The sequence below is a fragment of the Streptomyces sp. NPDC090442 genome (assembly GCF_044769405.1).
Classification (GTDB): Bacteria; Actinomycetota; Actinomycetes; order Streptomycetales; family Streptomycetaceae; genus Streptomyces.
Genome location: NZ_JBIVXW010000080.1, coordinates 1 through 43,913 on the forward strand (window position 1 = coordinate 1; position 43,913 = coordinate 43,913).

Annotated in this window: 31 protein-coding genes and 1 tRNA gene; 14 read left to right on the forward strand and 18 right to left on the reverse strand. The window is 73.2% G+C overall.

The window, feature by feature from the left end; all coding sequences use genetic code 11:
* Positions 1-264: 264 nt before the first annotated feature.
* Complete coding sequence (locus tag ACIQU6_RS37125) at positions 265-1,395, reverse strand: hypothetical protein (protein WP_403486144.1); 1,131 nt, start codon at positions 1,393-1,395, stop codon at positions 265-267.
* A 122-nt stretch (positions 1,396-1,517) separates the two neighbouring features.
* Between ACIQU6_RS37125 and ACIQU6_RS37130 the strand changes: the two genes are divergently transcribed.
* Both ACIQU6_RS37130 and ACIQU6_RS37135 read left to right on the forward strand, forming a co-directional pair.
* Positions 1,518-2,564, forward strand: coding sequence for a hypothetical protein (locus ACIQU6_RS37130; protein WP_403486145.1), 1,047 nt, complete (start codon positions 1,518-1,520; stop codon positions 2,562-2,564).
* 737 nt (positions 2,565-3,301) lie between these two features.
* Complete coding sequence (locus ACIQU6_RS37135) at positions 3,302-3,739, forward strand: hypothetical protein (RefSeq protein ID WP_403486146.1); 438 nt, start codon at positions 3,302-3,304, stop codon at positions 3,737-3,739.
* Between the two features lie 1,344 nt (positions 3,740-5,083).
* On the opposite strand, the gene ACIQU6_RS37140 is transcribed toward ACIQU6_RS37135, so the two are convergent.
* Positions 5,084-5,159 (reverse strand) — tRNA-Arg (locus tag ACIQU6_RS37140).
* Between the two features lie 309 nt (positions 5,160-5,468).
* On the opposite strand from ACIQU6_RS37140, the gene ACIQU6_RS37145 reads away from it, so the two are divergent.
* The 7 genes from ACIQU6_RS37145 to ACIQU6_RS37175 all read left to right on the forward strand — a co-directional run bounded on the left by ACIQU6_RS37145 (position 5,469) and on the right by ACIQU6_RS37175 (position 15,114).
* The gene (locus tag ACIQU6_RS37145; RefSeq protein WP_403486147.1) at positions 5,469-7,232 is read left to right on the forward strand and encodes a dynamin family protein; all 1,764 of its coding nucleotides are present in this window, start codon (positions 5,469-5,471) and stop codon (positions 7,230-7,232) included.
* A 32-nt stretch (positions 7,233-7,264) separates the two neighbouring features.
* Positions 7,265-9,370 carry a GTPase gene (locus ACIQU6_RS37150; RefSeq protein ID WP_403486148.1) on the forward strand — a complete coding sequence of 702 codons (2,106 nt, stop codon included), beginning with the start codon at positions 7,265-7,267 and terminating at the stop codon, positions 9,368-9,370.
* 366 nt (positions 9,371-9,736) lie between these two features.
* The gene (locus ACIQU6_RS37155; protein ID WP_403486149.1) at positions 9,737-10,279 is read left to right on the forward strand and encodes a single-stranded DNA-binding protein; all 543 of its coding nucleotides are present in this window, start codon (positions 9,737-9,739) and stop codon (positions 10,277-10,279) included.
* 241 nt (positions 10,280-10,520) lie between these two features.
* Entirely contained in the window at positions 10,521-11,906 is a 1,386-nt protein-coding gene (locus tag ACIQU6_RS37160) for an LAETG motif-containing sortase-dependent surface protein (RefSeq protein WP_403486169.1), read from the forward strand.
* A 312-nt stretch (positions 11,907-12,218) separates the two neighbouring features.
* Positions 12,219-13,883 carry an energy-dependent translational throttle protein EttA gene (ettA, locus tag ACIQU6_RS37165; RefSeq protein ID WP_403486150.1) on the forward strand — a complete coding sequence of 555 codons (1,665 nt, stop codon included), beginning with the start codon at positions 12,219-12,221 and terminating at the stop codon, positions 13,881-13,883.
* A gap of 5 nt (positions 13,884-13,888) precedes the next feature.
* Entirely contained in the window at positions 13,889-14,323 is a 435-nt protein-coding gene (locus ACIQU6_RS37170) for an acyl-CoA thioesterase (protein WP_403486151.1), read from the forward strand.
* The gene (locus ACIQU6_RS37175) at positions 14,320-15,114 is read left to right on the forward strand and encodes a hypothetical protein (protein WP_403486152.1); all 795 of its coding nucleotides are present in this window, start codon (positions 14,320-14,322) and stop codon (positions 15,112-15,114) included. Before ACIQU6_RS37170 ends, ACIQU6_RS37175 begins: the two co-directional genes overlap by 4 nt.
* 443 nt (positions 15,115-15,557) lie before the next feature.
* Here the strand turns inward: ACIQU6_RS37175 and ACIQU6_RS37180 are convergent, their stop codons facing one another.
* From ACIQU6_RS37180 to ACIQU6_RS37215, 8 genes are all read right to left on the reverse strand, one after another.
* Positions 15,558-15,962, reverse strand: a complete 405-nt coding sequence (locus ACIQU6_RS37180) for a globin (protein WP_376563086.1) — start codon at positions 15,960-15,962, stop codon at positions 15,558-15,560.
* Positions 15,963-16,085: 123 nt separating this feature from the next.
* Entirely contained in the window at positions 16,086-17,708 is a 1,623-nt protein-coding gene (locus tag ACIQU6_RS37185) for an FHA domain-containing protein (protein WP_403486153.1), read from the reverse strand.
* 43 nt (positions 17,709-17,751) lie between these two features.
* Positions 17,752-18,603: a hypothetical protein gene (locus ACIQU6_RS37190; protein ID WP_403486154.1), complete on the reverse strand. Its 852-nt coding sequence runs from the start codon at positions 18,601-18,603 to the stop codon at positions 17,752-17,754.
* A gap of 119 nt (positions 18,604-18,722) precedes the next feature.
* Positions 18,723-20,150: a protein phosphatase 2C domain-containing protein gene (locus tag ACIQU6_RS37195; protein ID WP_403486155.1), complete on the reverse strand. Its 1,428-nt coding sequence runs from the start codon at positions 20,148-20,150 to the stop codon at positions 18,723-18,725.
* Between the two features lies 1 nt (position 20,151).
* Entirely contained in the window at positions 20,152-22,800 is a 2,649-nt protein-coding gene (locus ACIQU6_RS37200; RefSeq protein ID WP_403486156.1) for a tetratricopeptide repeat protein, read from the reverse strand.
* The gene (locus ACIQU6_RS37205) at positions 22,797-24,098 is read right to left on the reverse strand and encodes a hypothetical protein (RefSeq protein ID WP_403486157.1); all 1,302 of its coding nucleotides are present in this window, start codon (positions 24,096-24,098) and stop codon (positions 22,797-22,799) included. The genes ACIQU6_RS37200 and ACIQU6_RS37205 overlap by 4 nt, the downstream gene beginning before the upstream one ends.
* Positions 24,099-24,248: 150 nt before the next feature.
* Positions 24,249-25,256: a glutamate ABC transporter substrate-binding protein gene (locus tag ACIQU6_RS37210; RefSeq protein WP_403486170.1), complete on the reverse strand. Its 1,008-nt coding sequence runs from the start codon at positions 25,254-25,256 to the stop codon at positions 24,249-24,251.
* Between the two features lie 14 nt (positions 25,257-25,270).
* Entirely contained in the window at positions 25,271-26,707 is a 1,437-nt protein-coding gene (locus tag ACIQU6_RS37215) for a hypothetical protein (RefSeq protein WP_403486158.1), read from the reverse strand.
* Positions 26,708-27,021: 314 nt separating this feature from the next.
* Here ACIQU6_RS37215 and ACIQU6_RS37220 point away from each other — a divergent pair, with 314 nt between their 5' ends.
* Both ACIQU6_RS37220 and ACIQU6_RS37225 read left to right on the forward strand, forming a co-directional pair.
* Positions 27,022-27,714 carry a FadR/GntR family transcriptional regulator gene (locus ACIQU6_RS37220; RefSeq protein WP_403486159.1) on the forward strand — a complete coding sequence of 231 codons (693 nt, stop codon included), beginning with the start codon at positions 27,022-27,024 and terminating at the stop codon, positions 27,712-27,714.
* A 169-nt stretch (positions 27,715-27,883) separates the two neighbouring features.
* Positions 27,884-28,189, forward strand: coding sequence for a hypothetical protein (locus ACIQU6_RS37225; RefSeq protein ID WP_403486160.1), 306 nt, complete (start codon positions 27,884-27,886; stop codon positions 28,187-28,189).
* Positions 28,190-28,406: 217 nt separating this feature from the next.
* On the opposite strand, the gene ACIQU6_RS37230 is transcribed toward ACIQU6_RS37225, so the two are convergent.
* The 7 genes from ACIQU6_RS37230 to ACIQU6_RS37260 form a co-directional block, all read right to left on the reverse strand.
* Positions 28,407-29,399 (reverse strand): N-acetylglucosamine kinase, encoded by a 993-nt coding sequence (locus ACIQU6_RS37230; protein WP_403486161.1) that lies wholly within the window; start codon positions 29,397-29,399, stop codon positions 28,407-28,409.
* The gene (locus ACIQU6_RS37235) at positions 29,390-30,808 is read right to left on the reverse strand and encodes a 6-phospho-beta-glucosidase (RefSeq protein WP_403486162.1); all 1,419 of its coding nucleotides are present in this window, start codon (positions 30,806-30,808) and stop codon (positions 29,390-29,392) included. Before ACIQU6_RS37235 ends, ACIQU6_RS37230 begins: the two co-directional genes overlap by 10 nt.
* Before the next feature lie 7 nt (positions 30,809-30,815).
* On the reverse strand, positions 30,816-31,724 hold the full coding sequence (locus ACIQU6_RS37240; protein ID WP_403486163.1) for a carbohydrate ABC transporter permease: 909 nt from the start codon (positions 31,722-31,724) through the stop codon (positions 30,816-30,818).
* A gap of 27 nt (positions 31,725-31,751) precedes the next feature.
* Complete coding sequence (locus tag ACIQU6_RS37245; protein ID WP_403486164.1) at positions 31,752-32,708, reverse strand: carbohydrate ABC transporter permease; 957 nt, start codon at positions 32,706-32,708, stop codon at positions 31,752-31,754.
* 11 nt (positions 32,709-32,719) lie between these two features.
* Positions 32,720-34,105 carry an extracellular solute-binding protein gene (locus ACIQU6_RS37250; protein ID WP_403486165.1) on the reverse strand — a complete coding sequence of 462 codons (1,386 nt, stop codon included), beginning with the start codon at positions 34,103-34,105 and terminating at the stop codon, positions 32,720-32,722.
* A gap of 67 nt (positions 34,106-34,172) precedes the next feature.
* Positions 34,173-35,309, reverse strand: a complete 1,137-nt coding sequence (locus ACIQU6_RS37255; RefSeq protein WP_403486166.1) for an ROK family transcriptional regulator — start codon at positions 35,307-35,309, stop codon at positions 34,173-34,175.
* A gap of 427 nt (positions 35,310-35,736) precedes the next feature.
* Positions 35,737-36,801 carry a mechanosensitive ion channel family protein gene (locus ACIQU6_RS37260; protein ID WP_403486171.1) on the reverse strand — a complete coding sequence of 355 codons (1,065 nt, stop codon included), beginning with the start codon at positions 36,799-36,801 and terminating at the stop codon, positions 35,737-35,739.
* A 307-nt stretch (positions 36,802-37,108) separates the two neighbouring features.
* On the opposite strand from ACIQU6_RS37260, the gene ACIQU6_RS37265 reads away from it, so the two are divergent.
* Positions 37,109-37,645: an HNH endonuclease gene (locus ACIQU6_RS37265; protein ID WP_274915681.1), complete on the forward strand. Its 537-nt coding sequence runs from the start codon at positions 37,109-37,111 to the stop codon at positions 37,643-37,645.
* An 85-nt stretch (positions 37,646-37,730) separates the two neighbouring features.
* Here ACIQU6_RS37265 and ACIQU6_RS37270 read toward each other — a convergent pair whose 3' ends face one another.
* Positions 37,731-40,688 carry a beta-N-acetylglucosaminidase domain-containing protein gene (locus ACIQU6_RS37270; RefSeq protein WP_403486172.1) on the reverse strand — a complete coding sequence of 986 codons (2,958 nt, stop codon included), beginning with the start codon at positions 40,686-40,688 and terminating at the stop codon, positions 37,731-37,733.
* A 545-nt stretch (positions 40,689-41,233) separates the two neighbouring features.
* Here ACIQU6_RS37270 and ACIQU6_RS37275 point away from each other — a divergent pair.
* Positions 41,234-41,533: a hypothetical protein gene (locus ACIQU6_RS37275; protein ID WP_403486167.1), complete on the forward strand. Its 300-nt coding sequence runs from the start codon at positions 41,234-41,236 to the stop codon at positions 41,531-41,533.
* Positions 41,534-41,539: 6 nt separating this feature from the next.
* Positions 41,540-43,675 (forward strand): 4-alpha-glucanotransferase, encoded by a 2,136-nt coding sequence (gene malQ / locus ACIQU6_RS37280; protein ID WP_403486168.1) that lies wholly within the window; start codon positions 41,540-41,542, stop codon positions 43,673-43,675.
* The last annotated feature ends 238 nt before the right edge of the window (positions 43,676-43,913 follow it).

The following is a 43,913-nucleotide window of genomic DNA, read 5'->3' on the forward strand; positions in this document are numbered from 1 at the left end:
GCTAAGCCTTTCAGCGCCGATGGTACTGCAGGGGGGACCCTGTGGGAGAGTAGGACGCCGCCGAACTCCTTTTATGGCTCCGGTTCTTGAACCTTATGGTTCAGGAACCGGAGCCTTTTTGCGTTGTCGTGGTAGTGGGGGCTTCTTGCCCGCGTCGGCTGCCCGCGCCGGTTCTACGAGTTCACCCGCGGCGGGCGTTTGGAAGAGGCTGGTGGCTATGGGCACGGTGTGGCTCTGAGCTGCAGCGATCAGGGGTGAGGCGGGCTAACGGAGACCGCGGTGGTCGAGGCGGTGGATGAGGCCGGGGCGGCGTTGATGGTTTTCGCGGAGGTGGGATAGCCGTCGTCGGAAATCTGTGTCTCGGCCGGTGTGTGCGTAGGCGTCGCGCAGCTCCGCGAGGAGGTCGGTGGCCTGGTCGTAGGCACTGGTCTTCTTGGTGGCGATATGTGCTTCGATCTGCTGCCAGGCGGATCCGGCCTCGCTCGCGAGGGCGGTCAGATGTCGGTCGCGGGCTTTGGCCCGTTCGCGTTCGATGTGCTGTTGGTGCTCTGTGCGTAGGGTGCGGGCTGCGTCCAGGAGTTGGGCGGCGGAGCGGTATCCGGGGGTGGCGGCGAGGGCGATGGTGCCGCGCAGACGGTGCAGCAAGTCAGTGTGCAGCCGGGGTTCCGGGCCGAGGGCGAGCCGGAGCAGCAGCGCGTCCTTTTCCTTCTGTGGCATCGCGGCGATGAGCGGGGCGAGTTCCTTCTTCGTAGGCTTGGCCGGTTTCTTGGGTATGGTGGAACTGGCCTGGGCGGCGGCTTCCAGGAGGTCGTTGTCCACGCGCAGGAAGTCGGCGAGCGCCCGTTGTGGAGCGGTCAGTTCGCCGAGCCCGGCCGGGACGGACGGTTCGGACCGGGTTTGGTGTTTCTCTTCGTCATCGTCCTCAAGTTCCCGGGCGGAGAGTGCGGACAGCCACGCGAGGTAGAGGGGGCGCAGGTCGCCCGCGGCGAGTTCGTCACGTACGCCGATGAGGGAGGCCAGTGAGTCGTCAGCGCCCTCGATCCAGTCACCGTCTTCGTCCTCGCTGGTGAGGTCGAGGAGGAGGTGAGTGCGGGTGGTCCAGGCGTCGACGTGGAAGTCCAGGCAGTAGGGCCGCACCGTGGGCAGGTTCAGGGTTTGCCGGGGAAGGCGGAGCGTCAGCCGGTGGGTACCCCAGTTGGTGACGTACAGGTGGGCGTCGAAGTAGCGCTCGACCAGGCGGCGCGGATCGCCTCTGAAATCACCCCAGTTGTAGGTGTTGGTGAAGCTGGTGGCGGTGATCCGGGCCCGGGTGGAGAGGGACCGCGGCTGCTCCTGTTCCGCATGGCTGAGCTGCCGGTCGAGGGCTTGAAACTCGTAATACTGGTACTCGCTCACAGGGCGGACCTTGTCGCCGCCGCGGGCGGGCGTGGACGTTGAGCGACCGCGGAGGCGGCCGGGTGCCGGACGCAAACACCGTAGGGTGAGTCGAGGCGAGCGGTTCCGGGGAGGAGCGGGCTGTGGCGGGCGTCTGGACCGAGCGGACGACGGAGCACGGGGCAACGGCGGAACTGCCGGCGGTGCTACAGCTGGTGGCCGCGGGCAGGCTGCGGTGCAGCAACAAGACGATGCGCCCCTCCGCGGCCACGATCCGCGCGCTGGGAGAGGTTCTCACCGACGGTGACTTCTACGAGGGCGAGGCGGTCAGGGCCTTCGCTTGGCCGCTGTTGCTGCAAGCCGGCGGTCTCTCGGAACTGTCCAGTGGCCGACTGGAGTTGACCGCGCGGGGTCGCAGGGCGCTGGCCGGGCCTGCCCACGAGACGGTCCGCCACTTGTGGCGGCGCTGGCTGAACCGCGGGGTGCTGGATGAGTTCAGCCGTATCGAGGAGGTCAAGGGGCAGCGCGCGGCGAACGTCCTCAGCGCGACGGGTCCGCGCCGCCAGGCGGTGGGCGCGGCGCTCGCCGAGTGTTGCCCGCCCGGGGAATGGGTGACGGTGGACGAGCTGTTCAAGGCGATGCGGGCCGCAGGGTACGACCCATGCCCGGTCCGCTCCGATCGGGTGCTGTGGAAGCTGTACCTGGAGGACGCGCAATACGGCAGCCTCGGATACGACGGACACCACGACTGGTCGGTGCTGCAGGGCCGTTACACCCTCTGCGTGCTGTTTGAGTACGCGGCCACCCTCGGGCTCGTCGACGTCCGGTACGTCGCTCACGTCTGGACGCTGTCCACCGTCTCCCTGCTCAAGGCCCTGCACACGGGCCGCGGCCTGGAGGAGTTGCGCCGCTTCCTCACCGAGAACAACGTAGGGGACGAACTGCCGCAGACCGTCACGGCGTTGCTGGCTGAGGCGGCCTCTCGTACCGAGAAGGTTCGGGATCTGGGGACCTGCCACGTGCTGGAGTGCGTGGACGAGGCGCAGGCCGTGGTGATCGCGAGCGACCACGGGGCGGGCGCACTGTGCTCACGGATCGGTCGGCAACACCTCATGGTGGCGCCGGGTGACCTGCCGGCCTTCCGTGCTTCGCTGTTGAAACTCGGTTGCGTACTGCCTGCTCGGCTCTGAGCCGAGGTACCGGCTGTTCGCAGTGGTGTGGCAGTACGGCCGGGCTCGGGCATGGCTCACCGATCAGGGTTATCGCTACCGACTGGCGTCGCCGGGCGACAACTGACCTGGGTGCTTTCACGGGTCCCAACGCCGGTAGGCGGCAATCCATCCAGCCCCTCGGGCGCCGTATCCGGCACCGGCAAAGGAAGGTCGAGAACTCCCATCGCGCGCCGATACCTGCCGCGCGTACAGACCGCCACGATCTGGTTGCCGGGCAGCAGTCCACTTTCTTCACGGTGACCTCGACCCCGAGTACGACCGTCAGGCCCGGACTCCTCTTCGAGCTACGCGATCGGCTTCAGGCGATTCCTGGTAGGGGATTGGCTGTTCCTGGTGCTGAATTGCCCAGGTGCCGACCCCTCTTCCCCTTGAAACGTACTGCGCACTGGGCACTTCGCGGTGACGGGCTCGTTCCGTTCGCCGAGACGCTGGGATGGTTCCGGCGGCAGAGCCTGTGATGACCCGTCCGTGGCGAGATCAGGGGAGAGAAAACTTCGGTGAGGCTCGTTGCCAGCGCTCTGGAGCCCCGCCTCCGAGCACGAGATGGAGTTCCTGGTCGAGCGCTGGGTCGCGGAGAGACATCGACAAGGACCGGGTGGACATCGACAGTCTGCAGGAGGACATGAAGAACAACCACGGAACCCGCCAGGACCCGGCGAACAAGGCCCTGGGACGCGCCAAGTGAGCCCGAACCGGTGGGCAAGGTGCCGCTCGGTGCCAAAGCCGTCGTAGCCGTAATGGGCAGCCGCTGGTGCGGCGTGCTGAACGTGCCGGGCGACGGCATTCTGCGGGCCGGCGTGGTGGTTGGCTGTGCGAACCGCGTCGTCGATGGCGTCGGCGGCAAGGCGGACTGCACTCACTGGATGACAGTCAACTGCCGGACCCTGCAAGGCGGAACGGAACTGTTCACCATCGAGGCGGTCGACGAGGACCACCGGCGTCCCGACGTGGATTCCCGTTGGAGGGAGGGGGCGGCTGCGCATTGGGATTTGGCGGAGGCCGGATTTCGCTCGCTGCGGAGTGAGCTGCGGGCGTCTCGATACTTCCTTCATCTCGATACGTCCTTGTGTTCTCGGCCTTGTAAGGAAGGCGGCCGGGTCTGGTGCAACGAGGGTGTGTTGGCGGGGATGTGAGAGAATTATGGTGGGCTGAGTAGCCAATTGGCTGGGGAGTATCGGTAATTGAGGTAGAAGCGCAGCTCGGAAACATTGCGAGGAGCCTTGGTCGGGCCTGAGGGCGCTTTGGTGTTTCCCCCGCCGTTTCCGGGTCCGTTTCCACAGGCGTTTCCGTGTACGGGCTGGGAAGCGACACCCCACTCCCGCCCGTAACCGCAGGTCAGGCACGCATCGAGCCGCCGGCGGAAGAGCGCGACTGTTTATCTGTGCAGCAAAAGCATCCCGATCTACCTATGACGGCCCTCGCAGTGGCGGATCTGGGGCGGTGGAATCTGGTCGGTCTCGATTCGGTGCGGACGGTCGGTGGGGGTGTCGGGTTTGCTCGATCGGTGGTGGCCGCTCTGGAGCTGTTGGGCTCGTGGTGGCGGTCTGAATGGTCTGTTCAGGCGGCGACGTGGGGCCGTAGGCCCGGCGCCTGCCGCCTGGGCTTCAAGGCGGCGGTGTTCCGGCTGGGGTGTGCGTTGGGGGCGCAGAGCTGGACGTGACCCTCCGCGCCGTAATGCAACTGTCCTTATGCCACTCGGGTTCGAACAAAGAAGATTCTGGGCTTCCTGAATACGGTCGAGCAGCGCGGTGGCTCAGTAGTGGCTCGCTCATGGTTCGGCGCTGGCTCTCGCCTTTCTGGGCTGGGTAATTCGGCTACACGAGAAGCTCTGCTGGTATGAGGCGTTCTTGGCCAAAAGGCCCTCGGTTGGGTATCCGATCTGGGTGAGTCCAGAGGCCGCTTCCGGGCAGCTGACTCTGCTCGCCCCTGACGGTATGGATGCAGCCTTGACGTTCCCCACGAGCGGTCCTTGGTCTGGGGCGCCGGAAAGGACGACGCCCTGGGCGCCGAGTTTCTTCAGGCGCCGAGCCAGGGCTTTGAAGTCGGCGAGGGCCGCTGCTGGCGGTGTTGCTGGTGCTGATGGTGCGTGGTCCGAGGTTGCGGGCGTAGGGGGAGTCGGTGAGGGCGTGGAGTGCGGGTGGCGCGGTTCGCGATGCGAGACGTTTACGGCCCGCTGCGCTCCAGGTGGCACCGTCCCCCGGCGCCCAGTCGCCGCGATCTATGCCTGCTGCGTCGAGGGCGGTTGCCGACCTTGAGCGTCGGATGGAGGCCAAGGGAGACCTCGCGGCGGTGTTTGAGATCGGCTGAGGCCCCGGGGAACTTCGCTGCGCATTTGCCGCGGTCACGCGCAGAAAGCCGGTGACAGTGGGACGGCGCCGGGCCCTCCCGTCATCCGCAGGGGAGGGGCCGGCGTTCTTCCGTGTGTGGCCACATCTGCTCTGACCAGCAAAAGGGCCCTCCCGGAGGAGGGCCTTGGCTGGCGCCCCCGGCAGGACTCGAACCTGCGGCCAAGTGCTTAGAAGGCACCTGCTCTATCCACTGAGCTACGGGGGCCGGTGGTGGGCGTGGATCACGGACCGCGGACCAGGATAGAGGTCCGGGTGCCTCGTCCCGGTTGCTTCACCTCCGTGGCACGTTGTGGAGGTTCGGTGAAGCGATCCCGATAATCGCAGGCAGGTACGAATCCTGCACGGCTTTTGGCGTCTCGCGCGGCGGGTGTTGTGTACTCGTTATGCCTGCGTCTCGGATTTACTGAAAATCCTATATGTCCCTTTCTTCTTCTGCGTGATTCTTGCGGCGCACACAAGGGGCTATACGCTTCAAAAAGCTACCGAAATTGGGCATTCTTCACATGTGGCGACCTTGGACGTAGGACCCCGGCTGATCGATGCACTGTCCGTTCTGCGGGACCGTGTCGACGCCGCACGTTTTCCGCTGCCGCTCGGGGGCGCCGCCCGCGCCCGGCGTAACCGGGCCGAGCTGCTCTCCCAACTGGACGACTATGTGATGCCCCGCCTGCGCGCCCCTAAGGCACCGCTCCTCGCCGTCATCGGGGGCTCCACGGGGGCGGGCAAGTCCACCCTGGTCAACTCGCTGGTGGGGCGGCGGGTCTCGGAGGCGGGGGTGCTGCGGCCCACGACCCGTACGCCGGTGTTGGTCTGCCATCCCGATGACCACTGCTGGTTCGCCGGGCAGCGGGTGCTGCCGGGGTTCACCCGGGTGTGGGTGCCGGAGCAGGACGGCGGCGAGGGGACCGCGCGGGGCGATGGCGGGGAGGCCGGGAGCGATGCGCGGCGCGGTCGGGACGGGCGTGACCCGGGGGCGCCGACCGTGCGGGTCGAGAGGGATTCCGCGCTGCCCAGTGGGTTGGCGCTGCTGGACGCCCCGGACATCGACTCGTTGGTGGCCGGCAACCGCGAGCTGGCGGCCGAGCTGATCTGCGCGGCCGACGTCTGGGTGCTGGTCACCACGGCGGCCCGGTACGCGGACGCGGTGCCCTGGCATCTGCTGCGCACCGCCAAGGAGTACGACGTCACGCTGGTCACCGTCTTGGACCGGGTGCCGCACCAGATCGCCCCGGAGATCTCCGCGCGGTACGCCGAACTGTTGCAGCGTGCCGGGCTCGGCCATGTGCCCCGCTTCACCATTCCTGAGCTGCCCGAATCGGCGGGCGGGGGCCGGGGGTTGCTGCCCGCGACGGCGGTGGCCGGGCTGCGGGAGTGGCTGGAGAGGCATGCGCAGGACCCCGTGGCCCGTAGTGCGGCCGCTGAGCGGACCGCCTCCGGGGTCCTCGCCTCGTTGCGCAGCCGGCTGCCCGCGCTGGCCGGGGCCGCCGCCGCGCAGCACGCCGCGGCGCTGCGGCTGGCCGGCCGGGTCGAGGAGGCGTACGAGGAGGCCGCGGAGCGGGTGCGGGGCGAGGTCGCGGCCGGCGAGGTCCTGGCCGGCGACGCCCGCGCGCACTGGCACGCGCACCGGCTCGGTGGCCGCGCCGACGAACTGCTGGACGCGCTGACCCAGGGTCTGACCGCGCTGCTGGCCTGCGCCGTCGAGGCGGCCGACGAGCGGGCGGCGGGGGCCTGGCGGCACGATCCCGCCGCGGCCGAGGTGGCGCGGACCGCGGCGGACGGGGCCGCGGGGGCCGCCGGACGGATCGGCGTGGTCGTCCGGCGTTGGCGGCGCTGCCTGGAGGAGCTCGCCGAGGAGGAGACCCGTGAGGCGCGCGGCGGCCAGGCCGGTGAACGGAACGACCCGGTGGACGCCGAGGAACCGGCGGCCCTGCTGGCCACCGCGCTGTTGGGCGGGCGGCGGGCCCGTACGGCGGGGGAGAACCTCGCCGACCTTTTGGGGGCGCAGAGCGCGCTGCGGTTGTGCGACAAGGGCGCGCGGCTGCTGACCACGTACCTGGAGCGCGCCCTCGACGGTGAACGGGAGCGCCGGCTGGCCCCGTTGGACCGGTTGACGGTGGCGCCGGACCAGCAGGCCGAGTTGATCGCCGCGCTGTCGGTGGTGCAGCGGGAGCAGCGCCGGAGGCGCTCCGTGGACCGGGCGGACCGGGCGGGTCAGTGGGAGACGGAGCGCGGGCGCCCGGCGGCGGACCGCTGTGAGCGGGAGGCGGTGACGGGGTGAAGGAGTCCGCGGAGCGAGGGGCGGAGAGCAGGGTGAGCGAGCTCGTGATGAGCGAGGAAGGGGAGGGCCAGGGCACGGCGTGGGGTGAGGGGGCGCGGGACGGCGGCGCGTGGGACGACGGGGTGATTGCGCGGCGGGTGCGGCGCAGGGCGTCGAGGGGCGGGGGGCAGGCAGAGGTGGGCGCCGGCGGGGCGGGAGTTCCGTTGGTGGCGGGAGAGAGCAGCGAGGCCGATGGCGTGGAGCGATCTCGCGGGGTGGGCGGGGCAGTTGATGCTTCTGTCGCCCGGGGGACGAATGCGGGTGTCGATGAGGGTGGCGTCGAGGTCGATGCCTGTGGGCCCGGCTACAAGTGGGTGCCCGGTGGGGCGCGACGGGCCGTAGGGGAGGGCCTGCGGTCCCGTTTGGACGCGTTGCGGGAGTTGATCGCGCTGTCCCGGAGCCGGTTGGACGGGACGGCGCTGGACGAGGCCGGGCGGGTGCTGGAGACGGCGGACGAGCGGTACCGGCTGTCCGGCGAGCACACCGTCGTCGCCCTCGCGGGGGCGACCGGCAGCGGGAAGTCGTCGCTGTTCAACGCCCTCGCGGGGGCGCCCCGTTCGGAGGTCGGCGCGCGCCGACCGACGACCGGCGAATCGGTGGCCTGCGTCTGGTCCGGTGGCCGGCCGGGCGCGGAGGGGCTGCTGCGCCGCCTCGGGGTGCCGGTGCACCGCCGGCACACCCCCGCACAGGGCAGTCCCGAACTGGCCGGGCTGGTCCTGCTCGACCTTCCCGACCACGACTCCTCGGCCACCAGCAACCGCGAACAGGTCGACCGCATGCTGAAGTTGGTGGACGCGGTGATCTGGGTGGTGGACCCGGAGAAGTACGCGGACGCGGTGCTCCACGAGCGGTATCTGCGGCCGTTGGCGGGCTACGCCGAGGTCACGTTCGTGGTGCTCAACCAGGTGGACCGGCTACCGGGCGACGCCGCCGACCAGGTGGTCGACGATCTGCGCCGACTGCTGGACGAGGACGGGCTGGCGCTCGGCGAGCACGGGGAACCGGGGGCGGAGGTCATGGCGCTCTCCGCCGCGACGGGTGAAGGGGTGGCGGAACTCCGGGAGGCGCTCGCCCAGTTCGTCGCCGAACGGGGCGCGGCGGACCGCCGGTTGACGGCGGACGTGGACGCCGCGGCGGAACGGCTGCGGTCGGCGTATGTCGCGGAGAGCCGGGTGGGGCTGACCGAACGGGCCAGGGAGGAGTTCGACGACCGGCTGGCCGAGGCGGTGGGGGCGGCGGCCAGCGGGCGGGCGGCGGAACGGGACTGGCTGTGGCTCGCGGGGCGGGCGTGCGGCTCACCGTGGTCGCGGCTGCGGTCCCGGCGGAAGGGCCGGAGAGCGGCGCGGCCGGGCGCGATGACGGCGGCGGGCAGGGGCGGCAACGGCACGGGCGCGGTGCGGATCGCCGGGCCGCGTACCGGGGCGGAGGACGCCGGCGCCGAGGCGGGCCGTGGTGAGGAGCGGCTCCCCAACGAGGAAGCGCGTCGTATGGGGGAGGGGCGAGGCGGAAGAGGACGTACCGCCTCCGCGGCGGTGGTTGGCTCCGGGTGGGGTGAAGACGGGCGGGCGGCGGCCCGGCCGGTGGTGGAGCAGGCGGTCCGGGGTGTGGCGGTCGAGGCCGCGCAGGGGTTGCCGGTGCCGTGGGCGCAGGCGGTGCGGGAGGCGGCGGTGCGGGGCGCCGAGGAGTTGCCGGAGGCGTTGGACGCGGTGGCGGCCGAGGCCGAGGAGGCGTTGCGCCGCGGGCCGGAGGGGAAGCCGCGGTGGTGGTCGGTGGCGGCCGCGCTGCAGGGGTTGCTTTTCGTGTTGCAAGTGGTCGGTGTGTTGTGGGTGTTGGGGTCTGTGACGGGTGTGGTCGCGACGTCGGAGTGGCTGTCGGGGCTGGTGCCCGCCGTTGTGGGCTCGGTGGGCGGGCCGGTGTTGACCTGGCTGTGCGGGCTGGCGGCCCGGGGGCCGGCCCGGCGGTACGGGCAGGAGGCCGAGCGGCGGCTGCGGGGGGCGGCGGCCGGGTGCGGGCGGGCGCGGGTGCTGGAGCCGGTGGCCGCGGAACTCCTGCGGTACCGCGAGGTGCGGGAGCGGTACGCGGTGGCGTCGGGCGTGTGAGGTGGCGCGGCGGCGCGGTGGACGGGGTACCGAACTCCTCGGGTGGGTGGCGGAGTTGTCCACAGGTGGGACTGTTCGCCGGCGGGACTGTCCACAGCCCGCCGCGGCCCGCGCCGATTCCGTGCAGCATGGATTTCGCGAAGCCCGGCGCGAAACCGCACGGAGCCACGTGGCGCCACACGGAACCGCGGGGCGGCATCGCAAAGCAGCGCGGCGCGTGGAAGCGACGGCTGAAGCGGCGACCGAAGCAGCGAAGTGAAGCCGAACTGAAGGGGGCTGTTGAAGGGGGCTGTTGGAGGGGCGTGCTGAAGCGGCGCCATAAAGAAGGAACGACGCGACGAAGCAACGCGGAAACGGGGGACTTTCATGAACGACACGATGGTGACACTGGTGGGGAACGTGGCCACGGCGGTGGAGCACCGGGAGACCGCGGCGGGAGTTCCGGTGGCGCGGTTCCGGAGGGCGGCGACCTCGCGGCGGTGGGACCGGGCACGGGAGTGCTGGACCGACGGGGAGACGAGTTTCTACACCGTGCGGTCCTGGCGCGCGCTCGCGGACAATGTCGCGGCGTCGGTGGCGGTCGGCGAACCGCTCGTCGTACAGGGGAGGTTGCGGGTGCGGGAGGGGGAACAGGCGCCGGAGAAGGGGGGACAGCGCTGGTTCGCGGTCGAGATCGACGCCTTCGCGATCGGGCACGACCTTTCGCGCGGGACGTCCGCATTCCGGCGGGTGGTGCGGGTGCGGAATGTGTCCGAGGGAACTCAACGAGGGTCGGAAGTGGGGCCGTTGGGAAAGGTTGAATCGGATACGGCGACGGGAATGGGGGCGCCGGTGGATCGTCCGGCGGCAGCGTCGACAGGGGCGGCGAGAGGGCCCGGCAATTCGCCACAGAAGGTGTCTGTGCCCTGAAAACGCATCAGTGATTTGTCGATAATGCCGGCCCGTGATGCAGGTATTCGGTAACGATTGCGATTCGGATCGCTTATAGGACGCTATTACCGGGGGGCGTGATGCGCCCGCTCCATAGGATCCGACGGGTACTCACGGGGGCTGACCAGGCTGACCAGTTCGGCCGCTGAGTTCTTGGGATCTTTCCGGCGAGGCTCCTCTCAAGCCGACCGCCTCGCCCAGAGGGGAAATCATGCTTTCGATGAAGGGGCGGGGCGCAGCCCGCCTTGCCGCCGCGGTCGTGGCCTCGGGCCTGATCGCGGCGGGCACGATAGCCACCGCGGGGACCGCCGCGGCGGACGACCCGGCCATGTCGCACGGGGGCGCCACCGCGACGCTCGGCGGGCTGAAGACCTTCGACCAGGCCGTGGTGCACGGCAACGGAGGGGACCAGCGCATCGGTGCCGGTCTCTTCGAGATGTCGGTCGACAACGGCGGCACGCTGCAGACGTACTGCATCGACATACACAACCCGACGCAGCAGCAGGCGCGTTACCAGGAAGTGCCGTGGAGCGCCTCGTCGCTGCACGACAACGCGGACGCGGGCAGGATCCGTTGGATCCTGCAGAACTCCTACCCGCAGGTGAACGACCTGGCGGCGCTCTCCGCCAAGGCCGGTGCCGGGCAGTTGTCCGAGAAGACCGCCGCGGCCGGCACCCAGGTCGCGATCTGGCGCTTCTCCGACCACGCCAGGGTGGACGCCGTCGACCCGGCCGCCGAGAAGCTGGCCGACTACCTGGAGAAGAGCGCGCAGAGCGTCTCCGAGCCCAAGGCGTCGCTGACCCTGGACCCGCCGGCGGTCTCGGGGAAGTCCGGCAGCAAGATCGGCCCGGTCACCGTGCACACCAACGCCGACAGCGTCACCGTCTCCCCGGCGTCGGACGTGCCGGCCGGCGTGAAGATCGTGGGCAAGGACGGCAAGCCGGTCACCAGCGCCGCCGACGGCACCCAGTTGTTCTTCGACGTCCCCAAGGGGACCGCCGACGGCCACACCTCGCTGACCGCGCAGGCCGCGACCAAGGTCCCGGTGGGCCGGGCCTTCACCGGTATCGGTGAGCACGCCAAGAGCCAGACCCAGATCCTGGCCGGCTCCAGCGAGTCCACGGTCTCCGCGGCCGCCACCGTCTCCTGGAAGAAGCAGGGCGCGATCCCCGCGATCACCGCGGAGAAGAACTGCTCCAAGGGCGGCGTGGACGTCACCGCCACCAACAAGGGTGACCAGGCGTTCCGCTTCCAGCTCTCCGGCAAGGACTACGAGGTCGCGCCGGGCGCGTCCAAGACCGTGACCGTTGCGGTGGGCGAGGACCAGCCGTACCAGATCACGATCACCGGCGCGGAGGGCTTCAAGAAGACCTTCTCCGGCGTCCTGGACTGCAAGACCGCGGGTACCACCGGCCAGCCCTCGCCGCACCCCAGCCCGGCCTCGGCCGGCGGCACCAGCGCCGGCAACACCGGTGGTCACGGCACTGACCTCGCCGAGACCGGTTCCAGCAGTGCCACCCCGGTGATCGCGGGTGTCGCGGTCGCCCTCGTCGTGGTCGGCGGCGCGGCGGTGTTCTTCCTGCGCAAGAAGAAGACCCGGGCGTGAGCACGGCATCCGCGTAAGCGGGTCAGGCGGTGGCAGTCAGCCGTCACCGTCGTACGCGACGCGGTGACCACCGGTGAGCGGGCCGTCGGCACGCCGTGAGCGGGTGGCCACCCGGCGCGCAGCGCGAAGGCCCCGGAGCGCAACGTCCGCTCCGGGGCCTTTCGCCGTCCATCTCCCGGAACCCGTTTCCGTCCTGCGATGGACGTACGGCAAGATGGGGTGTATCTGCCTTCGCGCGGCCACGCCGCACCACGGCCCACGCGGCGGAGCCACCAGACCACCTGATAGATCCAAACTGCCGGACGGTTTCTCTTGGCTGAGTACATCTACACGATGCGCAAGGCGCGTAAGGCGCACGGCGACAAGGTCATCCTCGATGACGTGACGCTCGCCTTCCTGCCGGGCGCGAAGATCGGCGTCGTGGGCCCCAACGGCGCCGGTAAGTCCACGGTGCTGAAGATCATGGCCGGTCTTGAGCAGCCGTCGAACGGTGACGCCTTCCTCTCGCCCGGCTACACCGTCGGCATGCTCCTCCAGGAGCCGCCGCTCGACGAGTCCAAGACGGTCCTGGAGAACGTCCAGGACGGCGCGCGCGAGGTCATGGACAAGCTCAAGCGCTTCAACGAGGTCGCCGAGCTGATGGCGACCGACTACTCCGACGCGCTGATGGAGGAGATGGGCAAGCTCCAGGAGGACCTGGACCACGCCAACGCCTGGGACCTCGACACCCAGCTCGAGCAGGCCATGGACGCGCTGGGCTGCCCGCCCGGCGACTGGCCGGTCACCAACCTCTCCGGTGGTGAGCGCCGCCGCGTCGCGCTGTGCAAGCTGCTGCTGGAGGCGCCCGACCTGCTGCTCCTCGACGAGCCCACCAACCACCTCGACGCCGAGTCGGTGCAGTGGCTGGAGCAGCACCTGGCCAAGTACCCCGGCACCGTCGTCGCCGTCACCCACGACCGGTACTTCCTCGACAACGTCGCCGGCTGGATCTGCGAGGTCGACCGCGGCCGCCTGCACGGCTACGAGGGCAACTACTCCAAGTACCTGGAGACCAAGCAGACCCGTCTGAAGGTCGAGGGCCAGAAGGACGCCAAGCGCGCCAAGCGCCTGAAGGACGAGCTGGAGTGGGTCCGCTCCAACGCCAAGGGGCGGCAGGCCAAGTCCAAGGCCCGTCTGGCGCGTTACGAGGAGATGGCCGCCGAGGCGGACAAGATGCGGAAGCTGGACTTCGAGGAGATCCAGATCCCGCCGGGCCCCCGTCTGGGCAACGTCGTCGTCGAGGTCAACAACCTCAGCAAGGCGTTCGGCGAGAAGGTCCTCATCGACGACCTCAGCTTCACGCTGCCGCGCAACGGCATCGTCGGCGTCATCGGCCCCAACGGTGCCGGTAAGACCACGCTGTTCAAGATGATCCAGGGCCTGGAGACCCCGGACGCCGGCAACATCAAGGTCGGCGAGACCGTCAAGGTCTCCTACGTCGACCAGAGCCGCGAGAACATCGACCCCAAGAAGACCCTGTGGGCCGTGGTCTCCGACGAGCTCGACTACATCAACGTCGGCCAGGTCGAGATGCCCTCGCGGGCCTACGTCTCCGCGTTCGGCTTCAAGGGCCCGGACCAGCAGAAGCCGGCCGGCGTGCTCTCCGGCGGTGAGCGCAACCGCCTCAACCTCGCGCTCACCCTCAAGCAGGGCGGCAACCTGCTGCTCCTCGACGAGCCGACCAACGACCTCGACGTCGAGACGCTGTCCTCCCTGGAGAACGCGCTGCTGGACTTCCCCGGCTGCGCCGTGGTCGTCTCCCACGACCGCTGGTTCCTGGACCGCGTCGCCACGCACATCCTGGCGTACGAGGGCAACTCCAAGTGGTTCTGGTTCGAGGGCAACTTCGAGTCGTACGAGAAGAACAAGATCGAGCGGCTGGGTTCCGACGCGGCCCGTCCGCACCGGGCGACGTACAAGAAGCTGACCCGGGGCTGACCGCCGTGCGGTACCTCTACTCCTGCCCCCTGCGCTGGTCGGACATGGACGCCAACGGCCATGTCAACAACGCGGTGTTCGTCCGTTACCTCGAAGAGGCACGGATCGACTACATGCGTCGGCTGGCGCCGGGGGGCGGCAGTGCGGCGTTCAAGGGCGGCTCGGTCGTGGCGCGCCACGAGGTCGACTACCTGCGGCAGTTGGTGTACCGGCCGGAGCCGGTGACCGTCGAGCTGTGGGTGAAGAAGATCAGTGCCGCGTCGCTGACGGTGGGGTACGAGGTGAAGGACGCGGACACGGTCTATCTGCGGGCCGCGACCGTGGTCGTGCCGTTCGACTTCGCCGCGGGGCGACCGCGTCGCCTCATGCCGGAGGAGAAGGCGATCCTCAAGGAATACCTGGACGACGCCGCGCATCAGGAAGGGGCCGTCGCGGGATGACGGTGTTGCGGTTCGCCGACGCCGGGGAGGCAGCGGATCTCGCCGCCTTCCTCGGCCGGCTGATCCACTACGACCGGGGGGCCGCGGTGCGGCTCCAGGCCGGGGGCGGCGTGTTGGCCGTCTTCGGCCGTCCGCCGTCGTTCGAGGTGTTGGCCATTCGGACGGCGCGGTTGGCCGAGGGTAGTGCCGGTGCTCCTGGTGGTGCGTCTGTTGGCGTTGAGGGTGGTGTGGGTGGTCTCGGGCTGGACGTGACCGTCTCGGCCGGGGAACTGCTCGAAGGGATCGCGGAGTCGGAGGGCAGCGTCACCGTGCCCGCCGCGGTGACCGGGCCGCCGTGGGCCGGGGTGTTGCCGCCGCGGGGCGGTTGGACGCGGGTGCCCGGGTTGCCGTCGCCGGACGCGTTGGTGCGTACGGTGTCCGCCGCGGTGGCCGAATTCCGCGCCCGGGACGAGGCGTTGCCCCCGCAGGGGCGTACCCGGAGCGAGCGGGACCGGATCGGGCGGGAGATCTGGTCGCGGACGCTCGGCGATACGGAGCTGCCGTTGCGGGTGGTGCATGCGGCGCAGTCGCTCGGGTTCTTGCGCGGGGCGCGGGGCGCGACTGCGGCGAGTGAGGCCGGGCTGCCGGGAGCGCGTGCCGGTGTTGGTGGTGCGGCTCCGGCGGTGTCGGTGGCGCTGTTGGCTGCCGGGGGGTGGCTGCGGCTGAGCACGCCGTATGGGTCGATTGCCGTGCGGGTGGGGGGACCTGCGGGGCGGACGGGGCTGTCGGGGCTCACGGTTACGCCAGTTTGAGGGGCGCCGGGGAGGGCGGTGGGGCTGTCGCCCTGCGGACCTGACGGCTTGGCGCCCTTCGCCCTGAAACCGGGGCCGGACCCCGGACCCCTTGGGGCTCGCTTCTTCCGCCCTCGGCTCCCAGTGGGGCCGGGGGCTTCTGCTGTCTGCTCGCTGCTGCCGACTCGCTTGTCGCCCTGGTGGTGGTCCGGTTCACCAGGAGCGGCCGCCGCAACGTGCCCAGCGCGCCCGGGAGTTCGACGGTGGCGCGGCCGCCGAACGTCGGGGCGCGGTCGGCAGCGTGCGGTGCGCGCGCACCCGCTGCGCGAGGGAGCCGGACGCGGTTCCCGCCCCCGGAGCGACCCGGGCCTCCGGCGTGGGCGCGTCGGCAGTGGCTCTCGGCCCGGAGGACGCGGCGCCGGACGGTGGCAGCGCGCGGCGGGCCGGGTGGTGTGACCGTTCTCTCAGCCGGCGGTGTTGACCATGGAGGCGGCCGCGTACGTCAGGTAGTTCCACAACTGCGTCGCGTGTTCCTCGGACAGGTCGAGGGAGTCCACCGCGTCCCGCATGTGCCGCAGCCAGGCGTCGTGCGCGGCCCGGTCCACGGTGAACGGGGCGTGCCGCATTCGCAGTCGGGGGTGGCCGCGGTTCTCGCTGTAGGTGCGGGGGCCGCCCCAGTACTGCATGAGGAAGAGGACGAGGCGCTCCTCGGCCGGCCCCAGGTCCTCCTCCGGGTACATCGGCCGCAGCAGCGGGTCCTCGGCGACGCCCTCGTAGAAGCGGCGCACCAGGCGGCGGAAGGTGTCCTCGCCGCCGACCTGCTCGTAGAAGGTCTGCTCCTGAAGAGTGCCGTGCGGAATGTTGTTCACCGGTCCATGGTGGCAGACGCCCCGACCGAGGACTCCGGACTTAGGACGGCCCGCGAGAAGAAGCAACTCCGGGGCGTGATTGGCCGATCACGCCCCGGAGTTGGGGTGGGTGGTGCCCCGGTGTCAGCCGCGGCGGACGGTCAGCGTCGTCCAGGCGCCGACGTGCACCCGGTCGCCCTCGTGGAGCGGCACCGGGACGTACGGCTGGATCGGCTCCTCGGCGAGGTTGACCGTGGTGCCGTTGGTGGAGTTCTGGTCCACCACGGCCCAACTGCCGTCCTGCTGCTGGACGAGGAGGGCGTGCTGGTGCGAGACGCCCGGGTCCTCCGGGGTCCGGCCCAGGTCGACGTCCGGGGACTCGCCGGTGCTGTTCCGGCGCCGGCCGACCGAGATCTGGCCGTTCGCGAGCGGCAGCACCTGCTCGGGGGAGTACGAGGGCAGGTTGAGCCCCGCAGCCTCCGGGCCGCTGCGGCTCATCATCGCCATGAAGTACTCGCGGTCCGGCGCGACGGCCACCACCCAGCCGTCGCCGACGACCGGCGGCGGGCCCTGCGGGGGCGCCGGCGCCGGGCCGGGGGCGCCGCCCCACTGGCCGTCGGGTCCCGGCTGGCCGAACTGCTCGGGGCCGCCCTGCAGGGGCTGCTGCTCGAACGGGCCCGGCTGCGGGGGCTGTTGCGGCGGGAACGGGGCCGGCGGCTGCTGCTCGAAGGGGGCCTGCGGGCCGGGGTCGGGCTGCTGCGGGGGCGCCATCGGTGCGGCGTTCTGCTGGGCCGGCGGGTTCAGCGTCCAGTCGTCACCGCCCTGTTGGGGCGGCGGGCCGGGCTGGCCCGGGTAGCCGCCGGGGCCGGGCATACCGGGCGGCGGGCCCGGCGGTTGGTGCTGCGGGGCTCCCGGGGGCGGGAAGCCGTAGCCGCCCTGCGGGCCGGGACCGGGCGCACCCGGGCCGGGGGCCGGCGGCGGGAACCCGTAGCCGCCCTGCGGCAGTTGGCCGCCGGGGCCGGGCATGGGGGCGCCGGGCGGCGGGGCGAACGACGCAGGGGAGTTGGTGAGGAAGTTGTACTGGCACTCGGCGCAGAACGGGGCCGCGCCCTCGCGCGGCGCGCGGCACTGCGGGCACGCCTGCGGCTCAACGGCCTGCCCGGGGCCGGGGCCGCCGGGCAGGGGGGCACTGTGCGGCGGGGCGCCGAGTCCACCGTGCGGGCCGGGGGCGGGCGGCGGGAATCCGTAGCCGCCCTGCGGTGGTTGGCCGCCGGGGCCGGGCATCGGCGCACCGGGCGGCGGAGTACCGGGACCGCCCGGACCGCCGGGGCCACCGAAGCCCTCGGGCGCACCGGGGCCACCGAAACCTTGGGGAGCACCAGGACCAACGGGGCCGGGGGCCGGGGGCGGGAATCCGTAGCCGCCCTGCGGTGGTTGGCCGCCGGGGCCGGGCATCGGCGCACCGGGCGGCGGACCGCCGGGGCCACCGAAGCCGCCGGGAGCGCCGAAGCCCTCCGGGCCACCGGGCGGCGGGCCGGGCTGCCCCGGTGGCGGGCCGGCCTGACCGGGCGGGGGACCGGGCTGTCCCGGCGGGGGCCCCGGCTGGGCGGGCGGCGGACCGGGCTGGCCGGTCGGCTCGGCGGGCGGCGCGTTCAGGAAACCGGCGGGCAGAGAGGGCGGCGGAGGGACGGCGCCCGCCATGCGCTGGCCGCACACCTCGCACCAGTCTTCGGCCGCCGACTGGTGGCCGCTCGGGCAGGTAGGCATGTCGGTTCTTCCCCCTCCGTACCGTTACTTCCGGTGGTACTGATCAGTGCTGTTCATGGTTGTTCGTTGCGGTTTCTCCGGGCGAGGAACGGGGGCCGGACGCCTCCCGGGAGCTCTCCCGTGGGGCCTCGGTCGCCTTCGCCGCCTGTCGCACAGTACCGGTCGCGGTGTCGACGCCGTCCACCACCTTCGCAAGGAGTTTCGCAGTGTCCCCGTCCCCCGGGGCGACGGCCAGTCGCCGTGCGCGCCGCAGTTCCGCCAGGGCGCGACCGGCATCTCCGGACTTCGCCGCATCCAGCACCTGCTGGACGGCTTCGGCCAGTTCGGACCGTCCTGTGTGGTGCGCCACCTGTGGATCGATCCGTACCGAGGCGGCCGGATCGTCCGTCCATACGGCCCGCACCAGGCCCTGCGCCACGGCCCGGGGCGCGCTGCCGTCGGGTGCGGGCAGCAGCACCGTGATCCGGGCGGCGAGCATCTCCCGGCCGAGCCCGGGGTCCGGGACGCGCAGGCAGAGGTGGAAGTCGCGGGACTCGTCGCCCCAGGGGCCCGTCGGGTAGTCGCCCGCGCGCGGCCCCGACGCTCTTCGCCGGCCGGTCAGCTCCTCGGCGGGGGGCGCCACTTGGCGCAGCGACCGCACCTCGGCGCCCATCGGGGTCCGCACCCGCAGGACGACCCCGGCATCCGGGCCGAGGGTCCCGCCTTCGTGTTCGGCCGCGGCCGGAGCCGCCGGCTCCGGCCGCGGCAGCGGCACCGGGCGCCCGCCGGTGGAGCCGCCGCCGGTCGCGGTGACCGTGACGACGGCGTGCACCTCCCGCCCGCCCTCGGGTAGATGGGGGTTCTGGTGCACCTCGGCGGTGAAGCGCGGTGCCCGCGACTTGGCGAAGTTGGCCATGGGTGACGTTCCGCTCCTTGTGGCCGCCGCCGGCCGGCCGGGCCACCGGTGGGCGGACGGCGCGGGGTTGACGGCCGGGCTGGGGTCTCCCCCGGTAGCTGAGGGGGGCGCGCGGGTGCTCAGGCCGATCCTGCCCCCGCGACGGCCGCCCGGAACGGCACCACCGCGACCGTGACGTTGTCGTGCCCGCCGCCGTCCAGGGCGTGGCCGACCAGCGTCCGCGCGGCGTGCAGCGGCCGGGCGGGCGCGTCCAGGGGCAGCACCGCGGCCAGCGCCGCGGCCGACTCGGCGTAGTTCCACAGCCCGTCCGTGCACACCACCACGCTCCCCGGTCCGTCCGGTCGGAACGCCGCGACGTGCGGCTCGACTTCGTAGGCGTCCGCGCCCAGCCAGCCGGTGATGGCGTGCGCCCGCTCGTCGGCGTTGGCCTCGGCCGCCGTCATCAGGTTGTTGGCGACCATCTGGGCGGCCCAGGAGTCGTCCTCGGTGAGCCGGACCGGCGGCGCGGTGCGGTCGTCGGGGATCCAGTACGCCCGGCTGTCGCCGACCCAGCCGACGGTCAGCAGCCCGCCGCCGACCACCGCGCCGACGAACGTGCAGGCGGGGGCGTTCTGTTGGCGGTACTCGTGGTGCGCTATCGACGGGTCCTCGGCCAGCGCGTCGACCGCCGCGGAGGCCGCCAGCACCGCGTCGTGCATCGCCTGCTGCGGGTGCTCGCCGCGCGGCAGCGACATCCGCAGCGCCCCGGCGGCGCGTTCGGCGGCGGCCAGGGACGCGTCGTCCGGCCGGGTCGCCGAGGAGACGCCGTCGCAGACCACCGCGATCACGACGGGCGAGCCGTCCGGCAGCGCGCTGTCGGCCAGGGCGAAGAAGTCCTCGTTGCGGTGGTGCCGGCGGCCGCGGTCGCTGACCGCCGCGGCGCCGGTCGACTCCCGCTCGAAGTGGTCCCGTTCGCGCGCGGTCGGGGCCGTCGGGGCGGCTCCGGATCCGGCCGCGGCGGGCGCCGGGGCGGGGTCGGCGGCCGGCTCGGCGGGCGTTTTGGACGCCGCTCCGGTTGCCCCGTCGGGCCCCGATACGTCCGAGGCCGTGGCCGGCGTCCCGTCCGCCGCCACGGATTCCGCTACGGATTCCGCTTCGGTCCCGGGCGCGGGGGCGGTGCCGGCGCCCGCGGGGGGCTCCGCTTCCGCCCCGGCGTCGGCCCCGGTCAACGCCCGGGCGGGGGCGTCCCCTTCGGGGCGGATGCCGACGGCGGCGTCGGCGACCGCCTCGTAGCCGACCACCCGCGGGTCGGCCGGCCGGTCCGCGGCATCACCGGCCGGCGGCGCCACCGCGTCCCCGAACGGCAGGCGGGTCGTGGGGTCGGGCGGTGGTGGGCCCGCCTGTGCCGTCGGGCCCGCCGCGTACGCCGCCGGCGGTGCCCCGAATCCCGCGGCCCCGCCGAACCCGGCCGGCGCCAGGGGATCGGCGCCGCACCGCCCGCAGTAGTTGTCCCCCGCGACGAGCGGTTCAGCGCAGTTCCGGCACCGAGACGGCCCACTCATACCCATGTCACACCCATGTCCTGGGGCGGAAGCGGTTGGCCCGCTCCACCAGTTCGATCCTTTCCTCACCACGCTGCGCCAGCCGCGCCAGCAGGCGGTACGACCGCTCCAGCCCGAACCGCAGCCCGCGCTCGTCCAGCGGACTGCCGAGCAGCGCCGGCCGCCGCCGCGGAAGCACCGGCCCGTCCGGCCCGTCGGCCCCGGCCCCGTGGCCGGGCCCGTCGCCGTGGCTCCCGGAGAGTACCCAGTCCAGGGCACCGCCCAGTACCTCGGTGGCCAGTTGTTCCCGGCGCCGGTCGTCCAGCCCGAAGTCGGCCAGCGTCTCGACCTGTTGGGCGGCGGCCGTGAGATCCGGCAGCAGGGGCTCCCGGGGCGAGCGCTGCCGCAGCCGGGCCCGCACCGCCGCGACCCGGGCCGCCGTGTAGTGGATGGACGCCTCCGGGACGGACTCCAACGCCGCCACCGCGCCCTCCCGGTCGCCGGCCGCCAGCCGCACCCGGGCCAGCCCGAACGCGGCACTCACATAACCGTGGTCGGTCGCCCACACGAGTCGGTAGTACTCCGCGGCGTTGTCCAACTGCCCCAGCAGTTCGGCGCTGATGCCGAGCGCCAGCTTCGGCGCCGGCTCGCCGGGGAAGGCATCGAGGACCGCGTCGAACGCCAGCGCCGCGCCCTCCCGGTCGCCGCCGGCCAGCGCCGCCAGCCCGCGGTGCCACACCGCCCGCCAGTCCCCGCTGTCGTCGTCCGTGTCCGACGCGGGGGCGGCGCCCACCGGGCCGTCGGTGTCCACCGGGTCACCGGTGGACGGGGCGCCGCCGGCCCACCCCGTTGCCGGGAGCGAGGCGCCGGTACCCGGGGTGCCGGCGTCCGCCGCCAGCTCCAACTGGGCGCGCAGCGCCCGCAGTCGCACCTCCGGGGAGTCGGCGGGCGCCGCGCGCAGGGCGCCCAGCAGCTCCGCCGGCGTCGCGGCGTGCAGCCCGGCCAGGAAGCCGGCGTTGGGGTCGTCCGGGTCCGCCCGCGGTACCGGCAGTGCCAGCGCCGCCGCGGCCACGTCCAACGGGAGCGGCGCCGGGCCGGCCGCCGCCCGCGCCGGGTCCTCGCCTCCCGCGCGGGCGGGCCGCCGCCGGCCGGCCCGCCGGGCGCCCAGCAGCGAGCTGTCGCCGGCCGGCGGCGGCAGCAGCTCCGTGCCCACCACGCGGAGTTCCGGCCCGAACAAGGTGGACGGCGCCGGCCGCGGCTCGCCCGTACGGAGCGCCACCACCTCCCGCAGCACCCCCGTCAACTGCTCGGCCATCTCCTCCGAGGACCCGAAGCGGCGCGCCGGATCGGGGTCGGTGGCCCGCACCAGCAGCCGGTAGAAGGACTCGTAGCGGCGGAACACCTCGATGTGGTCCGGGTCCGGCAGGGAGTCGGCGAAGACGTTGGTGTAGCCCTGGAAGTCGAAGGTGAGGACGGCCAGGGTGCGGGCGACGGTGTAGAGGTCGGAGGCGATCGACGGGCCCACCTCGCCGACCTCGGGCGCCTGGTAGCCGATGGTGCCGTAGACGGGGCTCTCGTGGTCGTCCGCCCGCCGCACCGCGCCCAGGTCGATCAGCTTCAGCCGGTCGTGCTGCTGGATGGCGTTGTCGACCTTGAAGTCGCAGTACAGCAACTCCCGGGCGTGCAGGTGCCCGAGCGCCTCCAGCGCCTCGATGCCGTACGCGCACGCCTGCTCCACCGGCATCGGGTCGCGCCGCCCCTGGGGCGTGCGCCGCTCGTTGGCGAGGTCCTTCAGGGAGGTGCCGTCGACGTACTCCATGACGATGTAGCCGTCCCGGCTGCCCGTCGAACCGTCCAGGTGCTCCACGAAGTTGTAGATCCGGACGATGTTCGGGTGCTCGATGGCGGCCAGGAACCGCCGTTCGGACACCGCCGCCGCCAGCGCCTCCTCGTCGCCGGTGTCCAGCAGCCCTTTGAGCACCACCCACCGGTCGTCCACCGCCCGGTCCCGGGCCAGGTAGATCCAGCCCAGCCCGCCGTGCGCCAGGCACCCCGCGACCTCGTACTGGTCGTGCACCAGCTCCCCGGACCGCAACTTCGGTACGAAGCTGTACGGATGCCCGCACCTGGTGCAGAAGCCCTCCGGCTGGCCCGGCCGGCCGTCCCGGCCCCGGCCCACCGGCGCCCCGCACTCCCCGCGGCTGCAGAACCGCTTCCGTTCGGGCACCTGCGGATCGTCCAGCACCGCCGCCAGGGGATCGCGCCGCGGCACCTGCGGCACCGTCACCAGCCCCGCGCCCAGCCGCCCGCGCGAGGCACCGGAACCGCTCCCGGAGCGCGCACTCGGCCCGCCGCCGGTGCCGCGCACCACGGGCGCCCGACCGCCCGACCCGCGTGCCGACCCGCTCCCGGGCCCGTCGCCGTCCGCCGACCGCTCGGGGACGTGCGCACCGGCCGCCCGGCGGGCGCGGGCCCCGGACGGCGGTGGCGCGGCGACCGTCGCGCCCCCGGCCTCCGCCCGCCGCGTCAGCACCGTCGCGGTCACCGACAGCAGCCCCTCGACGGAGACCACCGGCGCCAACCCGCAGACGTCGCAGTACAGTTCACCGCCGCCGACGTCCTCGTAGCGCCCCTCGCACTCCCGGCGCTGGCAGCGCCCCCCGTCCCGTTCGCTCAACTCTCCCCCCGGCCGTCCCGCGGCTCCGGAACCATCGCCTCCGCCGCCGCCTCCTGATAGCGCCACACCGCCTGCTCCGCGACCCGCAGGTCGCACGGCGCGCTCCACAGCATCCGGCGCGCCAGGTCGTACCGCTCCACCAGCAGCGGGTCCGCCGCCAGCCCGTGCCGTGCGACCCGCGCCCGACAGGCGTCCAACCGGCCGCGCAGCCCGGCCCGCACCGCCAGCGGCGCGGTCACCGCCGTCAACGACTCGCGGGCCCGCCGCAGTTCGTCCTCCGCCCGCTCCTCCAGGCTATCGAGCAGCGGTGACAACCGGTGCCACAGCGCCCGCCGGCGGTACTCCGCGGCCGTCACCAACTGCTCGTGCAGCGCCGTCGACGGACCGCTGACCGCCGGCACCTCCGTCGCGGCGATCTTCGCCAGCACCTCGCCGCGCGCCTGCCGCGCCTCGGTCAGCGTCCGGTCCGCCCGCGACAGCACGTCCCGCAGCAGCATCAGCCGCCGCTCCGCGTCCTGCCGCACGTCCAGCACCGCCGCCACCTCGCGCCGGATGTCCTCCAGCGCCCGCGCCGCCCGGTCGTAGCGGGCGGTGTCCGGACGGCCCCCGCCGGGCGCCGCGCTGCCGGCCCCCGCCGACGCCCAGAACGCCAGCGGATCCACGATCACCTGGGCGCGCAGCCGCGCCAACTCCGCGGTGATCCGCTCCAGATCGTCGCCCGCCGGGTGCTCACCGGGGCGCACTCCCACCGAGTGGGCCAGCGACCGGGTCCGCCGCAACTCCTCGGCCAGCAGGTCTATCCGGGCGGGCAGCGCCGACCACACCGCGTCGGCCGCCACGATCACGTCCAGCGACCGCGCGTAGAGCCCGGTCATCCGGGCGACCAGCTCCGGCAGGCCCAGCCGCCCGCCGCCGACGTCGTCGACCGCCGTGGCCGGCACCGTCACCTCGCCGTGCCGCAACAGCTCCGACAGCTCCGCGAGCTCCTCGACGGACGGCCACCGCCGGCGCGCCCGCAGCTCCCGGGCGGCCGTCAGCGCCTCCGTATAAGCGTCGAACAGCGCCCACAGCACCGCGATCGACCGCTCCGTCTCGGCCCAGCGCTCCTTGGTGACGCCCGACAGCTCGGCGCCCTCCAGGAGCCGGCGGCCGGCGTGGTCCTGCAGCGCGAGCAACGACGTCTCCAGCGCCTCGTACTCGGCGCCGAGCCGCGCCAGGGCGCGGTCCACCTCCTCCCGGTCCCACACCGGGGCATCGGGTCTCCCCGCCGAGCCGGGGAAGGGTCCAGGGACCCCCATCGCTCACCTCTCCAATACGCGTACCGTGCACGGCGGTTGGTGCCCCCGGCGCTCGCCGGTCCTTGGTCGACACCCCCTTCTCCCGCTCCGGTCCCTCCATAGTGACCCCATCGGACGCCCCGTGGGGCACCCGGCCGCCGCCGGACCTCCTCAGTCGCTGTACTGGGGCGCCGGCGGCCCCGATATACCGGGCAGATCGGCCTTCAACCACTTCCGGTACGCCCGCATCCAGGGGCTGTCGTCCCCGCCGCTGCGGTAGTCGTCCAGGACCGCGTTGACCCGGCGCACCAGGTCCGGATCGGCCTTGTTGATCGCCACCCCGTACGACTCGTCGGTGAACTGCTTGCCCTTCAGTTCCACCGTCGGGTCCTGCGCCGCCTGCGCCGCGGCCAGCGCGCTGTCGGTGACCACCGCGTCCGCCTCGCCCAACTGGAGCCGTACCAGGCAGTCCAGTTGGTTGGGCGCGGTCAGCACCCGCGCGCCGTGGCTCCGTCTCGCCAGCTCCGCCTCGCCCGTCGAACCGGCCGCGGTGCACACCCGTTTGCCGCGCAGCGAGTCGTCGAACGCGGTGATCGGCGACGACTTCGGGGCGAGCACCTGCTGCCCGGCCTGGAAGTACGCGGTGGAGAAGGCCACTTGGGCCTTGCGCTCGCAGTTGATCGTCATGGTCCGCACCACCATGTCCACCGCGCGCTGCCGGACCGCCGGGATCCGCTGGTTGGTCGGCACCGCCTGGAAGACGACCTTGGCGTCCGGCCCCAGGATGTCCTTGGCGATGGCCCGCGCCAGATCGATGTCGAAGCCCTCCAACTGGCCGGTGTCCGGATTGCGGTAGCCCCACCGGTAGGTGTTCTGGTCCACCCCGACGACCAGTTGGCCCTTTTTCTTGATCCGCTCCACCGCCGGGCCGTCGGCCGGCGAGGGCCGCAGGCTCCGGGCCGCGGTGGCCGGCGTGCAGCCCGCCGCGGCCGGCTCCGCGCGCCCCGCCCCCGGCCCGTACGCCCGGTGCATGGCCACCGGCCCGGGGCCCTGAGGGCGGTCACCGTGGCCGAGCGCGGGCACCAACACCGTCGCGGCCGCCGCCATCACGGCCATGCCCGCCGCGACCGGCGCCAGCACGGCCCGCAGATCCCGCAGCCTCCGCCCGCGCACCACCATCTCCCCAGATCCCCTCACCGGTACTCCGACAGCCTGCGCCCGACACCCAACAGCGCGGCCGCCGCGGCCAATACGGCCAGCGCCGCGCCGCCCACCGCCAGCCCGTCGAACGCCGCGCGCCCGCCGTCCGCCGCCGACCGGAACCGCTGCTGCTCGTGGACCAGCGCCCGGCCCAGCCCGGTGTCCACCCGGTCGAACGACGCCCCGGTGGAGCCCGCCCCGCCGATCACCTTGGCCAACGCCCGCTCGTAGTCGCCCCGGTCGTCGGCCTGTCGGGCCTCGGCGTGCCTCTCCCGCCACAGCCCGGTGGCCGCCACCGCCTCCCGCACCGGGCCCCGGCCCGCCGCGTCGTCCGCCAGGGCCAGCGCCTTCCCCAGCTCGCCGGTGGCCTTCGGACCGGGGCCGGCCAGCGCGCGCATCCCCGCCTGGTAGTCGACCTCGTAGAAGTCCTTCTGGTCCCTGGTCAGCACCGCGCCGCGCGCCACCAGCGTCAAGTTCTCGTCCCCGCGCGCCCGTAGGGCCTCGATCCGGGCGACGTTGAGCGCCTCCAACGAGCGGACGCCGTGCCCGTACGCGTCGGACAGCCCGGCGCGCGCCACCGTGTGCCCCGCCGCCAGCCACAGCAGCGCCGCGGCCGTCGCCACCGTCGCCGCCAGCAGGCCGCGGTTGAACACCCGGTTGGTGCGCCGGTAGTGCCGGCGCTGCGCCCAGGCCAGTGCCCCGATGGCCGTCACCCCCGCCGCCAGTGCGAACCAGGGCCAGGCCGTGGCCCGTTGGTGGTCCACGGCCAGCCGCTGCGTCTCCGCCACGTACAACGCCCGGGCGGCCGGCAGGAGTTCCGAGCGCATCTGCTCGTTCGCGTACCGCAGATAGGCGCCGCCCAGCGGCAGCCCGAGCCGGTTGTTGGCCCGGGCCGTCTCCACCAGGCCCGCGTACCGCGGCAACAGCTGGTTCAGCCGGGCGATCTGCGCCCCGGCCGGGTCCGCCGGGCCGCCCTCCGCGTCCGCTCCCCGCGCGTTCGACGCCGCCTTGACGAGCAGGTGGGACGCCTTGGCGAGGTCCGCCGCGTACCGCTGCCGGGTCGCCTCGGGCTCCGCCCCGCCGGCCAGGAAGCCGGCGGCGGCGGTGGTGTCGGCGTCCGCCAGCGAGCGGTAGACGTCCGCCGCGTCCGCGGTCAGCGGCTGGCTGCGCCGCACGACGTCGTCGGCGGCCGCCGAACGGTCGGACACCTGCCAGGCGGTGGTCGCCCCGAACACCACGACCAGCAGCGCCAGCACCGCCCCGAGCGCCCGCAGCCGTCCCGGCTCCGTCGTCGTGGCGGCCCGCAGCCGGTCCAGCCCCTCGGCCCATGCGGTGCGTCGGCGCGCGCCGGTCCCCACGACCGGCGCGGGGGCGTCCGGGGTCGCGGACGGCGCGGACGTCACCGAAGAGACCGGCGTCACCGACGTCACCGAAGAACCACCCCCTGGGGCGCTGGCTGCGGGTACGGACACATGGCGGTCAGTATGTCCGCAGCGCCCGACCAGCACACCGGACTTGACCGATCTTGTGCGGATCACCACCCGCCCCGGGCGCGCCCACGGCCCCGCCGCAGGCCCGTCACGACTCATCACGCCGCCCGGCACGCCCCGGTTCCCGGAGCCGTGCCTTCCGGGGCAGCGCGCCGCGCGCCGCCCCCGCATTACCCTTGCCAGGAGTCGCCGGGCATCGGGCGACCGGGACCGGAGGCCCGCCGGCGTCGGCCGCCCCGGGGAGGAGTGAGCGCGTGCAGACCGTCCGTAAGGGCCGGGTGTCGCTCGTGGAGTGCGCGACCGACGAGATCCGCACCCAGATCGTCAACGGCGTCTGGCCCGTTGGCAGCCGCATCCCGCCGGAGAGCGCGCTGTCCGAGGCGCTCGGCGTCAGCCGCGCCTCGGTCCGCGAGGCGGTCCGCTCCCTGGTCCACGCCGGGCTCCTCGAACCCCGGCAGGGCGACGGCACGTTCGTGATCTCCGACGACGACAGCGCGGTCGCCCTCCGCCGCCGGCTGGAGCGCGCCGAGCTCAGCCATGTCACCCAGGTCCGCCAGGGGCTCGACGTGGTCGCCGCCCGTCAGGCCGCCAAGCACCGCACCGACGCCCAACTCGCCGGCATCGAGGCGGCCCTGGACCGTCGCCGGGTCGCGCTCGCGACGCACGACGGCGACGCGTTCACCGCCGCCGACGCCGAGTTCCACGTCCTGGTCGCGGAGGCCAGCGCCAACCCCGTCCTCGCCGACATCTACCGCTCGCTCAGCGCCGCCCTGCGCGCCGAACTCCGCCGCGCCGCCTGCCTGGACACCGCCGACGCCGCCCCCACCGACCCGCACTCCCGCCTCACCGACGCCATCCGCGCCCAGGACGCGCAGGCCGCCGTCGACGCCGCGGTCCTCCTCCTCGCCGGTCACGTCCGCGACCTGGCCCTCCCGCGCGACGACTGAGTCCCGGGCCAACTCCCGCCCGCGGCCCTTCAGTGAGGGGCGTGGGCCGCCGCTCCCCGCGCCCCCGCCTCACCCCACGCGCCGCTGCCGAACACATCCCCCTCCAACTACGCTGAGTGACGAAGGGTTGGTGATCCCGCCGACCCCACCCACGCAACGGAGGCACGCCATGCGCCGCATCACCCGACTCCTGAGCCCCCTCGTCAAGGCCGCCGCCGGCGCCCCGACGATTCCCGAATACCCCACTACGGCCAGCGGTTTCCTCACCATCGGCGGTACGACCTACATCAACCCGGTCGGCACCTACCCCGTCTACCACCCCGCCGACGGCACCCCCACCCTCATCATCAACGACACCGACCACCCTCTCATCATCATCACGGAACGCGACCACTCGCCCTCCCCGCCCGACCTCATCCTCACCCCCGGCGAACGCATCGAGACCCGAAGAGGCGACTGCGTGCAGGTCGGGTGAGCGCGCTCCGAGACATGCGCCCACGGGGCCGCCGGGCAGGGCCGGTTGGGGCGATCCCGTGTCGCATCCCCGGGCCCACCCCCGGGCGCACGCTCCGCCGTGGTCGATCCGACCCGACCCACCCGACCGGATCCGACCCGGGCTGGCCCGACCCGACCCGGGCTGGCCTGGATCGAGCCCACCCGGGCTGGCCGGGTTCGCCCCGCCCCGGTCCGGTCTACGGCCATTCAGCCCGCAGCCGTTGATAGGCGTCCGGGTGGGGCGTCGGGGTCGCCCGGTCCAGTGCGTCCAGGGCGGCACCGAGTATCGGTGGGGCGGTGAGGAGGTGCGGGAGTGCCTTCGGGGCGCGTTCGGCGAGGAGTTGGGTGAGGCGGTCGTGGAGGAGGGGATGCCGGGCGGCGAGGACGCTGCCGCCGAGGATGACCGAGGTCGGTTCGGCGAGGAGGTCGAGCCGCCGGAGGGCGACGGTGGCCATCGTGGCGACCTCCTCCGCCTGGTGCTCCACGAGAGAGCGGGCGACCGCGTCGCCGCCCGCCGCGATGTCGAAGAGGAGGGGGGTGAGTTCGTGCCGGCGGGCGTCGGGGATCCGGTGCAGGTGTAGGGCCTCGACGAGCTCCAGCATGGTGGTCAGGCCGAAGTGGGCGGGGAGCGCGCGGGCGAGTTCACTGGGGGCGCCCCGGCCGTCCTCGGCGCGGGCCGCGTGCCACAGCGCCTCGTCGGCGAGGAAGGAACCGCCGCCCCAGTCGCCGGAGATGCGGCCGATGGACGGGAAGCGGGCGGTGGCCTCGCCGCGGCCGCGCCCGACGCAGTTGATGCCGGCGCCGCAGACCACGGCGACGCCCAACTGCTCACCGCCGTCGGGCAGTCCGGTCCGGAGCAGGGCGAAGGTGTCGTTGTGGACGGTGACGGCGTCCGCCCAGCCGCGCGAGGTCAGTTCGGCGGTCAGGCGGGTCACCTCGACGGGGAAGTCGGCGTTGGCGAGGAAGGCGGAGAGCTGGGTGACCGGGGCGTCGCCGGTCAGTCCGGCCTGCGCCCGGGCCGAGGCGATCAGGGGGGTGAGGACGTCGACGGCGCGGGCGGTGCCCACCAGTGGCGGTTGGAAGCCGCCGCCGCGGGCCCGGCCGAGGACCCGGCCGTCCGTGGCGACCAGGGCCACGTCGGTCTTGCTGTTGCCCGCGTCGATGGCGAGCGCCGTGCCGGTCAGGCCCACGTGAGGTGCTCCCGGTTGTGTGCGATCAGCTCGTCGGTGAGCCGGTCCGCGTAGTCGATCTGTCCGATGAGGGGGTGTGCGAGGAGTGCCGAGAAGACCCGGTCGCGGCCGCCCTTGAGGGCTGCCTCCAGGGCCAGGTCCTCGTAGGCCGTGACGTTGCCGACCAGTCCGGCGAACAGGGGGGCGAGGGGGCGGAGGGGGAGGGGGGAGGCCCCCCCGGGGCCAACGGCCGCCGGCACCTCGATCACCGCGTCATCCGGCAGGAACGGCAACGTCCCGTTGTTCCGCGTGTTGACGATCTGAACGTCACCGACCGCACCGACGCCCCCACCAGCCAAAGCCCCGGCCCCGGCACCCGTGTCATCGGAACCAGCAACGCCAGCCCCACCACCGCCAGTTGGCCGACCCAGGGTCCCGGCCCCGGCACCCGCAGCCGGGCCGCCGCCCAACAGCGAAGACGTCAGGGCCACCGCCGCTTCCGAGTAGAAGGCGCCGCCGCGGCGGGAGAGGAGTTCCGGCTTTTCGGCGAGGGTGGGGTCGGCGTAGAGGCCGAGGAGTTGGCGTTCGATGGCGGCGACCTCGGCGGCGCGGGAGGGCTTGGTGCGCAACTCCGAGACGACCGCGTCGTGTTGGTAGAAGTAGCGCAGGTAGTAGGAGGGCACGACGCCCAGGTGGTCGAGGAGCGCGCGGGGCATCCGGATGTCGTCGGCGATGGCCTCGCCGTGCTCGGCGAGCAGCTTGGGGAGCACGTCCTCGCCGTCGACGCGGACGGCGCGCTCCCAGGTGAGGTGGTTGAGGCCGACGTGCTCCAACCGCACCCGCTCGGGCGCGACGCCCAGCAGGCGGGCGAACTTGCGCTGGAAGCCGATGGCGACGTTGCACAGACCGACGGCCTTGTGGCCGTGGTTGAGCAGGGCCCGGGTGACGATGCCGACCGGGTTGGTGAAGTCCACGATCCAGGCGTCCGGGCAGCGCCGGCGCACCCGTTCGGCGATGTCCAGCACGATCGGGACGGTGCGCAGCGCCTTGGCCAGGCCGCCCGCGCCGGTGGTCTCCTGGCCGACGCAGCCGCAGGTGAGCGGCCAGGTCTCGTCCTGGTTGCGCGCGGCCTGCCCGCCGACCCGCAGTTGGAGGAGGACGGCGTCGGCGCCGTCGAGGCCGGCGTCCAGGTCGTCGGTCCAGGTGATCCGGCCCGGGTGGCCCTGGGCGGCGAAGATCCTTCGGGCCAGTCCGCCGACCAGCTCCAGTCGGTCGGTGGCCGGGTCGATCAGGGTGAGTTCGGCGACCGGCAGGGCGTCCCGCAACCGCGCGAAGCCGTCGATGAGTTCGGGGGTGTAGGTCGAGCCGCCGCCGACCACGGCGATCTTGATGCGGGAGTACGGGGCGCGCGCCCCGGAAGTTGGCAGCATGTCCGTTTCAGCCCTTCACTCCGGTGAGTGTGACGCCTTCGACGAAGGCTTTCTGCGCGAAGAAGAAGACGAGGATGACGGGGGCCATGACCAGCAGCGTCGCGGCCATGGTGAGGTTCCAGTTGACGCTGTGCGCGCTCTTGAAGGACTCCAGGCCGTAGGAGAGCGTCCAGGCGGCCGGGTTCTGCGCGGCGTAGATCTGCGGGCCGAAGTAGTCGTTCCAGCAGTAGAAGAACTGGAAGAGGGCGATGGCGGCGATGCCGGGGCGGGCCATCGGGACGACGATCCGCAGCAGGGTGCGCAGTTCGCCGCAGCCGTCCACCTTCGCGGACTCCACGTACTCCTGCGGGATCGTCAGCAGGAACTGCCGCAGCAGGAAGATGGAGTAGGCGTCGCCGAACGCCATCGGGATGACCAACGGCCAGATCGAGCCGGTCAGATGGAGTTGCTGGGCCCACACCAGGTACATCGGGATGACGATGACCTGGGGCGGCAGCATCATCGTGGCGATCACCAGGATCATCGCGGTGCGGCGGCCGCGGAAGCGGAAGCGGGCCAGCGCATAGGCGACGGGGACCGCCGAGCAGACCGTGAAGAGGGTGCCCAGGCCCGCGTAGAGCAGGGAGTTCTTCCACCAGCCGAGGAAGCCGGGGGTGGTGAACACCGCCGCGTAGTTGGACCACTTCCACTGGTGCGGCCACAGTTCGCCGCTCATCGCCTGGTCGTCGGTCATGACCGAGGTCAGGAAGACGAAGACGAAGGGGAGGAGGAAGAACAGGGCGGCGGCGATCGCCAGCGCGTGCACGGCGATCCAGTGCAGCAGGCGCTTGCGGCGGGCGCGGGCGGCCGGGGAGCCGGCGGCGCCGGGGGCGGTGGCCCGCGCCGGGCGGCGGCGGGCGAGCGTCGTGGTGGTCACGTCGGGTCAGTCCTCCGTCATGGCGGGTCAGTCCTCCGCCGGGAGCAGGCCGGCGCGCTTGCGCATCAACAGGGTGGTGACGGCCATCGCGAGGGCGAAGAGCACCAGGGAAAGGGCGCAGGCCGCACCGGTGTTGAAGTTCTGGAAGCCCACCGAGTAGACGAGCTGTGGCACGGTCAGGGTGGAGTGGTCCGGGTAGCCGGGCTGGATGACGCTGCCGGGGCCGATGGTGACGCCGGATGCCAGCTTCCCGGCGACCAGCGCCTGGGTGTAGTACTGCATGGTCTGCACGACGCCGGTGACCACCGCGAACAGCACGATCGGGGTGATCGACGGCCAGGTCACGTAGCGGAACCTCCCCCAGGCGCCCGCGCCGTCCAACTCGGCGGCCTCGTACTGCTCCTTGGGGACGTCCAGCAGCGCCGCCATGAAGATCACCATCAGGTCGCCGATGCCCCACAGGGACAGCAGCACCAGCGACGGCTTGGACCAGGCCGGGTCGTTGAACCACTGGGGGGCCGGGATGCCGAGCGATCCGAGGATCGCGTTGACCGGGCCGGTCGCCGGGTTGAGCAGGAAGACGAAGGCGACGGTGGCGGCCACCGGCGGTGCCAGGTATGGGAGGTAGAACGCGGTACGGAAGAATCCGGCGCCCGATTTCACCTTGGTGATCAGCAGGCCGATGCCCAGGCCGAAGCCGACCCGGAGCGCCACCATCACCACGACCAGCCAGAGCGTGTTCCACAGCGCCGGCCCGAAGAGCGGCATCTGGGTCAGGACGTAGGTCCAGTTCCGCAGGCCCACGAAGGTGGGTTGCTCGATCTGGTTGTAGTGCATGAAGGAGAAATAGACGGTGGCGATCAGCGGATAGCCGAAGAACACCGAGAATCCGACGAGCCAGGGGGAGAGGAATCCCAGGATGCGCAGGCGTTCGCGGAGGCGTTTGCGCCGCAGCGCCGGCGCGGTGGGGAGGGTGGCTGCCATGGCGGGCTCCGTCAGTTCTCGGACTGGAGGTTGTCGGCGTCTATCCGCGCGTCGAGTTGGCGCAGTCCCGCGCCGAGGTCGGGGACCTTTCCGGCCTCCTCGGCGTAGGCGAAGTCCTGGAGCGAGGTGACGTACATGTCGCCGTTGTTGGACGGGGGCAGTGCGGTGCTGTGCGGATTGCGGGCGATGCCGAGGAAGGTGCGGAACTCCGGGTCGGCGTCGAGTTTCGGGGAGGCGAGCGCGGCCTTGGTGGACGGGACGTTGTGAATGGCGTTGGCGAACGCGACGACCTGGTCGGTGTTCACGGTCAGGAATCTCACCAACTCCCAGGCCGCGTTCTGGTGTTGGCTGCTGTGCGCGATGCCGGCGATGGTGCCGGTGAGGTAGCCGCGGCCGTAGGTGTCCGCCTGGTCGTCCGGCACCGGCATCGGCGCGACGCCCCAGGCGAACGGCGCCTTGGCCTCCTTGAGGAGCAGTCCGCGCCATTCGCCGTCCATGTGCATGGCCACCTTCTGCCGCAGGAAGGCGTTCTGCGAGGACATTTCGTCGCCGAATCCGGCGCGGAACTTCTCCATTGCCGGATAGCCGCCCTGGGCGTCGATGAGGGCCCGCTGGGTGGTGAAGAAGTCCCGGGTCCTGGGGTCCTTGGCGAGCTGCGCCTTTCCGCTGTGGTCGAAGTAGGCGGGGCCCCATTGGGCGAAGAGCCGGTCCGGACTGTTCTGGTAGAGGCGGAAGTCGGGCATGAAGCCGACCTGTCGGTAGGAGCCGTTCGGGGTGCGGCGGGTGAGTTTCGCGGCGTCCCGTTTCAGCTCCGACATGGTGTGCGGCGGCCGGTCGATTCCGGCGCGTCGGAAGGCGTCCTTGTTGTAGTAGAGGCCGTAGGTGTCGGCGAGCAGGGGGAGGGCGCATTGCCGGCCGCGGTATCGGGTGTAGTCGAGCAGGGTTTTCGGGAAGACCTTCTCCTTGACCACGCCGGTCTTCTTCAGGAACGGGTCGAGGTCCGCCCACATGCCGGACGAGCAGTACTGGCCCACGTTGTTGGTGGTGAACGAGGACACCACGTCGGGTGCGTCGCTGCCACCGGCCCGCAGCGCCTGGTTCATGGTGTCGTCGGAGACGTTGCCGACGGCCTTCACGGTGATGTTGGGGTGCAGCTTCTCGAACCGCGCGATGCTGTCGTCGATCGCCTTGACCTCGCCCGGCTCGGACCAGCCGTGCCAGAAGGTGAGGGTGACGGGCTTGCCGGGGTCGTCGCGGTCGCTGCCGACGCTGGGGTGGGCGCACCCCGAGGCGAGCAGCCCGGCGGCGGTCAGCCCGACCAGCAGGCGGCGGCGCGGACCGCGGAACCGACCACGGGGACGAGGACGGGTGCGGGCGGCCGGGCGGGGGAGCGGCATGCGGACTTCCTTACGTCAAGGGTTCCTCGGGGCCCGTAGGGGCTCCCCGGCCGGGGCGTTTCGGAGGTCAGGCGGTGTCGAAGACCGCGTCGCGGGTCTCGGCGAGCGCGGTGCGCAGCGCGCCGGTGAGGATCGGGTTGCCCGCGATGTCGCTGATCCTGATCTCGGGGCGGGGCAGCGCCAGGCCGGTGAACTCCTCCTCGACCAGGGCCCGCAGCGGCTCGCCGCCGGCCTGCGGGACCTCGCCGGAGAGCACCACCAGCCGGGGGTCGACCACCGCGACCACCGCGGCCAGCCCGGTCGCCAGCCGCCGCGCCACCTCGGCCCGCACGTCCTGGCGGGCCAGCGCCTCGGCGACGGTGCGGACGTCCGACGCGCCGCGCTCGCGGGCGAGTTCGAGGACGCTGGGCGCGCCGACCAGCCGCTGGAAGCCGCCGCCGGCGTCCGGCCGGGCGGCGCTGCGGTCGCCGTCCCGGGCCAACGGCGCGCCGGGCAGCGGCATATAGCCGATCTCGCCGGCGCCCCCGGTGGCGCCGCGCAGCAGCCGGCCGTCCAGCACGATCGCGGCGCCCACGCCCTCGTCGACCCACACCAGCACGAAGTCGTCGAAGTCCTGGGCGGCGCCGTCGTGTTGCTCGGCCACCGCGGCGAGGTTCACGTCGTTCTCGATGACCAGCGGCACGCCGAGGACCTCGGCCAGTTCCTCCCGCAGCGCCCGGGACTGCCAGCCGGGCAGGTGGGGCGCGTACCGCAGCAGGCCGGTGCCGGGGTCGAGGGCGCCGGGTGTGCCGATCACCGCGCGGTGCAACTGCCCGCGTTCCAGGCCGGCCTTGGCCAGCGCGCCGTCCACGGCCCGGGCCACCAGTCGGGCGGTGAGGTCGGTGGCGTCCGCGGGGACCGCGTCGGTGTCGACCCGCGCCTCGCCGAGCACCCGCCCGGTGATGTCGGCGACGGCCGCGGTCAGGCCCTCCTGGTCGACGGCGAGCGCGGCGACGTACGCGGTGGTCGGGTTGACCTCGTAGAGCTGGGCGCTGGGGCCGGGGCGGCCGGTGACGTTCCCGGTGGTGCGGACGAGCCCCGCCGCGGTGAGTCGGCCCAGCAGTTGGGAGGCGGTGGGCTTGGACAGGCCGGTCAACTCGCCGATCTGGGTGCGGGTCAGCGGTCCCTGGGAGACCAACAGGTCCAGCGCGGCCCGGTCGTTCATGGCGCGCAGCACCCTGGGAGTGCCCGGCGTTCCCTGTCCAGCTCCGGCCATGTCGCTGCCCCACCCCGTGGTTCCGTGCGGAAACTGTCCGGAAGGTGTCTGTTAGGAAACCTTCCAATTGCTGGCAAGGAAGGTAGGCCGCCGGTCAGGGGTGCGTCAATGGTCCCCACACGGGTTTCGGTGCGGCGAGTTCACGGGGCGCGCACGGGGAGGGGCGCGTGAACTGTGCGAGGGGCGCCCGGCGTTCGGCCGGTGCGCCTCTCGGCGCCCCCTAGGGGGCCGGTCACCAGCCGTAGGCCACGGTCACCCGGACGGCGATGGCGCGGTGGGTGGGGTTGCCGCCGACGCCTCGTACGCGGAGCGGGGCCGCGGTACGCATGACAGAGGGGCATGTGAGCCGAGTCACATGCCCCTCTGTGGTGGTGCGTTACTTGTTGAGCTGCGGCGGCGGTATCGGGTTCGTCGCCAACGACTGCGGCGAGGTGGGGTTGCCCAGCGCCGAGGGGGCGGCCATCGCGGCGGACGGGTCGGCCGCCGCCTCGTCCTCCACGGGGGCCGGGCGCGGCGCCAGGTGGATGCCGGCCGCGTCCAGTGCGTGCTTGATCCGCCAGCGCAGCTCGCGCTCGACGCCGCCCGCCTTGCCCGGCATGGTCTTGGCCGAAACGCTGACCGTGACGGTGTCCACCGAGACCTCGCTCAGGCCCAACACCTCCACCGGCTCCCACAGTTGCTCGTTCCACGGCTCGGCCTTGGACATCTCCTCGCCGACCTCGGTGATCACCGAGCGGGCCCGCTCCAGGTCCTGGTCCGCGGAGACCAGGACGTCGACGTGGGCGGTGGACCAGCCCTGGCTGAGGTTGCCGATCCGCTTGACCTCGCCGTTGCGTATGTACCAGATCGCGCCGTTGGGGCCGCGCAGCTTGGTGACCCGCAGCCCGACCTCGATGACCGTGCCGGTGGCCACGCCCGCGTCGATCTCGTCGCCGACGCCGTACTGGTCCTCCAGGATCATGAAGACGCCGGAGAGGAAGTCGGTGACGAGGTTGCGGGCGCCGAAACCGATCGCGACGCCGGCGACGCCGGCACTGGCCAGCAGCGGCGCCAGGTTGATCTGGAGGACCGAGAGCACGGTCAGCGCGGCCGTGCCCATGATCACGAAGGAGGCGACGCTGCGCAGCACCGAGCCGATCGCCTCGGAGCGCTGCCGCCGCCGCTCCGCGTTGACCAGCAGCCCGCCCAGCGCGGTGCCCTGGGCGGCGGCCGCGGTGCGGTTCATCCGCTCGATGAACTTGGTGATGGTGCGGCGTATGACGTTCCGCAGGATCACCGCGATCACGATGATCAGGATGATCTGGAGTCCGGACGTGAGCCACGTCCCCCAGTTCGCCTGGACCCAGTCGGCGGCGTTGGTGGCCTTCTGGGTGGCCTCGTCGAGGGAGGTCGGACCGGTTGAGCCGGACGCGGCGGAGCGCGCCGGCGCGGCGGCGACCATCGGGGCGGACCAGTACACAGCGGAACCTTCCGTGAGGGACAGCGCACCCGGGCCGCCAGGGGGCCTGCGGGGCCGGGCAGACCTAACACACTAACGGGGCAACGCGCGCGGTCCGAGCCTGTGTTCGATCATGGGGCACCCGGGACGGTCGGAAAGTGCCGGATCTGGTGGGATCTGCGGCGCTGTGGTGGAAAACACCTCCGGCCCGTTACCCGGTCATGGTGGCGCCGTGACCAGGCACCGGGGGACACTGTGGGGAGATCGTCCCGGCGCGAGCCACGCGCCGCCGGCGTACAAGGAGGCACCCGTGCCGCATGTCCTGGTCCTCAATGCGTCGTACGAGCCGCTCGGCGTCGTACCGCTCCGCCGCGCGCTCATCCTCGTCCTCAATGAGAAGGCCGTCAGCCTTGAGGAATCCGGCGCCCTGATGCACAGCGCGACCCGTGTCATCCCCGCTCCGAGCGTGGTCCGCTTGAAGCGGTTTGTGAGAGTGCCCTTTCGGGGCCCCGTCCCGCTGACCCGCCGGGCGCTCTTCGCCCGGGACGGTGGGCGGTGCATGTACTGCGGTGGCGTCGCAACCAGCGTCGACCACGTCGTCCCGCGCAGCCGCGGTGGCCAGCACACCTGGGAGAACGTCGTCGCCGCGTGCCGGCGTTGCAACCACGTCAAGGCCGACCGCCATGTCGCCGAGATCGGCTGGCGGCTGCGCCATCAGCCCGCACCGCCGTCGGGACTGGCCTGGCGGATCATCGGCACGGGGCATAGGGATCCGCGCTGGCTGCCTTATTTGCAGCCGTACGGCGCGGATGACGCGTTGGCCCGGATCGATGCCGTATCGGCGTAGATCCGGGTTTTTGCGTCAGTGAGGCCGCGGCCCGGCCCGGGGCCCGGCGGGGCGAGCACCCGCCGGGCCCCGCGCCGTACCGCGCTCAGGACGTGGGCGTGACCGCGTACGCCTCCACCTCCCACAGCGAGTACCCGAACCGCGTCGCCCGCTTGTCGCCCTGGAACCGGACGTAGCGGACGTCCTCGGCGTCCATCCGGATCGCCTCCCGGCCGCCCTTGCCGTCGCGGACGGTGGCGGCGGTGCGCCAGGTGTGGCCGTCGGACGAGACCTGGAGGCGGTACGCGGCCGCGTAGGCGTCCTGCCAGCGCAGCACGACCAGGCCGAGCCGGGTCGGCTCGGGCAGCGTGAACTGCAGCCAGGCGTCGTCCTCGGCGGGGGAGGACCAGCGGGTCCTGGAGTCGCCGTCGGTGGCCGCGGACGCCGGGAAGTCGTCCGTCTCGTCGCCGGAGGAGGTGGTCGGTGCGCCGCGCGCCAGGTCCGGGCCACCGGTGGGCGGGAAGACCCGCACGGTCACCTGCTGTTCCTGGCCGGCGAAGGCGACCGCAACCCGGTACGTCCCGGAGGGGGTGTCCTTGGGGACGTCGACGGTGAGCGGGACGAGGGCCGTGCCGCCCCGGGGGGCGGTCGGTTCGCCGGGCGCGTGCACGGTGATCCCCTTGGGCGCGGTGACCTTCAGCGGGCCGTGCACCGCGCCGGGACGGCGTGAGGAGATCCGCGCCTGGATCTCCGTGCGGCCGCCGGTCTGGGCGTCGAGCGCGGTGCGGGACAGCTCCAGGCCGGCCTGCGGGGTGTCGTCGAACCAGGGGACGAGCGCCCGCACGGCGGGCGGCGCGGCGTCGCCGTCCCAGGCCACCCGCACCGCATCGGCGCGCAGCCCGGCCGTGCGGGCCTCCGTCCAGCCGGTCGCGGACAGCGCCCCCAGGCGCTGCCAGCCGGCCCCCGGCACGTGCGCCTCCAGGGACACCGCGCCGCTGGCCGGCCCCGGCTCGGTGAGCGCGGTGACCGCCGTCAACGGGCGGACCCGGGTGAAGGGCACGGTCAGCGACGTCCGGCCGTCGCCGCGGTCCGGCTTCGGGGCGCCGCCGCGGGCCCCCGTCCAGGCGTCGGCCTCGGTCATCGCCCGGTCCAGGAACGGCGCCAGCACGCCCTTGCCGACCGTCACCGGGCTGCCGTCGATCTGGCCGCGCAGCCGCCGCACCGCGCGCTGCGCCGCCCAGGCCGCGTCCCCGTCGTCCCGCGCCTGCGCCAGCAGGGTGTCCACGGCCTGCGCGCCGGCGTCCCCGAAGCGGGCCAACTGCTCGGCCCACGGCCCCACTTCGTCCCGCAGGTCGGCGGTCAGCCCCTGGGGCGCGGTGGTCATGGCGCGGAAGGCGGCCCGCAGCGCGGCGCCCGCCTTGGCGAACTCCGGGTCGTCGCCGGGCCGTCCGCCGTTGACGGCCGCCTCGCGGGCCTTCCAGAAGCGTTCGACGAGCGGGCGGAGGTACCCCGACTCGGTGCGGTTGATCATTGACGACGAGGCGTTGCCGGCCAGCGCCCGCAGCGCCGTACGGGCCTTGGCGTCGCCGCCCGCGAGGTCGTCGATGGCCGCCTCCCAGGACTGCGCGGGGCGGTAGTCGCGCGGGTTCCAGGCGTAGTCGGCGGCGGTGAACAGCGGGATCCGGGAGGCCAGCGGCTGCTCCATGGCGTTGGCGAGCAGCGCCGCCGAGCCGGTGGCGACGGCCGGTTCGCGGCCCATGTAGGGGCCGAGGAAGATCCGGTCCTGGGCGAAGTCGTTGACCGGGTAGTTGTCCAGGGTGACCAGCGGGTGGCGGAACGCCTGGCGGGCGGCGGACAGTTCGCCGCCGGTGATGGTCCGCGGCACCACCCCGACGCCGGTCCAGGCCACCTCCACCCGGTCGTCGAGCGCCGCGGCCAGCGCGCTGCGGTAGGCGGTCGCGCCGTCCTGGTAGAACTCGGTCGGCATCAGGGACAGCGGCGCCGCGCCCGGGTGGCGCTCGGCGAGGTGCTGGGACAGCGCGTTGGCGACCCCGGCCTGGGCCTTGGCGGCGGCCTGCGGGCCGGAGCCGAAGGTCTCCCCGTCGGCGGCGCAGTGCCATTCGCTGTAGCTGACGTCCTGGAACTGGAGCTGGAAGGAGCGCACCCCCAGCGCCCACATGGCGTCCACCTTGCGGCGCAGCGCCCGCAGGTCGTCCTGCGAGGACAGGCACATCGACTGCCCCGGCGCCACCGCCCAGCCGAGGGTGACGTGGTTGGCGCGGGCCCGCTCGGCCAACGCCCGGAAGTCGGCGCGCTGTTCGGCCGGGTACGGGTCGCGCCAACGGGCCTGCCGGTAGGGGTCGTCCCCGGGGGAGTAGAGGTACTGGTTCTGCTTGGTGCGGCCCATGAAGTCGAGCTGGGCCAGCCGTTGCGCACGGGTCCACGGCTGCCCGTAGAAGCCCTCGGCGGTGCCGCGGACCCCGGTGGCCGGCCAGTCCCGCACGCTCACCGAGGCCAACTGCCGCCCGCCGTCCGGCCCGTCGGTGACGAGCTGGCGCAGGGTCTGCGCGGCGTGGAAGAGGCCGTCGGGCCCGACGCCGTCCAGCGCGACGGTGTCCCGGCCGGCGACCTGGCCCACGGCCAGCCGGTAGCCGCCCGACGGCAGGTCCCCGCGGGCCGGCGCCCGCAGCGCCCGCAACGCGTCCTCCGCGGGCCCGCCGACCAGCAACACCGGCCCGCCCGCCGGCACCTGGTCACCGGGCGCGACCTGTCGCACGGTGCGCACCCCGGCGTCCCGCAGCAGCCCGCGCAGCACGTCCAGGGCGTACGGGTCGGCGTCCGGCGCGGCCACCAGCACCGCCGTCGGGCCGAGCGGGACCGCCGCGCCGAGCCGCTGGATCGTCTGCGGGCGCGGCCAGACCGCGGGCGGCGCCCCGGTGTCGGTGGGGCGGCCCGGCTGGTCGGGGGTGCCGGCGACGGAGTCGGCCGGCGCCGCCTGCGCGGCCGGCGCCCCGCCGAGCAGTCCCGTGATGACCGCTGCCGCCAGCGCGGTGGTTCCCGCCACCCGCGCCCGGCCGCCGCCCCTGCCGCCCCATACGCCCCGGACTCGCACGGTCGCTCCTCGTGTCCCCGTCATCTCGCGCCCCCCGGCTCCCGCCGGTTCCCCCTGTGCTCCCTGCCGGCCGTCGCGACGCGCCCGCGCGCCCGTCCGGCGGGAGCCGCGGGCGGGCGTGGTGGTCGTGGTGCGCGCGGTGTGGATCCGGGGGCCCGAAGCACCCTGCCGGACCGTTTCGGACAGACCTTCGGCAGCGAGCCCACCATTGCGGCGGCGAGGGTGTCAACCGGGCCTCCGGCCCACCCCGGGCCGGCCACCGATTCGCCCTATTCCTCCCCCGGTCGCGGCACATTCATGACACGCCCCTCCCGCAGAAATTACGCCGCGACCCGCCTCCTCCGACGTTCTGTGCGCCGCACCGCGCCCTCCACCGTCAAATCGCCCGCCGAGGTTCTACTGTGACGTGAGTCACGTTTACTGGGTAGAGACGTCTGCGCCCGCCGGGACGGGGTAGGGCCAGACGTGTCCCATTACCGATGAACGGGAGGCCCCTCGTGGCCGCATCCGCTCAGTTGCTCCTCGACGCGCTCGTGTCCCCCAAACTCTCCGCCTCGTTCGAGCCGGGGGGACCCCCGATGCCCAGCACGGAACCCGACCCCTACGAAGGCGTCTCCGGCCCCGACTCCGGCCTGGGGGGCTCCGGTTCGTGTCGTTTCGCCGAACCGCCGCTGACCAGCGAACCCCCGCTCGCCGAGAGCGCCCCGCTCACCAGCGAGGTCCCCATCACCGCCGAACTCCCGCTGACCAGCGAGCCGACGGCCGCCGGTCTGGGCACGGAGTCGATGGAGGTCTGAGCAGCCATGGGCCGCGCCCGGCTCGCCCGGCTCCACGGCATTGCCCCGTCCTACGAGCCCGCACCGGGCCGCACCGTCCACGTCACCGAGGACACCGTCGTCGCCGTGCTCGCCGCGCTGGGCGTCGACGCCTCCACCCCGCAGGCCGTCAGCGAGTCCCTGGCCGCTCATGCGGAGACCGCCGGCCGCGCCCTGCTGCCGCCCACAGTCACCGCCCGCGCCGGCCGCCCGCCGCGCCTGCCGGAGCTCCCCGAGGGCACGACCCTGCGCGTGCGCACCGAGGACGGCGCGCTCCTCGGCGCGGAAGTACGGGACGGCACCCAGGGCCCGGCGGCGCTGGCCGCGCTCCCCCTGGGCGTCCACGACCTCCGGGCCGACGCCCCCGACGGCCGCACCGCCCGCGCCCGGCTGATCGTCGCCCCCGGCGCGGTGCCCGCCCCGCCCGACCGCAGCCACGGCTTCCTCGTCCAGCTCTACTCCCTGCTCTCCCGCCGCTCTTGGGGCATGGGCGACCTCGGGGACCTCGCCGACCTCGCCGCCTGGTCCGGCCGCACCCTGGGCACCGGATTCGTCCAACTCAACCCGCTGCACGCGGCGGTGCCCGGCCGGCCCACCGACCCGTCCCCCTACCGCCCCTCCTCGCGGCGCTTCCCCGACCCGGTCCACCTCCGCATCGAGCAACTCCCCGAGTACGCCCACCTCTCCGACCCCGCCCGCGCCCGCATCGACGAACTCACCTCCCGTGCGGGGGAGTTGCGCGACGACGTCCTGCTGCGCGGCGGACTGATCGACCGGGACGCGGTCTGGGCCCTCAAGCGCGAGGCCCTGGAACTCCTCTGCGCCGTCCCGCTCAGCCCCGGCCGCCGCGCCGCCTACTGCGACTTCCTCGCCGAACAGGGCCGGGCCCTGGACGACCACGCCACCTGGTGCGCGCTCGCCGAGCGGCACGGCACCGACTGGCGCGGCTGGCCCGGCGGCCTGCGCGACCCCCGCTCACCGGAGACCGCCCGGATCCGCCACCGGCTGCTGGACCGCATCGACTTCCACTCCCGGCTCGCCTGGTTCACCGACCAGCAACTCGCCGCCGCCCAACGGGCCGCCCGCGAGGCCGGCATGCCCATCGGGCTGGTCCACGACCTCGCCGTCGGCGTCCACCCCTCCGGCGCGGACACCTGGGCCCAGCAGGACGCCTTCGCCGCCGGCATGTCCATCGGCGCCCCGCCGGACGCCTTCAACCCCCGCGGCCAGGACTGGGGCCTGCCGCCCTGGCGCCCCGACGCCCTGGCCGCCACCGGCTACGCCCCCTACCGCGAGCTGCTGCGCGGCCTCCTCCGGCACGCCGGCGCGCTCCGCATCGACCACGTGATGGGCCACTTCCGCCTCTGGTGGGTCCCCGAGGGGCGCCCGCCGACCGACGGCGCCTACGTCCGCTACGACGGCGAGGCGATGCTCTCGGTGCTCGCCCTGGAGGCCCACCGGGCGGGCGCCGCGGTGATCGGCGAGGACCTCGGCACGGTCGAACCGGGTGTCCGCGAGGCCCTCGCGGAACGGGGCGTCCTCGGCACGTCCGTCCTCTGGTTCGAACGCGACTACGGCCCCCGCGAGCCCGAGGACGCCGACGGTGCCCCGTCCCCGGCCGCCGACGCGGCCCGCATCCTCGCCCCCGGCGAGTGGCGCGCCGCCTGCCTGGCCACCGTCACCACGCACGACCTGCCGCCCACCGCGGCCCGGCTCACCGGTGAGGACGTCGCCCTGCGCGCCCGCCTCGGCCTGCTCGCCGCCCCCGAGGAACGGGAACGGTCCCGGGCCTCCTACGAACTCCGCGAGTGGCTCGCCGCCCTCACCCGCCACGGCCTGCTGCCGGAGGGCGCCGGCGACGAGGAGGCGGTGGTCAAGGCCGTCCACCGCTTCCTGCTGCGCACCCCGGCCCGCATGGTCGGCGTCTGGCTCCCCGACGCGGTGGGCGACCGCCGCCCCCAGAACCTCCCCGGCACCACGGGCACCCAGTACCCGAACTGGCGCCTCCCGATAGCCGGCCCGGACGGCCACCCGATGACCCTGGAGGCCGTCACGTCGTCGGGGCGCCTGCGCGCGCTTCTGCGGGAGCTTGGGCCGCCCACGTTGTCGGCGCCCCCGCCGTAGGGGTTGCTGTCTTTGCGCCTTGCGCCTTGCGCCTTGCGCCTTGCGGCGCCGGTCCGCTGCCCTTCCGCTGCCCTTCCGCTGCGCGGGACGGGTCGAGTTGTCCGCTGCCGGTCCGCTGCGCGGGGCGGGTCGAGTTGTCCGCTGCGCGGTGCTGTTGGGGTGCGGTGACGGGTCTCCGGGGGTGGTAGGCCAGACGTAAAGCGCAGCAGTCTGGCCTACCACCCCCGGAGACCCGTCA

What these genes read in the sequence shown, in the direction of transcription:
- ACIQU6_RS37225 (WP_403486160.1), top strand. Translation starts at nt 27,884, where the DNA reads ATGCGCCGCATCACCCGACTCCTGAGCCCCCTCGTCAAGGCCGCCGCC.
- ACIQU6_RS37160 (WP_403486169.1), top strand. Translation starts at nt 10,521, where the DNA reads ATGAAGGGGCGGGGCGCAGCCCGCCTTGCCGCCGCGGTCGTGGCCTCG.
- ACIQU6_RS37205 (WP_403486157.1), bottom strand. Translation starts at nt 24,098, where the DNA reads ATGGGGGTCCCTGGACCCTTCCCCGGCTCGGCGGGGAGACCCGATGCC.
- ACIQU6_RS37250 (WP_403486165.1), bottom strand. Translation starts at nt 34,105, where the DNA reads ATGCCGCTCCCCCGCCCGGCCGCCCGCACCCGTCCTCGTCCCCGTGGT.
- ACIQU6_RS37190 (WP_403486154.1), bottom strand. Translation starts at nt 18,603, where the DNA reads ATGGCCAACTTCGCCAAGTCGCGGGCACCGCGCTTCACCGCCGAGGTG.
- ACIQU6_RS37210 (WP_403486170.1), bottom strand. Translation starts at nt 25,256, where the DNA reads ATGGTGGTGCGCGGGCGGAGGCTGCGGGATCTGCGGGCCGTGCTGGCG.
- malQ (WP_403486168.1), top strand. Translation starts at nt 41,540, where the DNA reads ATGGGCCGCGCCCGGCTCGCCCGGCTCCACGGCATTGCCCCGTCCTAC.
- ACIQU6_RS37175 (WP_403486152.1), top strand. Translation starts at nt 14,320, where the DNA reads ATGACGGTGTTGCGGTTCGCCGACGCCGGGGAGGCAGCGGATCTCGCC.
- ACIQU6_RS37235 (WP_403486162.1), bottom strand. Translation starts at nt 30,808, where the DNA reads ATGCTGCCAACTTCCGGGGCGCGCGCCCCGTACTCCCGCATCAAGATC.
- ACIQU6_RS37195 (WP_403486155.1), bottom strand. Translation starts at nt 20,150, where the DNA reads ATGGGTATGAGTGGGCCGTCTCGGTGCCGGAACTGCGCTGAACCGCTC.
- ACIQU6_RS37245 (WP_403486164.1), bottom strand. Translation starts at nt 32,708, where the DNA reads ATGGCAGCCACCCTCCCCACCGCGCCGGCGCTGCGGCGCAAACGCCTC.
- ACIQU6_RS37260 (WP_403486171.1), bottom strand. Translation starts at nt 36,801, where the DNA reads ATGGTCGCCGCCGCGCCGGCGCGCTCCGCCGCGTCCGGCTCAACCGGT.
- ACIQU6_RS37185 (WP_403486153.1), bottom strand. Translation starts at nt 17,708, where the DNA reads ATGCCTACCTGCCCGAGCGGCCACCAGTCGGCGGCCGAAGACTGGTGC.
- ACIQU6_RS37255 (WP_403486166.1), bottom strand. Translation starts at nt 35,309, where the DNA reads ATGAACGACCGGGCCGCGCTGGACCTGTTGGTCTCCCAGGGACCGCTG.
- ACIQU6_RS37155 (WP_403486149.1), top strand. Translation starts at nt 9,737, where the DNA reads ATGAACGACACGATGGTGACACTGGTGGGGAACGTGGCCACGGCGGTG.